Here is a 57671-nt window from a genome sequence, read left to right on the forward strand (position 1 = left end):
AGGCGCTTTACCTCATCTACAAGGAAGCCCTGCACAACGCCGTCAAGCACGCCAAAGGCGCCACCGAAGTCTGCATCCGGCTGAACCGCATCGGCATGGCCGTATGGCTGGAAGTGCGCGACAACGGGACGCGCCAACTCCAGGTGCAAACCGGGAAGGGCATGGGCAATGGCCTGCGCAATATGAAGGCCCGGGCCGACTCGGTGGGGGGCGTGGTGATGTACCATGCCGATGAAGTGGGATTTGGCGTGGTGGCTACGCTGCCCATCGGGTAGGTTGGCGGCGCGGTGGCCCTAACTTGCGCCCTCAGAATTCCACCGCCTACTCTTCCTGCCTTATGCGCTACGGCTCCATCGCCCCCGAACTGTTCATCGAAAACCGCCGCCGCTTCCGCGAGCTGCTGCCTCCCGCTTCCCTGGCCATCTTTCAGGCCAACGACATTATGCCCACCAATGCGGACGGCACCATGGCCTTCCGTCAGAACAACGACCTGTTCTACCTCTCAGGCGTAGACCAGGAAGAAAGCATCCTCGTCGTTTTTCCCGATGCGCGCCTGCCGCAATACCGCGAAATCCTCTTTCTGAAGGAGACGTCCGAGCACATCCTCATCTGGGAAGGCTACAAGCTGACCAAGGACGAGGCCCGCGCCAACTCCGGCATTCCCACCATTATGTGGCTCGACAGCTTTAAGAGCGTGCTGCCGGCCCTGATGAACGAGGCCGAGAACGTGTTTCTGAACTCCAACGAGCACATCCGGGCCGTAGTGGAGGTGGAAACCCGCGATGCGCGCTTCATCAAGGCCCTGCAGGCGCAGTACCCGCTGCATACCTACCGCCGCGCCGCGCCCCTGCTGCACCAGCTGCGCGCCATCAAAAGCGCCGAGGAGATTCGCCTCATGCGGGAAGCCTGCAACATCACCGAAAAGGCTTTCCGCCGCCTGCTGGGCTTCGTGAAGCCCGGCGTGTGGGAGTATGAGATTGAAGCCGAGATTGTGCATGAGTTCCTGCGCAGCCGCAGCCGCGGGCCGGCCTACGGCAGCATCATCGCCTCGGGCCCCAGCGCCTGCATCCTGCACTACGTGAGCAACGACCGCCAGTGCCAGGACGGCGAGGTGCTGCTGCTCGACTTCGGCGCCGAGTACGCCAACTACGCTTCCGACCTGTCGCGCTCCATTCCCGTCAGTGGCCGGTTTACGCCGCGCCAGCGCCAGGTGTACGATGCCGTACTGGCCGTAATGGACTATGCCAAAACCCAGCTCGTGCCCGGCAACGAGATTGAGGAGTACCACGCCGCCGTGGGCCGCCGCATGGAGCAGGAGCTCATCAAGCTCGACCTGCTGAATGCCTCCGACGTGAAAAACCAGGACCCGGGCGCGCCGCTCTACAAAAAATACTTTATGCACGGCACCAGCCACTACCTGGGCCTCGACGTGCACGATGTGGGCTACAAGTACCGCAAGTTCGAAGCCGGCATGGTATACACCTGCGAACCCGGCATCTACATCCCCGAGGAAGGCCTCGGCATCCGCCTCGAAAACGACATTCTGCTCACCCCCGGCGGCAACGAAGACCTGATGGCCAACATCCCCCTACAGGCCGACGACATCGAGCGCCTGATGAGGTAGGTTTGGTGAGAAAGTAATCAGGTGATGAGGTGAGGAAGTAATAGAGTGAGGAGGTGATGAGGAAAATAGAACGTCATGCTGAGCGTAGCGAAGCATCTTGCCAGGGGAAGTAATCCAATCGGCTGGATTTACTCTCGTGGTAGAGATGCTTCGCTACGCTCAGCATGACGTTCTTTTTACATCATCACTGCATCACCCCATCATTCTTCCTCACCAAAAATGCTACTTCGTAGCCTGCACAATGGCCGGCAGGTGCTTGGCCAGGGTTTCCACCTGGGAGCGGGTGAAGCTGCCGTTTACTGATACGAGTACGAAAGAGTCGGCCGCGTCCGGCAGCTGGCCCAGGGCGGCAAACTCCGAGACTTTGTCGCCGCTGCCGCGCACCGACACCTGGTAGCTGCTGCCGCCAAAGCCGGCGGTCGACAGCGGCTGGTATTTTTCGTTGCGCAGGATACCGGCGGCTTCGTCGCGCAGGCCCTGCTGAGCCAGGTCGCGGGCCGAGCCGCTGGTGGGCGTGAAGGTGATGATGCGGGCAGCCCGGATGCTGGTAATGGCGTTGGTAAGGTCGGAGCCGCCCAGCAGTTTGGCGGCTCTTACCAGCGCCAGGCGCTGCAGCAGGTCGGCCGACCACTCCGTGGCCTTGAAGCCTTCGCGGTTTTCGTATTTGGAGAAGAACTGGGCTACGGTGCGGGCCGGGGTACCCGGGCCACCGGCGCGGCAGCCTACCAGGAACAGGAAGAGAAACAGTACCGGAAAGCGAAGTTTGGTAAGCATGGTCATACAGCAAAAGTAGAGCGGAGTTGTACTCCATTCCTGCCAGAACGTTACCAACCCCTTAAACAGGGCTCAAAAATCCACGGCATTCAGAAAGAACACCGACCGTTCCGGCCCTTGGGCTGGGCGCACCTTCTGGTAGCCGCTGGCAATAAACCGGCAGCCATACCAAGCCTGCAGGTCGGCATTTTCGGTGGAAGTGATTTTCTCCGTTACACCCGGCGCAGCGGTTTTCACGGGTACCTGCAGGTCGTTGGGCGAAGGCTCGGCCTGCTTTACTACTTTGTAGCGCAGCTTGGCTTCGTCGAGGTAGGCTAGCACCACCCGTCCGTCGGGCATGGTTTGTACCCGCACGGTTTCCTGTAGTTCAAGGCGCCGGACGTTGTCCACCACAAAGGTGTTGTCCCAAAGCAGCGTGCCCTGGCGGTCGAAGCCGCACACCAGCACATGGGTGGTCTGGAAGCCATCGAATACCCGTGAGCTGGGGTAGGCATAAGGGGAGGGGTTAAAGCCGCCGGGTGCCGGGAAGCCACCGCCGTAGGTATTGTAGCGGTAATGGGGGTAGTATACTTCGGCCACCAGCACGTAGCCGCCATTGGGCTGGGGCAGCAGCTCGTGCAGCAGCAGGCGGTAGTGCCAGCGCATGGGGCGCATGGCTTTGGCCAGGCGGCGCTCGGTGCGCTTCCGCAGCCGGGCCTGCCGGGCAGGCTTCAGGTAGTCGAAGAAGTGCTTAAGCCGCAGAAAGTCGTAGAAGCGCAGCGGGGCCTTGGGGCCGTCACTCTGGCTGAGGTCGGTAGCAAACAGGCCTTGGGCGTAGGTGGCATCGCGCAGCGAGTAAGTGCCGGTGAGCAGGCGCGCCGTGGTATCCTGGGGAGGGCTAATCTGGGCGGTAATCAGGCTGCGCTCGCTCTCGGCCTGCACAAACTCAGACTTTACCAGCTGGCCGTGGTGGGTGAGCTGCTTGAGCAGCAGGCGTGTTTTGCGGCCGTTGGTCTGGCTCAGCACGTACTCGGCCCGGCGGCTGCCGGGGTCGGCCACGAAGGTAAGCTGGGCGGGCAGGGGCTCGTAAACTGCTGCCAAATACTGCATGTGCCCGGTGGCGACGTCCAGTAGCAGGGCCGTTACGTGGTTTTGGTCGGCCAGCAGCACCGTCGCGAAGAGCTTGCCTTCCATGGCTTTCAGCTCCAGTATTTCCCGGCTGAGCTTGGTGTCGAACTGCTGGCTGCGTATTTCCCCCAGCTTGCCATTGTAGGCAATTACCAGTAAGCGCCCGGGCACCGTGCGGGAGCTAAACAGGCTAAAGACCGTATTGCCCTCGGCACACATGCGGGAGTACCGGAATTCGTCGGGGATGGTCAGCGGCTGTTCGTGGCGCAGCCGCAGCTCCTTGTCGTAGCGCTGAAAGAAGAAGGTGACTTTGGCGGAGAAAGGCTTGCTGCGGGCCACCAGCAGCACCACGGTGCTGTCGGCGGGCAAGGCCTGCACATAAACCTCGCTATTGGCCGGCTCCAGGTGCAGCTCGGTGCGCGCCGTCTGCACGGGGGCATCGGGCGGCGGTGTAGCCCCCGGCAACTGCGCCCGCAGGAGCAGCGGCCCCATCAGGAGCCCAAGCAACAGCGAAAGGAAGCGAAGTTTCATGCCAGCGCGAGTTACAAAACGACCCGGAAACGTCGGGGACGGCTTTGAAAGTTACAACCTAAAAGGCAGTTAAAGGCTACTGCCGCGGCCTAAGTACAAGCATTTTACAACAACTCAGCTTTGACCAAGTTCCAGCACGGCGTCAAATTCTTCGGGCCGCACGGGCAGTACCGACAGGCGCGACTGCCGCAGCAGTGCCAGCTGGTGTAGGCGGGTATCGGCTTTAAGCGCAGCCAGGGGCACGGGGCGGGCCAGTGCCTGCACAGGCCGCAACTGCACCGCCACCCAGGGCGAGCCGGCTTCGGCCGTGGCGTCGGGGGCGGCAGGGCCGGCTACCTCGGCCACGCCCACCACGGCTTTCTCACTGACGCTGTGGTAGAACAGCACCAGGTCGCCGGGCTGCATCTGGTTGAGGTTGTTGCGCGCCTGGTAGTTGCGCACACCGGTCCAGGCCGTGCCTTTTTCTTGCGTAAACGTGTCCCAGGAGTACGCTTCGGGTTCGGATTTAACTAGCCAGTGATTCAAGGCGGGAAGAAAAAATAGATGTGCTGGAAAGAAGCCTGCCGTCGCTGCCTGTCAGATGCTGCCCGAAAGCCCTTTCCACACGCAAAGAAACACGGCGGTCTTTTTCGCGCCTCAGCCCGCGAGCCGGCAGTGCAGCGGTAACCCCTTATGGTTAGCTCAGGCCTTATCTCTTTGCTCCCTGCTTCACCGCCGAATAACCCGCAGTACCCCCTCTTCCAGCGATACTACTTCCAGCGTGTAGTCGGGCTGGGAGTTGTCGTCGAAATGAATGCGCAGCTTGGTGGGGCTTTTGGCCGTCCAGGTGCCGGGCCGGTCGGTCAGGCCGTCGGTCGGGGCAATGTCGTACTGAATAAACCGGCCAAACGGCTGAATGGCAAAGCCCGCCCGGCCGCGGGATGGCGGAAAGGCGTAGCTGTTGGGGCGATAAGCCAGGGTGTCGCCTTCGTTTTCTTCGTAGGCGTTGAGCCAGGTGCCCTCAAGCTGTTTCATAGAAGTAGGAAGGGCTTTGTCGCGGGGTGCGTGGCAGCCTGCCAGCGGCAGCAGCAGCGCCAAGGGCAGCACACGTGAAAAAAAAGTAGCCATAAAGCAAAGCATGTGTGTAAGCTTAACGTAAATCAGGCGGCAATGGCTATGGGCTGTTTTTTGGCTTTCCGCCCACCAAGCTGCCTGCCCAAGCAAGCGCCGGCCTTACTTTCGTTTCCTCAAACATTACTTCTGTGGACAACCGCGCCCTTATTCGTGCTTTCCGGCTGGCAGCCCAGCTGATGGAGCTGCACGACGAGAATCCTTTTAAAATCCGCGCCATCGAGGGTACCGCCGTGGCCCTCGAAGCCCTGACCTTTCCGGTGGCCGAAGTGGAGCGCTCCGGCCTGCCCGACCGCACCGGCCTGAGCAAAACCGCGGCTGCCAAAGTTGCCGAGCTGCTCGATACCGGCACGTTTTCGGACCTGCAGCGCCTGCTCGACGTGACCCCGCCCGGTGTGGTGGAGCTGCTGCGCGTGAAAGGCATCGGCCCTAAAAAGATTCGCAGCCTCTGGCGCGAGCTGGGCATCGAAGGCCCGGCCCAGCTGCGCGAAGCGGCCGAGGCCGACCAGGTGAGCAAGCTCAAGGGCTTTGGCAAAAAAACCCAGGAGGCCATTCTGGAAGCGCTGGACTTCGCCAGCCAGAGCAGCGGCAAGCTCTTGTATCCGCAGGCGGAAAGCCTGGCCGAGGACCTGGCCCGCCACCTGCGCGAAGCCCTGAGCACCGAGCAGGTAGCAGTGGCCGGCGAAATCCGCCGCCGTCTCGAAATTGTAGAAACCATCTGCGTGGTGGCAGCTACCGGGCAGCCGGCCCGGGCCCTGGACCTGCTCAATACCTTGGAGGGCCTTAGCCGCGATGCGCTGCGCTCGGGGCCCTTCGCCTGGCGGGGCACAGCCTCACCCTCGGGAGTAGGAGTGGAGGTGCTGCTGGTGGCGCCCGAGCGGTTTACGACCGAAGTATTTCTGCACTCGGCCGCCGAGGAGCACCTCAGCGAGCACCTGCCCGGGGTAGAAGGCCACGGGGGCGGCGCGCCCGCCACCCTGCGGCAGTGGGCCCGGCGCGAAGCGTTTCAGCAGGAAGAAGCCCTCTATGAAAAGGCCGGCCTGCAGTACATCGTGCCCGAGCTGCGCGAAGGACTAGGTGAAATTACTTTAGCATCCGAAAAAAAGCTGCCCCGCCTGCTCGAGGATGCCGACCTGCGCGGCTCCCTGCACAACCACAGCACCTACTCCGACGGCAACCATAGCCTGCGCGAGATGGCCACCTGGCTGCGCGACCACGGCTACGAGTACCTGGGCATCTGCGACCATTCCCAGGCGGCCCACTACGCCAATGGCCTGGGCCCCGAGCGCGTGCGGCAGCAGCACCAGGAAATCGACAAGCTGAATGCCGAGCTGGCGCCGTTCCGCATCTTCAAAGGCATTGAAAGCGACATCCTCGGCGACGGCTCCCTCGACTACGCGCCCGAGGTGCTGGCCTCGTTCGACTTCATTGTGGCCTCCATCCACAGCAACCTGAAGATGGACGAGCGCCGGGCCACCGACCGCCTGCTACGGGCCATCGCCAACCCCTACACCACCATGCTGGGCCACCCCACCGGCCGCCTGCTGCTGCGCCGCCAGGGCTATCCCATCGACTACAAGGCCGTTATCGATGCCTGCGCCCGGCAGCAGGTCATCATCGAAATCAACGCCAACCCCTGGCGGCTCGACCTGGACTGGCGCTGGGTGCGCTACGCCCTCGACCAGGGCGTGCAAATCAGCATCAACCCCGATGCCCACCACACCGACGGCTACGCCGACATGCGCTACGGCGTGCTCATGGGCCGCAAGGGACTTTTAACAAAGGAAATGACGTTCAATGCCAAGCCGGTGGATGAGGTAGCAGCTTACTTCGACAAGCGCAAAGCCGGTATCAAGGCTCCGTTGGAATACAAAAAGAACCTGTTTGAGTAATTTCATTGAAGCCGTTAGCTAGTAGCTGTTAGCCATAAGGTTTGGCGCTGATGGTCAAATGCTAACAGCTAGTAGCTATCAGCTAACAGCTCTAAATTGAAAATTCTCGTTCTCCGCTTTTCCTCCATCGGCGACATCGTGCTGACTACACCCGTCGTGCGGGCCCTGAAGCAGCAGGTGCCCGGGGCAGTAGTGCATTTTGCTACCAAGCCCGGCTATCGCGGCCTGCTGGAGCCCAACCCCTACGTCGACAAGGTGCACGTGCTGAGCGGCAGCCTGAAAGACCTGGTGCGGGAGCTAAAAGCAGAGCGGTTCGATTTTGTGGTCGACTTGCACCACAACCTGCGCACCTCCCTTATCAAGCTGCAGCTGGGGGTAAAGTCGAGCAGCTTCGATAAGCTGAACTGGCAGAAGTGGCTGCTGGTCAACTTTAAGGTGAGCCGGATGCCGGCGGTGCACATTGTGCAGCGCTACCTGGCTGCGGCCGCTCCGCTGGGCGTGAAAGACGATGGCCAGGGGCTCGATTATTTCATTCCGTCCCACGAAGAAGTAGACCTGGCTACCCTGCCCGCGGCTTTCCAGACAGGCTACGTAGCCGTGGCCATTGGCGCCCAGCACGCCACCAAGCGCCTGCCTCTGGAAAAGCTGGTAGAGCTCTGCCAGCAGCTGGCGCCCCGCCCCATCGTGCTGCTGGGCGGCCCCGAAGACGAGGAAATGGCCGAGGCCCTTATGCGGCAAGTGCAGGCCGCCGGTGCCCCTGAACGTATTCACCAAGGCTGCGGCCGCTACCGGCTGCACCAGTCGGCTTCCTTGCTGCGGCAGGCGCGGTTTGTGGTAAGCCACGACACGGGGCTTATGCACATTGCGGCGGCCTTTCAGAAGCCCATTTATAGTATTTGGGGCAATACCGTGCCCGAGTTCGGCATGTATCCCTTCCGGACCGCGTTTGAAGTGCTGGAAGTGCCGGGCCTGCCCTGCCGGCCCTGTTCCAAGATTGGGTATGCCAAATGCCCCCAGGGCCATTTCCGCTGCATGCGCGAGCAGCATCTGGATTTCAGCAAAGCCCCGCTATAGAGCCGTTTCGGGGCTGCAGTACGTAGCGCGGACTTTTAGTCCGCGAGTGCGCCCGAATTGGTGAACTCGCGGACTAAAAGTTCGCGCTACTGAGCGGCGTACACGGACGGCGAAACGCTCTAAGAAAGAGTTTCGTGATGTTTAGTGGAGCAGGTATTGCTTGGTAGCCAGCCGCTCACCGCCCATTCAGCCTGCAATGACTGAAGCTTTTCGGGGCAGGGCTGTTGAGTTAATTCGGCTATAATAGTATTTAATCTGAATTTAATGTGACCGTTTTAGCGATAAAATGGGTATGTTCGTCGACAAAATAGGGGTTGTCGTTCCCGGAAGTCTGCCGCATTCCATACTTTGCTGCTTGGAGCCACCAGCCGGCAGTGAACTGATATTGTTACTTCAAGGCTGCGCCAATCAATTGTTTGCCTCTTGCTTGGGTTGCGTTTTAGGTCATAAATAGTTAAGGCGCTACCTGGACGGAGCTTAACAGGGGCAGCCCATAATGGCTTAACATGAAAAATGATGAAGAAAATAGCCCTTACATTTGTAAGATGACTGCCTTTACGGCTTAGCACAAACTAAGTCTTTCGCACTTCTTTTCTGCATATGCGTTTCACCTTAAAGCAATGGCTACCTGCTTGGTTTATCGCAACAAGTACGCAATGTCGACCTTTCGCTGCTGCCAGTAGCAGGAACGGGCGGCGGGGTGATTACTTGGTGGATGGAACAAAGCAGTGCAGAAAAGTTTCTACCTCTTACCTGTTTCGTCGCAGTGAAACGAGCAGATTTGCCCCGATGGCAATTGTAACTACCCGCTCTACTCATACAAGAACAGCAGGTAAATGCGGAGAGAGAACGGCGACTGATTTTATCATTGCCCGTGTGGCGTAAGAGAATTGCAATGAAAAAGCTCTGGTCATCAAGATTATCCAACTTCCTTCGGTACCATTCGCTACCGTGGGTTGAAAGGGGTGGGGCTTACTTTTCGAATATTGCCTATTCCAATATCGGTCTTGCTGCAAATGGTCGGAATGCTCCCAAAGCCCTGATGCTGGTTCCGCTGGAATCGATTGGCTACTACGTGCAGAACCGGTATGAGGAAGGAGCCGATGCCAAAATGCACAACATCTACTTCCAGTTTCTGGCCATACTCAAAAGACTGGTCGACCATGGCTTTGTAGTTGATTGCATAAAAAAGGATACCTTAGAATACGGTGTTGATACCTCACAGTATGAGTTGATTCTCGACGAAGGCGATTCCCTGGCGTTCATGCCAAAGGTGGAGGGGCAGAGGAAGGTTTTCTATTGTACCGGGACGAAGTGGAACCGCTGGAACAGCGACGAGCTACGTCGTGTGGAATGGTTTCAGCAGAAATACGGCATTTTTGTGAAGCCGGTACGGCAGATTAAGCCCAACTTTTCGGACCAGGTAGCCGACTATATTCTATATAAAGGCGTGCCCGAACAAATGCAGGACTTTAACAAAAGTGCCTGCCGGGTGCAGCTGGCGATGCCGGTAGAGTTTGAGCCCGACAAAGTCGTGCGCGATTTCTCCAAGCGTGACTTTGTCTGGATTGGGGGCTGGGGCGCCATTCACAAAGGGTTGGACCTGGTGGTGGAAGCTTTTGAAAAGCTACCCGGCTTGAAGCTGCACGTGTTCGGCGCCATCGAGCGGGAGCCCCCGGTTATGAATTGGCTGCAAGAAAAAATAGCGGCTAATCCCAATATCAGATACCATGGTTTTGCCGACTATAGAAGCCCGGCGTTCCAACAAATCGTAGCAAGCTGCGCCGGGCACGTGTACCCTAGCGCCGGCGAAAACGGCTGCGCAACCCTGGGCCAGACGGCCCACTTCGGGCAAGTGCCCATTACGACTCCAACGGCAAACAACCAGGCAAACTACCTGGGACTTAACATCGAGGAGGCCGACCGGGAATCCATGATTAACAGCATCTGCGCCAACGTAGATGAGGTGGTAATGATGAGCGAAAAGGAGTTGAAAGAGCGTTCGTTCGAGCTTATGGGCTTTGCCCGCCAGCGGTTTACGCGCACAGCCTTTATCCAGTCGTTTGACCAGTTTCTGCTGAATAGCAAGTTTCCGGTTAAATGCTAGCGGCTACTGATAGACCGCCTTGTTGAAGTCTTATCCAAAGCAAATCCCCTGACACTGGCCAGTGTCAGGGGATTTGCTTTTAAATGGTGCTGGTTGAGAGTAATGAAGTTCAGATAGAGTCGATTAGACACAATATCTGGCAGCTTATCCGGCCCGCCTTAGCCAATCTTCTCAAACCCGCAGTAGCTGTGCAGCACCTGCGGCAAGCGAATGCCATCGGCCGACTGGTTGTTTTCCAGCAGGGCGGCCACGATGCGGGGCAGGGCCAGGGCCGAGCCGTTCAGCGTGTGCAGCAGCTGGGTTTTGCCGCCCTCGGCCCGGTAGCGGCACTTGAGGCGGTTGGCCTGGTAAGTTTCGAAGTTGGAAGCCGACGATACCTCCAGCCAGCGGCCCTGAGCGGCGCTCCATACTTCCAGGTCATAGGTGAGGGCGCTGGTGAAGCCCATATCGCCGCCGCAGAGACGCAGCACGCGGTAGGGAAGCTCCAGCTGCTGCAGCAGGCTTTCGATGTGGGCTACCATGCCTTCCAGGGCCTCGTAGCTTTTCTCGGGCTCGGTAATCTGCACAATCTCCACCTTGTCGAACTGGTGCAGGCGGTTCAGGCCGCGCACGTCGGCGCCCCAGGAGCCGGCCTCCCGGCGGAAGCAGGGCGTGTAGCCCGTGTTTTTGATGGGCAGCTTGTCGGCTGGGATAATCTCGTCGCGGTACAGATTGGTAATGGGTACCTCCGAGGTCGGAATCAGGTAGAGGTTGTCCTGGGCGTCGTGGTACATCTGGCCTTCCTTGTCGGGCAGCTGCCCGGTGCCGTAGCCGCTGGCTTCGTTTACCAGGATGGGGGGCTGCACCTCGGTGTAGCCGGCATCGCGGGCCTGGTCGAGAAAGAAGTTAACCAGAGCCCGCTGCAGGCGGGCGCCCTGTCCTTTGTACACGGGAAAGCCCGCGCCGCTGATTTTAATACCCAGCTCGAAGTCGATGATGTCGTACTTCTTGATAAGGTCCCAGTGGGGGAGGGCATCGGGGCCCAGCTCCGGCTTTTGCCCGCCCTCGCGTACAACTTCGTTGTCGGCCGCGCCGCGGCCTTCGGGCACGGAGGCATGGGGCAGGTTGGGCAGCTTGTAGAGCAGCTGCTGCAGGTCTTTTTCTACTTGAGCCAGCTCCTCGGCAGCAGTTTTGGTGTGCTGCTTGAGCTCGGCCGTACGGGCTTTGAGGGTTTCGGCGCCGGCTTTGTCGCCGGTTTTCATCAGGCCGCCAATCTGCCGGGCCAGGTCGTTGGCTTCGGCCTGGGCCGAGTCGTGGGACGTTTGGAGCTGGCGGCGGCGCTGGTCCAGGTCGAGAATGGCGGCTACGTCCGCTTCGGCCGTTTTGTAGTGTTTTTTGGCGAGCGCCGCCAGCACGTGGTCGGTTTGCTCTTTCAGAACGGAAACTTGCAGCATAAGAAAAATCCTGGTGAACTGCCGCAAAGGTAGTTTCTGGTTAAAGATTCGCGGGAGCTGCTTCTAACCGGGATAAAAACAAGAAACGAGGAACCGGCCACCAGAAACCCGAAACGATTTGGCCGTTTGGCCGTAATGCCCTAACATTGCGTAAGCAACCGGCCGCAAAGGCCGGGCCAGCGGGCCCTGTTGCCCGTGCCAGGCCCGCCCCAGCTGGATTTTCAGCGGCCCATTTCAGCACCTCACTTACTGCCTGTTTCGCGCCGATGGCCGCTTCGAGCGGCTTCGCTTCCGGCGAATGCTATGCTGCACAGTGTCGCTCCTGCGTGGATACTGACTTTTGGCACCCTGGCTACGGGCCGGCGGGCGGCCTGTACCCCGAAGATATTTCTCTCCCATTCCCTTTATGTACACCATTAACGAGTTGAAGGACCGTTTGCTGTCCGACCTCAAAGAAATTGCCGAGCGCATGAACGTAGGCAACTTCAAACGGCTGAGCAAGCAGGACTTGATTTATAAGATTCTGGACCAGCAGGCCCTCAACCCCAACATTGTGGTGCCCGACGCGCCAGCCGCAGCTCCGGCTGCTCCGGCACCGAAGCCTGCAGCCAAAGCCGGCAAAGGCGGCAGCCGCCGCGCAGCGGCTCCCGTGGCCGAGCAGCCCTTTACGGATGTAGCCCCGCCCGCTGCGGCCCGGCCCAGCCGCCCGGCCCGTGAGCCCCGCCGCCCGGCCCCGGCCGTTGCGGAAGCCATAGCCGCCCCCGAAGCCGCGGCGGTAGCCGCCCTGCCCGAAGAGCAGTCCGCCGCACCCGTAGACACCACCCCCGAAGCCCCGGCAGCGGAGCCAGCCGCTGCTGAGGCGCCCGCAGCCCCCGCGCAGCCCGAACGCCGGGAGCGCCGTGAGCGGGTCGACCGCGCCGGCCGCCCCATCAACCACGAGCAGCGGGCTGTTGAGCAGGCTGCTGCCGCGGCCCGGGCCGCCGAATCGGTGCCCAGCGAGCCTACCGCGGCCGAGGAAGGCCTGCCACGCTCCGACTTCGGCACGGGCGCCGGCCGTGAAGAATTCCTGGAGCCCCGCCGCCGCGACTTTGGCGGCGATGGCGCGGGCGACCGCCGCGAGGGCCGCGACCGCGAAAGCCGGGCCGACCGGTTTGAGCGCGANGAAAGCCGGGCCGACCGGTTTGAGCGCGACAACCGCGAGCCGCGTGAGAACCGGGAGCCCCGCCCCCTGCGCAACGACCAGCCCCGCGACCGCGACAACCGCAACGGCCGCGACGGGCAGCCCCGCAACGACCAGCCCCGGGAAAACCGCGACGGGCGCGACGGGCGTGAAAACCGCAACGATGCCCCGCGTGAGCCCCGCGAGCCACGGCCCGACGCGCCCCGTGATGGCCAGGAAGCCCGTGCCGACCAGCCCCGCAACGGGCAGGAGCGCGACGGCCGCGACCAGCGCCGCGACGAGCGGTTTGCCCAGCGTGAGCTGCAGCGCCAGCAGCGCCAGGAGCAGCGCGCCCAGAACCCCGACCAGCAGCGCGAGCAGCGCCCGGCCCGGCAGGAGCTGGACCTGGTGGTGCCCGGCAGCGGTACCATGGAGCTGATGCCGGATGGCGGCTATGGCTTCCTGCGCTCGCCCTTCTACAACTACCTGTCTTCGCCCGACGACATCTACGTGTCGCCCCAACAGGTGAAGCAGTATGCCCTGAAAGCCGGCGACACGGTAACCTGCAGCATCCGGCCGCCGCGTGAGGGCGAGAAGTACTTCGCCCTGGTAAGCGTAGAAGGCATTAATGGCCGCACCGTGGAAGAAGTGCGCGACCGGGTGCCCTTCAGCCACCTCACCCCGCTGTTTGCCGATGAGAAGCTGAAGCTGACCACCAAGCCCACCCAAATCAGCACCCGGGTGCTCGACCTTTTTGCCCCCATCGGCAAAGGGCAGCGCGGCCTGATTGTGGCCCAGCCCAAGACCGGTAAGACGGTGCTGCTGCAGGAAATTGCCAACTCCATCGCCGAAAACCACCCCGAGGTGTACCTCATGGTGCTGCTCATCGACGAGCGCCCGGAGGAAGTGACGGACATGGCCCGCACCGTGAAAGCCGAGGTGCTGAGCTCGACTTTCGACGAAACGGCCGACCGCCACGTGAAAATCGCGCAGATGGCCCTCGACAAAGCCCGCCGCCTCGTGGAGTGCGGGCACGACGTGGTGATTCTGCTCGATTCCATCACCCGCCTGGCCCGGGCCTACAACACGGTGCAGCCCAGCTCCTCGCGCATCCTCTCGGGTGGTATCGACGCCGGTGCCCTGCAAAAGCCCAAGCGCTTCTTCGGCGCGGCCCGCAACGTGGAAGGCGGCGGCTCGCTCACCATCATCGCCACGGCCCTGATTGAAACCGGCTCGAAGATGGACGAGGTAATCTTTGAAGAATTCAAAGGCACCGGCAACATGGAGCTGCAGCTCGACCGCAAGCTGGCCAACAAGCGCGTGTTCCCGGCCATCGACATTCCGGCCTCGGGCACCCGCCGCGAAGACCTGCTCATGAGCAAGGACGAGCTGAACCGGGTGTGGGTGCTGCGCAAGTTTATGTCGGACATGACGGCCACCGAAGCCATGGAGTTCCTCAAGGACCGCATCAAAGGCACCAAGGACAACGAGGAGTTCCTCATCTCCATGAACGGCTAAGCATAGCCAGATTATTGCCAAAAAGCCCTCGCAGTACCTACTGCGAGGGCTTTTTGTTTGAGCTGAGGCCACTACTGCGCGCCTGCCGCGAACCTTCTGCGTCTTCAGCGGTCAAAAAACATGGTCCAGCACCAGCTGCAGGATAAACGCCGCGCTCAAACACAGCGACGACATCTGGTTCATGCGCATGGTGTGCTCGAAGTTGGCGGCTTCCTCATCCTGCCATACCAGCCAGGCCCAGCGGCTGAACAGTAGCACCACCGGCCCGGTGGCAGCCAGAAAGATGAGCAGGGCCCGCACATCCTGCCGCAGCCAGTAAGCCAGCGCCAGCGCACCAGCACCAGCCAGCAGCCCCAGGGCGGCAAAGATGAACGTACCCCGAATGCCCAGGCGCAGGCTTAGGGTACGGTCGCCGCGCCGGGCATCTTCGGCGTGCTGATACACTTGGGTAAGGGGGTAAGAGCCGCACAGAAACAAGGTGCTGACCAGGGCCAGCAGCAGGTTGGTGGGCTCGGTGAGCTGGGTGTAGTCGGCGCCTACGCCCACCTGCGTCATCAAAAAGGTGAAGGCGCCCTGAAAAACCACGACCACCAGCGTGCTCAGCAGCGGGTATTTTTTCAGGCGGATGCCCTCGTAGCTGTAGGCTTTCGATACCAGCAGATAAATCAGCACCAGCACGGCAAACAACGGCGAGAGCAGCAGGGCGCCGGCCAGGGCCAGGGCATCGAACAGCCATACCAGGTGCAGCAGCTCGGGCGTCACTTTCGGCGGGGCTTTCAGCCCGCCGATGCTGCCTTCGTCGCGGTCGTAGTAAGAATTGTAGCCATTGGAGGCCGGATAAGCCAGCAGGTGCAGCACTACAAATACGCCCAGGGCCCGCCAGCCCGACCAGGGGCCCCGCAAGGCGCTCAGCCCAAACCAGAACACGGGCATGAGGTAAATGGAAAACGGAATGCGCAGCAGCGGCAGGGCGCGCTTATAGGCAGTTAGCAATGAGCAGTTAGCAGTTAACAATGAGCAATGAACAGTTAACAGTTAGAAATGAAAAGTTATAGCTGTTACAAAGTGGCTTGCATGAACGATGTAGAGACGCAACATTTTGCGTCTCCGTGATTGAGCCGGTAAATCGTTCTTTTTGAATTCTTCAACGAGGAGACGCAAAATATTGCGTCTCTACATCGACTAGTTGACTTTCGCACTCCATTTCGCGAGGAGTATAACAGTGAAGGGGCAGTACTAGAGGGAGAAAGTTAGTATGAAAGGTGTAAAAATAGCTTTCTAAATACGCAAGCACTGCTAACGGTTCATTGCTCACTGTTCATTACTAATTGCTCACTGTAAATTGCTCATTGACTCCTGGGCCAGCCGATGAGGTAGGTTACTTCCGGGCCCCACCAGTGCCGCTTTTTACCGGCCTGCCAGATAAAGCGCTGCTCGGGGTCGGCCTCTCGGGCCAGGGCCTGCAGCTCGGCCGGCGTGTAGAGGCGCAGCAGCGACACGGTGCCGTCCCAGATGGTGCAGAGCGGAATGAGGGGCAGCACGTAGGTGAACAGCAGGCGGCTGAGGCGGAAGGGCCGGAAAAAGGGCGTGAGCAGCAGCTGGGCCACGGGCAGCACCGTCCAGGCTAGCAGCACTTCCCACCAGTGCTTGCCCGCACCCTCAAACACGCCGATGCCGGTGCCGGCCCGCACGGCATCGCGCAGCATGGCCCGGGCCGCGTCGGGCGGGAAGTGGTGGAATGCCGAAAAGATGACGCGGAAGCCCCGCAGATTGCGGGGCACGGCCAGGGCATTGACGGGTGCTTCTTCGTGGCCGATGGCGCCGTGCGTGTGCTCGGCAATGTCCTGCCAGGCCTCGGGCTGGGGGTACAGGTCGGTAAGGGTAATGCGCAGCTGCTTCACGCCGGCCTCGTTCAGGGCCTGCCATACGGTTTCGGTGCCGCCGCCGCTGCCGGCACCTAGCTCCAGGAGCTGCCGCTGCCCGGTGCGGCGCAGTCCTTCGGCCAGCAGCGGGGCAATGGGCCGGTAGGTGCCCAGGTTGGAAATCATAAAGCGCAGGTAGTCCATCATCCCCGAGCGGATAATGGGCGGAAACCAGGGCAGGTCTTCGAATTCAAATAGACGGAGGCGGAGGCGCATGCCTTGCCCTTACGGAAAAGGCGGGCCGGGCGCTGTCGGCTGTTCCGGATTTTGCATCAAACGCCAGCGCATGGCCGCTGCCACGCTCAGCGCGGCTATGCCCCAGGGCAGGGTGCTGCCGGGGCCCAGCATGGTGTGCAATGGCAGCACGGGCACATTGGCCAGGGCGAAAATGGTGGCCGTGCCTCCCAGCAGCCCGGCCCAGCGCCCGGCGGCCGGCCACTGCGTGCCATGCCGGCTCAGGCGGTGTAGCAACAACCCGTTCAGCGGAACCATCAGCAGCGAAATGCCACCAGCCACGGCCGTTGATACGCCCAGGTAGCACCAGTCGCTGAAGTGCACCACGCCGTGGTAAGCAGCGTAGAGGGCGCTGCCCAGCAGCAGAGAAAGCAGCCACTGGCGCCCAAGAGTTGATGCCAGGCTAGCCATGAGTGACAGGCAGCTGTGCGGGTGTATCGGGCCGGAACAGGCCGCGGTGGTAGACCACGGCGGCGGATAGCAGGGCGGCCGGCAGATACACCCAGCCGCCCATGTACACCGCCAGCGCCGAGGCCGTGCCCAAGCCAATGAAAAGCACCAGGCAGGGTATCACAAACAGCCCGGCTACCGCTGCTCCTGCTGCCGGCAGCCGCTGCTGGCGGCCGGGCATGGCCAACAGCCTGCGGAAGGTAAAAACGGCTATCGGAATCACAAACAGCGAACCCAGGCCGGCAAAAATGGCAATGAGCGCCGCGATAAAGCCAGAGTCACCGCTCGACCCGTCGGATGTTGCTCGTGTCATCAGCGCGAAGCAGCTTAGGGAGCCGATGGTATTGGTGAACAGCCAAAGCAGCCCGGCCTGGGCCCAGGTACTGGGCGTCGCTACAGATTCCTGATTTTCCATCTGATGAAAAAAATAATGCTACTCCGGCAAATGTATCAAATCTTTTCTTCAACTTTGCATCACAAAGCACTTCGCTACCTATGAAGCCCGCCGCCAACCCCGACCCCTTAGCCCAGCTAACCGAAATCCGCGCCATCATGGAGCGCAGCTCGCGCTTTATCTCGCTGTCCGGCCTGAGTGGGGTAGGGGCAGGGGTGGTAGGGCTGCTGGGCTCCCTTGCGGGGCACTTTTACTTGCAGGACCATTACCCGGCCGGCTACATTCACCTCATCAACGGCTCGGAGGCCGAGCGGCAGGCCGCGCTGCCGTTCTTGCTGCTGCTGGCGGGCGTGGTGCTGGGGGGCGCCCTGCTGGCGGCGTTCTACTTTACCTGGCGGCGCACGCAGCGCAGCGGGCAGCGGCTGTGGAATGCCCCCGCCCGGCGCCTGAGCCTGGCCCTGGCCCTGCCCTTGGTTACGGGGGGCTTGTTCTGCCTGCGCCTGTACCTGGGCGGCGACGCGGGTATGGTGGTGCCGGGCATGCTGGTGTTCTATGGCCTGGCTCTACTCAACGCCAGCAAGTACACCCTGGAGGAAATTCGCTGGCTGGGGCTCACGCAAATGGCGCTGGGCCTGGTGGCCATGCTGCTTCCTGGCTGGGGATTGATTTTCTTTGCCCTCGGCTTCGGCCTGGGCCACATTGGCTACGGGCTGGCGATGTACAACCGCTACGAGCGGCCGGGAGCGGCCGCCGCTTCAACTTCTACTACTTCGTGAAGCACCTGATTCATACGCTTAACAAGGCTTTCGACCACCGGGTGCGCCTGGGGGTAATGGCCGTGCTGCTGGCTAATGAGTCTGTGAGCTTCAACGACCTGAAGGAGGCGCTGGACCTGACCGACGGCAACCTGGCGAGCCACGTGGCAGCCCTGGAAAAAGCCGGCTACGTGCTGGTATCCAAGCAGTTCATCGGCAAGAAGCCCAATACGACGTATAATGCCACCGCCGAGGGCAAAACGGCATTTCAGCAGCACCTGGAGGCCTTGGAAAAGCTGCTGCGGCCTTGAGGTAAATTTTAGACATGAGACGTTAGACCTTAGACATGAGAATCGTTCAGCCGAAAGAAGTTTCTAACGTCTCATGTCTAAGGTCTAACGTCTAAGTTTCAACGAACCAGCCCGGAACCAGCCGGGTATTTTTTGCCTCCGATACTTTGTAATTCAAAGCACTTTATAAAATGGAAGACACTGCCCAGCCTATTAACTCCTGGCCCTTGCCTGCGGGCCAGCCAGGTACCACTGCCACCGTGCCGGCCCCGGCGCCCCGACTTAGCCTTACCCTGGCCCAGAAGGTACTGCTGCCGCTGGGCACGCTGCTGTTCGACGGCCTGTTCTGGCTGCACCCAGCGGGGGTAAACATGCTGGTGTACACCCTTTTCGTAGTAGGAGCCCAGCTATACCTGCTGCCCCGGCACGCGGCCGTGCGGCGCTCGGGCTATTTCTGGCTGGCCGTAGCCGGCAGCCTCTTTAGCGCGGGCATGGTAGTGCTGTACGGCTCCGGAGCGGCCATGCTGGCCAACATGGCCTCGGTGGCCTTGATGCTGGGCTACGTAAATCAATCCCACCTGAAGCTGCTGCTCTATGCTTATCTGACGGCAGTTGGGAGCGCGGCCCAGGCCGGGCTGCTGGTGCTGGCGGGCCTGCGGGCCCCGCGCAACCTGGGGCCCGGTGCCCGCCGCGGCTGGTTCTACGCCCGGCTGCTGCTGGTGCCGCTGGGCATTGCCGGGGCTTTCCACGTGCTGTTTGCCGTGGCCAACCCAGTGTACGCCGAATTTAGTGGCAGGGCCCTGGACCAACTGGGCGAGTGGCTGAGCTGGCTGCTGCCGGAGGTGTCGCTGCCGCACCTGTTTTTCTTGCTCCTGGGCTTTCTCCTAACTGCCGGGGGCCTGGTGGTGGTGCCGGTGTATATGTTTGCCGACCACGAGTCGCGCTTTGGGGAGTTTGTGCGGCGGCAGCGCGACCGGGTGGCTTCGTTCGGCGTGCGCCGGCCCGACTTTTCCCTCAAGCGCTTCCGCAGCCTGGATTTGCGCAAGGAGTTTCTGGCCGCCACGGCGGTGTTCGGCCTGGTGAACCTGCTGCTGCTGGTGGTGAACATTATCGACATCAACTGGCTGTGGTTTGGCTTTGTGCCGGCCCCGGACTTCGACCTCGCCCAGTTTGTGCATGAGGGTACCTATGTCCTCATCTTCAGCATTCTGCTGGCCATGGGCATTGTGCTGTGGTTTTTCCGGCGCAACCTCAACTTTTACGAGCCGGGCCTGCCCTGGCTGCGCTGGGGCGCCACGGTGTGGGTGGGGCAGAACGCGGTGCTGGCTGCGTCGGTGGGGTTGCGCAACTACTACTACATCCTGCACAGCGGCTTGGCGTATAAGCGCGTCGGCGTGTGTTTTTTCCTGCTGCTGGTCTTCTTCGGGCTGGCTACGGTGCTGTTGAAAGTGTGGCAGCGGCGCTCGACCTACAGCCTGATTAGGCTCAACTCCCTGGCCGTGTACGCGGTGGTTTTGCTGCTCGCTGCCGGCAACTGGGAAATCTGGATAGCCCGCTACAACCTGCAGCCGCACTTCCGCCGCCTCGACATCGGCTTTCTGCTGAGCATGCCGCCCCGGGTGCTGCCCACGCTGCTCGAGCGCCGCGCCGTTATCGACCAGGTGCCCAGCCTGAGCTCCGATAACGAGTACGGCACCACCGTCAGCATCAGCGCCGCCGAGGCCCAGCGCCTGCTCGATGCCACGGCACGAGCCTACCAGGAACGCAGTGCCGGGTACAGCGCCTGGCAGGGATGGACTTATGCCGGTTGGCTAACCAAACAGGAGCTTAAGAGGAGGACTACAACCCGGTAAATAGACAAGAACCCAATGTGTAATCCAGTTAACACAACATGGAGACTCCTGAAAACCGGCCCTCGCTCGTTTGGGCGTTAGTAAAAAGTGTGGGCCTGGCTTGCCTCTGTACCGCCACCGCCTGGCTGCTTTGGGATTTGGCCCGGCAGGACGGGCTGGCCTTTATCTACGGGCTGGGAGATTCCCAGATAAGCGTGGAAGGCGCCCGAGCCCGGGAGTTTACCAAGCTCATTACCCTGGGCATTCTCATTGCTGGGCTGGTGTTTTTTATGGGTGCTTATGCCGGCTTTCGGCAAGCGTACCTACAGGGCCTGGCCCGCTCGACCAGCCAGCAAATGCGTCTCGCGCAAATCTGGTGGTGCATGCTCAGGGTACAAAGGGTGGCGTGGATTGCAGTTACCTGCCTTATCGTGCTGGCCTGCCTCCTCAGCGTGGGGACCAGCCGGGGGCAACGATGGGATTAAAAAGAAAATCACCTTACGATACAATTTATTACATGATTGAGCTTCCGCAATTCGTCCTTGCTTTTTTTGGTCTGCTGTTTTGTGCCGGCGACGTAGCCGCCCTGGGCTTCCTGCTTACCTGGCAGGAGCGGGCCCCTACACCTTCGCAGCGCCGCCACCGCCTGTTGCGCGGCGTGCTGCCCGGTGCCGCACTGCTGATAGCCCTGCTGCTGCTGGCCTTCGTGCAAATCATGCTGCTCTGGTCAAAGCGCTGAGTAGTCATGAAAGCCCTGCGCTTAGTGCTGGTCGTGGTGGCCGTGGGCGCCTGGGTAATCCTCGGGGTGGCGCTGGTAGCGGCAGTTGATGGGCCGCAGACCGGTACGCTGGCTGGCATAATCGCGCTAGGGGTTGCCCTGGGCATTCCTTGCTGGCTGGCCTTTGGGATAAACCGGGTGTATGCTTTTTGCCGCAATGGCGCCCCCCGGCGGCCCTGGGACTTCTGGGCCTACCTGACGTTCGCCCTTGGGCTATGGCTGAATGCCTGGCACATGCTCGGCTCCCTGTTTGCCGCGGGCGGCGGCCTTCAGTTTTAAGTCAACCTCTTTTTCTCTTTTTTTCTCATCACTTCCCATGTCAAGCCTTGTTCAGCCCCGTCTTAATGCCTACCAGCGCCTGGCCCGGCAGGTAGTAGTGCACGCCCGCACCTCCTTTCTGATTCCGATTTTCCGGCGCCTCTACGGCACCGAGCAGGCCCAAACCCAGCTCAGCTACCTGCAAAGCCTACCCGAAGGCACCCTGGGCCGGGGCGTGGCCGACTGCCTGCAGCAGCACCAGCTGCAGTTGATTCCGCAGTACGAAGACCACGACCTCAAGCACGTGGTGCTGGGCTACGACATGACCCCGGAAGACGAGCTCAAGCTCAAAGCCTTTATGCTGGGCAACGGCGACTGGTCCATCACCTGCCTGGGCTTTCTGGCCTTCGCCGTGCTCACGCCCGAGCTGTGGCCCGAGCTGCGCCGCCACTTTCACCGCGGACGGCAAACCCATCCCATTCGGCACTGGCGACTAGGGGAATACGCCACCGAGCGCGTAGACCGGCTGCGGCAGCGCATCGGCTTGCCCGCCGCGGCCTGATGGGCTGGGTTGCTCCTCTGCCCGCCGTGCCCCGGCGCCTGTGGCTGGCCGGTATCGGCTGGGTGCTCTGCGCAGTGAATTTGTGCTGGAGGCAGGAAATATGGGCCAACACCCCCCGGGCCAGTGCGGTGCTGCAATGCAGCCTCTGGCTGCTCACCCTGGCCTTGCTGCCGCAGCTGGCATTGCTGGGCTGGCAGTGGCTGCAGCGCTGGGCCCTTCCCCACTGGCTGCAGGTGCTGGCCGCAATGGCGTATATCGGCGCCGTCGGCGTACTGGTGCTGCTGTGGCTGGTGGTCTTTATTGGCGGAATGGTGCTATTTGCATAGCTTAATAACTTGGTTGCAAGCGGTGTGATTGTTGGCGTAAGTGGCTAGCTGGCTTCAATAATTGAAATCAACAGGCTAGATTTGTAATGCAGGTGGCCTTGGCAAAATTCAACATTTGGCAGTGGCTTCTTCCTTTGCTTCGCCATGGCCCGTCCGCTGCTTCTATTGGTGTTGTTTCTGGCCGCGCTAACCGAGCTGGGTCTGGCTGCCGGGGTGTTCTTTGCGCCAGCCTATACGCTGGGTAAGCTTGGTATTCTCTACTCTGCCGAGGCCCTGATGCTAAGTGATGCGCTGGCCTGGCTGCTGTTGCTGGCGGCCCTGGTGGCGGGCATGGCATTTCTACAGCTCTGGAACCGCTGGCCCCGCTACGCCCCGCTGTGCTACCTTTTGGGGCTATGGTGGGTGGCCGTCGGGCGGGGTATTTACTTCCGATTTGGCCGGCCCGAGCACCTGCTGCTGGACTCAGCAAAAGGCTTGTTGATTGTGCTGCTCACCTGGCGCTGCCAGGCTACCCGTATCCGAACACGGCGCTACTGAGTATATTGGCAACAGCTTCGTCACTTTACGAGCCCGTGCCATGCCTCATTCCCATTCGCATGCCCTGCCGCAGCCTCCCAAGCTTTCGCGCTTTGGCCGGGCCCTGGCGGCCCTGCAGGTGGCGAAAGAAACCCTGACCATTGTGGTATTGGGCCTCCCGCTGATAAAGGCCGTACCCCTGGCCCTGCTCACGGCCCTGCCCGGCGTGGTGCTCTACGCCCTGCACTGGCACCTGGTGCTGGGCCGGCCCGAGCGCCGCTTTGCCGTGGTTGTGTGGGGGTTTACCCTCATCGATGAGCTCTGGGGACTGCTGCTGTTCCGCGAGTTTGAGTCGCCCACCATGGGGCAGGTGCGCATGCTGCACGGGAGCTATTTCCTGGGCCTGGGCATTATCCTGACGGCCCTGGCCGAGCTGGCCTGGCGCTGGCAGCGCCGCCGCGTCAAGGCCCGGCGCAACGTGCACCACCAGGCCCTGCAGGCTGCCCGCTCGCGGCAGTAGACATTTTTTCAGTTAAAAGTTGAGAGTTAAAAGTTAAAAAGCAGGCCATCTGTTTTTAACTTTTAACTAAATCACGGCGGTATAGGTCCCCAACGGACTCTTGACGGAACGGGGAAGAACTGCCTTTCGTGCAACTTGGGGCGGGCGGCTGGTATATTTGCTCTACCGCGCGACGGGGCTGCGGCCTCGCTTTCTACTTCCTGCCTTGCATGGCCGAATTTCAACCGCCGACTTCCAAAGCTAAATCGACTTCGCCTGCCGCGCCGCGCCGCCGCTGGCCCCGCCGCCTGGTGCGCTGGGCCTGGGTGCTGTTCGTGCTGCTCCTCATCCTGTTCCTGGTGTACCCCATTCTGGTCAGCACCAACTTTATGTTCCTCTTCGGCAAGTCGCCCAGCCTGGCCGACCTCGAAGACCCCAAGGTAGAGCAGGCCTCGCAGCTCTACACCTCCGATGGCGTGATGATTGGGCGCTACTTCCGCGAAAACCGCGTGCCCGTGCCCCTGAGCAAGATGTCGCCGCTGCTGGTGAAGGCCCTGGTGGCCACCGAAGACGTGCGCTTCTACGAGCACTCCGGCATCGACCCCACGGCCCTGCTGGGTGCCGTAGCCTCCAACCTGCGCGGCGAAAAGCGCGGCGGCTCCACCATCACCCAGCAGCTGGCCAAAAACCTCTACAACACCCGCCGGGGCGAAACCCGCGGCGGCCTGGGCTACATTCCCGGCGTGAGCCTCATCGTGGCCAAAACCAAGGAGTGGCTCACGGCCGTGGAGCTGGAAAGCCGCTACACCAAGGAGGAAATCCTGCGGATGTACCTCAACACCGTGGAGTACGGCTCCAAGGCCTATGGCATCAAGGTGGCGGCCAAAACCTACTTCAGCACCTCGCCCGACAGCCTCAGCACCGAGCAGGTGGCTACGCTGGTCGGTGTGCTCAACAACCCCACGGCCTACAACCCGCGCTTCCACCCCGAGGCCTCGCGCAAGCGCCGCAACGTGGTGCTGCAGCGCATGGCCCAGGCCAACCTTATTTCCGAAGCCGAAGCGCAGCGCCTGCAGCAGCAGCCCATTGCGCTGAAGTACCAGATTGAAAAGCACGTCGACGGCCCCGAAACCTACTTCCGCGGCGCGGTGAGCAGCTTCGTCAACAAGTGGTGCGAGGCGCATGGCTTCGACATGTACCGCGACGGCCTGCGCATCTACACCACCATCGACTCGCGCATGCAGGCCCACGCCGAAGATGCGGTGCACTTCCGCATGAAAATGCTGCAGCGCAGCTTCGACAACTTCTGGCGCAACCGCCGCTCCAACCCCTGGGTGGACGAGAAAGGCAAGGAGATACCCGGCTTTATCGAAACCCAGATGAAGCGCACGGAAAGCTACAAGTCGCTGGCCAACCGCTTCAAGGGCCAGCCCGCCCGCCTCGACTCGGCCCTGAACGCCAAGCGCCCCATGAAGGTGTTTACCTGGAAAGGCGACGGCGACACCACCCTGGTGATGTCGCCCCTCGACTCGCTGGCCTACTACAAGCACTTCCTGCGCGCCGGCATGATGACCATGGACCCCTTCACCGGCCACATCAAGGCCTGGGTGGGAGGGCTCGACTACGACTTCTTCAAGTACGACCACGTGAAGCAGGGCCGCCGGCAGGCGGGCTCCACCTTTAAGCCCTTCGTGTACCTGACGGCCATCGATAACGGCTACACGCCCTGCGACCGGATTCGCGACCAGCGCATCACCATCAACTACGTCGAAAACGGCCAACCCATGCAGTGGCAGCCCGACAACGTGACCCGCGAGTACACCGGCATCAACATGACGCTGCGCCACGCCATGGCCCGCTCCGTCAACTCCGTCACGGCCCAGCTAACCGAGCTGGTGGGCTGGGACAACGTGGCCAAGTACGCCCACAAGGTGGGCATCACCTCCCCGCTGCTGCCCGTGCCCAGCATCGGCCTGGGCTCGGGCGGCGACGTGAGCGTGTACGAGATGGTGAATGCCTACTCCACCTTCGTCAACAACGGCTTCCGCTCCGAGCCGCGCATCGTTACGCGCATCGAAGACCGCAACGGCAACGTCATCGTGCAGTTCGACCCCGTGCAGAAGCGCGCCATCTCGCCCGAAACGGCCTGGCTAATGCTCTACATGCTGCGCGGCGGCATGGACGAGCCCGGCGGCACTTCCCAGGGCCTGTGGGACTTCGAGGGCCTCTGGAAGAAAGACAACCAGATTGGTGGCAAAACCGGCACCACCTCCAACTACTCCGACGGTTGGTACATGGGCGTCACCAAGGACCTGGTCACCGGCGTGTGGGTGGGCGGCGAAGACCGCAGCATTCACTTCCAGGGCTCGCAGCAGGGCGAAGGCGGCCGCACCGCCCTGCCCATCTTCGGCCGCTTCATGGAGAAAATCTACCAGGACAAAGCCCTGGGCTACGATTACGGCCCCTTCCCCAAGCCCAGCGATAAAATCAAGAAAAAGTACGTCTGCAACACCGCCGACTACCGCCCCCGCCGCGTAGCCATCGATACCGTGGCCGCCGACGACATGCTGGAGCGACTGAACAATGCGGGAGGAGCGGATAGCGCAGGGCGCTAGGTGCTATTCTATGAGCGAATCTGGAGCCGGCGGTCGCAGAGCAGGGTGAGCGCCATACTGGCGCGAGTTTAGGCGCAGCCGTAACTCGTGACTAGCGATGGTGTGGAGGCTGTGCCTCCACTGCTGCGAAGCAGCAAATTGGGATAGTGCTAATAGACCGTTCAGCTGCCGTCGTTCTATTGCGAGGCGCAGCCTCGCCCGAATGGCCGGCACGAGTTACGGCTACGCCTAAACTCGCGCCAGTGGGGAGCGGATAGTGCTGGTAGGCAGTAAAACACCGTATGCCGGGTCACGGGCTCAGCATCAGACAATGAATATGCTGGCGAGCAGTACGGCCACCCAAGTCCAAGCATAACTTGGCTTTTGCTGCAGGGATTTGGCCCGTTTGAATAAATAAACCGGCACCAAAAACAACCAAATACCTCCAAAGGGCCTGGTGCTGTAGCCGGCTGCTTTTAACCGCCGCTCATCCCAAATGGAGAGCGCGGTGTTGAGTGCCAAATACACCCACGCTAAACTGGGCTGGGCAGGTATAGGACCACCCGGAAAAGCAGGTTCACGGGGTACCATAAGACTGCCAAGAATAGATTCAAGCACCATGCCCAGCACGGGGGCAAAGGCCAGAATCCAGACAATGGTGTTGTCAACTCGGTTGCCGGACAAGGGTGGCGGGATAGTAAGCACATCCTGTAACTCGCTTTGCTGGAGCTCTATCCACTGGTCGAAGCCAGGCCGCCATACTAGCGTATTGCCTTTTATATGTTGCGTATTAAGTAGTTCTTGTAGTCCCGTTTGGTCAACAGGTCCGTTGGTTTTCCCATTGACCTCGTAGTGCCATTGCCCAGGTATTGCAGAAATCATTTAGTAAGGAAAAGTATAGTGTAAACTCCTGCAATGAAATGCTCTTTTTCAGAATTCAGCTGCCCTTATTTGATGTAGTATTAAATCTGGCTTAAACTATTAACCAGATTGCAAAGTGCAGTATGCCGGTATTGCTCTGTTATAATAGGGTCAATGCATTTGAAGGGCATCCAGTATCACGAACCTGGTAATTCATGTCCACCAGTTCTGCAGGAGCACTCTTACTCCGTCACGTAAAACGACTCCAGCGCCTCCTGCAGCGTGGGGTACTCAAACCGGAAGCCATGGGCCAGCACTTTCTGCGCGCTCACGCGCTGCGAGGCCAGCACAATGTCGCTCATCTCGCCCAGGGCCAGCTTGAGGCCGAAGGCGGGCACCTTGGGCAGCAGCAGCGGCCGGTGCAGCACCTGGGCCAGCACCTCGGTGAATTCCTGGTTGGTGACGGGGTTGGGGGCTACGGCGTTGTAGGTGCCGCGCCAGCTCTCATCTTCCAGCATGGCCATGAACAGGCGGCACAGGTCGTCGAGGTGAACCCAGGACATGTACTGCTTGCCGCTGCCCAGGGCGGCACCGGCACCCAGCTTTACCGGGCGGGCCATCTGGGGCAGGGCGCCGCCTTCGCTGCTCAGCACGATGCCGATGCGGGGAATGACGGTGCGGATGCCCAGGGCCGCGATGGGCTCGGCGGCCAGCTCCCACTGGTGGGCCACATCGGCCAGGAAGTCGTGGGTGGGCAGGCCCGGCGGGGTTTCCTCGGTTACCAGCGTATCGCCGGCGTCGCCGTACACACCAATGGCCGAGGCCGAGATAAAGGCGCGCACGTGGTGGCCGTGGGTGCTCAGCTCGCGGTGCAGCAGAGCCAGGCCACCGAGGCGGCTGGTCATAATCTCGCGCTTGCGCTCGTCGGTCCACTTGCCGTCGCTCACGCTGCTGCCCGCCAGGTTGATGATGTAGTCGGCATAAGGCACCGCGGCCTCGTCGATGGTGCCGGCGGCCGGGTCCCAGCGGAAGGAGCGGTAATGGCTGCTCTTGCCCGGCTCCCGGCTGAGCAAGGCTACTTCGAAGCCACTATCAATCAGCATTTCGGCAAGGCGGGTACCAATAAGGCCGGTACCACCGGTGATGAGGACTTTGCGGGACATTCTCTTGTGAGCGTGGGAAATAGCAAACAAAGGTAATACCTGACCCACTGAGCGGAGTGAGGCAGCTCCGGCTTATGCTATCCCGAAGAGAAGAGAGCGGGCCTCATCAGGGCAAAGCAATCGACAGCAAGTATAAACAGTCGCTGGACTATGTCTTCTCTCCCTACCCAATAAGTTTGCTTATCGGGCATGCTAGCGCGGTTTTGGAGTCGATGTACCGTAGCGTGGACTTTCAGTCCGCGCGTAAGCATGTTTTACAATTCGCGGACTAAAAGTCCGCGCTACACTGTTGGTCCGACGCTGACTCTGAAACGGCTCGACTAACCAGGCGGCTCGCAGGAGCTGCCTACTTTCCTATCTGACGCAGAAACTCCTGGCGCAGGGTCTGGTCGCTGACGAAGCGGCCGCTGTACTCGCTGGTGATGGTGCTGCTGCTGGTGTCGTTCACGCCGCGGCTCATCACGCAGAGGTGGTCGGCTTCGATGAGCACGGCCACGTCGTCGGTGCCCAGGCTTTGCTTGAGCTCCTCGGAAATCTGGCGGGTGAGGCGCTCCTGCACTTGGGGGCGGCGGGCGTAGTACTGCACCACGCGGTTGAGCTTGCTCAGGCCCACGACGTGGTTGGCCGGCAGGTAGGCCACGTGGGCCTTGCCAATAATAGGTACGAAGTGGTGCTCGCAGCAGGAAAACAGCGTGATGTCGCGCTCTACCAGCAGCTGCTGGTACTGGTAGCGGTTATCAAACAGCTTCACATCGGGCCGGTGCTCGGGGTTGAGGCCCTTGAACCACTCCTGCACAAACATTTTAGCCACCCGCTTGGGCGTGCCGGCCAGGCTGTCGTCGCTCAGGTCCAGGCCCAGCTCCTGCATAATGGCTTCGAAGTGGGGCGTAATGGCCGCGATTTTATCGGCGTCGGACTTGGCGAAGGCGTCGGGGCGGAGGGGGGTGCGCAGGCTGGCGGGCAGGTGCTCGTCGGCGGCGGCCCCGGAAGAAGAACTATCCATGGTATTCAACAAAATTACGGTCCGTCTCGTGGAGCGTAACCGAAAGGGCAAGGGCCGCGTCCAGGTGGGGACGCAGGCGCTGCCAGATAACCACGGCAATGTGTTCGGCCGTGGGGTTGAGGGCGCGGAAATCCTCCGTGTCCAGGTTGAGGTTGCGGTGGTCGAAACGGTCCAGCACTTCGCGCTTGATAAGGTCGCTCAGGCGCTTCATGTCATACACGTAGCCCGTGTCGGGGTCAACTTCCCCGGTCAGGCGCACGGTCAGGTTGTAGTTGTGGCCGTGGTAGTGGGGGTTGTTGCACTTGCCAAACACCTGCTCGTTCCGGGAATCGGTCCAGGAAGGGTTGTGCAGACGGTGAGCGGCATTAAAATGCTCGGAGCGGCAAACGGTAACTCGCATAGGGCTCTAGAACCCCGGCCAGCGGTAGTTTGTTGCGCCCGAAATGGCATAGTTGTGAAGAAATACGGTAAAAACAGCGTTCTAGTAGAATGTTAGCGAGTTATGGTATGATTTAATCAACAAAAATGCGCTTTCAGTAAAAAAAATGGGCGTTTGCTTGCCAAGCGCGCAAGATTGGGGCTAAATTTGAAAAGCCGGAAAGAGGTAGATGTTTTTAACCCCACCTCATACGTCCTTTTCATATGCTCTCACAACTTGTCATTTCAATGAAACGAAGCTTACTCCTGCTATTACTGGTGTGTCTGGCGGCACTCAACAGCTATGCCCAAAAATCCGTCGTGGATGAAGCGGACATGTCTATCAACAACATTCCCCGCAAAGGGCAGCGTGTCAGCATTCAGCTCGACAGCCGCAAGATTGAAGCCTCCTGGCTGAAGCAGCTGAACGAAAAGTTTGGCAACAAGGTGAAAAACAACAAGGGCGTTATCACCATGGATGGGGTTACCATCGAGGAAATTGCACCCAACCCCATTCGCGTTATCAGCAAGGTAGACGCTACGCCCACCGGCACCACCGTATGGTGGAGCATTGACCTGGGCAACGCCTACCTGGGCAAAGACGCTACCCCGGTGCAGTGGAAGTCGGCCGAAAAATACCTCAAGGACTTCGCCCGTTCCATGTACCGCGAAGACCTGGTGGCTCAGATTACTGAATCGGAGCGCGCCCTGGTAACCTCGCAGAACAACCACATGGCCGTCATTGAAAAGGCCAACAAAATCAAGCAGGACATCGAGAAGAACAAGGCCCGCAAGGTTGAAATTCAGCAGATGCTGGCGGCCAACGCGGCCGAGCTCCTGCAGTACAACAACCAGATTGACCTCAACCTGAAGGAGCAGGAAGCCGCCCGCGCCGACATTGTCAACATGCGCGTAGCCCTGGAATCTGTAAAAGAGCGCCTCAACAAAATTGAGTAGAACAGCGTAATCCGGCACCACAAACCAAATAAGAAGCCCTGCCATCCTAATGGCAGGGCTTTTTTGCGCCCGGGCCTAACCTCGGTTGAGCTTCCTGCGTTGGCGGAGCTACATTCCTGCTCATCCACATTTTTACTTTCCTATGGAAAAGAAAGAAGTAAACCACCAGACTCACCTCGACGGAACCGTCAAAATGTTGACCGGCGACCTGTTCGAGGAAGCCGCCCGTGCCGGGCTCGACAACAAGTTTCAGCGCTGGATTGAAGACCTCAAGGAAGCCAATAACCCGGCTTTTCACGAGCTTATCGTGGACCTGCAGGCCCTGAAGGCCCACTTTGGCGGAGGCACCCTTGACGTGCAGCTTATCGCTGAGCTGTTGCAGCGCCTGGGGGCAAACACCTCCCTGGCCGCCAATTTTGCGACGGGCAACACGCAGCCCCGTGTAATCAAGCTGGGCGAAGTGCTGAGCGGAGTAGCCGAGCAGCTGCGGAGCGGTGCACCTGCCCCCGACGGCCGCCTTCCGCAGGATATGTCGTCGCACAAGCCCATGGGCCCGGCATAAGCAACACTTATAGCAACGCGAAAAAGCCGGCTCCCTTGCAGGGGCCGGCTTTTGAAGCTGATGCTGGTTGGCTTAGGCTACGGCCTTGGCTACCTGGTTGAGGCGACGCTCCTTGATACGGGAAGCTTTGCCCGAGAGGCCGCGCAGGTAGAACAGACGGGCGCGACGTACTTTGCCGCGACGCACTACCTCGATTTTGTCGATGTTGGGCGACAGCAGCGGGAAGATACGCTCGGTGCCGATTTGGTTGGAAATCTTGCGCACGGTGAAGGTTTCACCGTTCGACGAAGGATTGCGGCGCTGCAGCACCACGCCCTGGAACTGCTGAATGCGCTCCTTGTTGCCTTCGCGGATTTTAACGTGCACGTTCACGGTGTCGCCGGCGGCGAAGTCCGGGAAGCTGGCGCGGCGCTCTTGCGATTCGGCGTTGATAAAGTCGAGTAGTACGCTCATGACTAGGAAAATTACGAAAGACGGCGCCGCCGCCTGGAATTGATTTTTACGAAACGGACCGCAAAGATAGGCGTTTAGGTTGAGGATAGCAAGAGCTTAGCTCAATTGTCGCCTGAACTTTGTTGTGTTCAGGATACTAGCGGCTGCCTAGTCGCTGCTTTTACCTTACAGACCGACGCTGCAACCCGGTTGGAATGATTAAAAGTTCGGGCCCTATTCACCGGCCAGCAGGTCGGGGCGGCGCTGCCGGGTGCGGGTCAGGGCCTGCTCGTGCCGCCACTCTTCAATCTTGGGCGTATTGCCCGAGAGCAGGATTTCCGGCACGGCCTGCCCGCGCCACTCCGCCGGGCGGGTGTACACGGGCGGTGCCAGCAGGTCGTCCTGAAACGAGTCAGACAATGCCGACTCCTCGTTGCCCAGCACGCCCGGCAACAGCCGCACCAGGGCATCAACGAGAACGGCTGCGCCCAGCTCGCCCCCGCTCAGCACGTAGTCGCCCACGCTGATTTCGTGGGTGATGTAGGTCTGCCGAATTCGCTCGTCGATGCCTTTGTAGTGGCCACAAAGCATGATGACGTTCTGCAGCAGCGACAGTCGGTTGGCCAGGGGCTGGCGCAGGGTTTCGCCGTCGGGGGTGAGGTAGATAACGGCATCGTAGGGCCGCTGGGCCTGTAGCTCGTCTATCCAGGCCGCGATGGGCTCCACGCGCAGCACCATGCCAGCCCCGCCCCCAAACACGGCGTCGTCTATCTGCCCGTGCTTGTTGATAGCCTTGTCGCGCAGCTGGTGCAGGTGAATCTCGGCCAGGCCCTTGTCCTGGGCCCGCTTCACAATGGAGTGGGAGAAGGGGCTGGCCAGCAGCTCCGGCAGGCAGGTAAGGATGTCGATTCTCATTCTATTAGCTGTTAGCCAACAGCTAATAGCTATTGGCATTATTGTACTGGAACAAGCTAATAGCCATTAGCCAACAGCTAACAGCTAAAGAAATTACGGCTCGTCGAACTCGTCGGGCTCGTCCCGCTCGCGGGAGGAGGGCTTAAGGTAAATGTCGAGCAGGCCCTCCGGCAGGGTAACAAAAATCTGCTTCGCCGCCATATCGGCGCGGCTGATGAGCTCGTCGACTACTGGAATAAGTACTTCCTGGCCCTGGTAGCGCATGGCCAGCACGTCCTGCTGGGGCAGCTCGTAGAAGTTTTCCACGGTGCCCAGCTCGCCCAGCTCGGCATCCACCACGGTGAAGCCGATAACGTCGTGGAAGTAGAACTGGTCGTCGGCCAGCTGCGGCAGCTCGCTCAGGGGTAGGTAGAGCTGGGCGCCGCGCAGGGGCTCGGCATCCTCAATGCGGTCGATGCCCTTGAGCTTCAGCAGCACGCGGGGACCGGACTGGTGCTGTACTTTTTCCACACCGTAGGGCTGCAGCGCTTTGGGCGCGCCGGGCAGGGCCAGGTACACCGTTTTGAGCTTTTTATACGCCGTGGGGTCGTCGGCATCAAAATGAGCGGCCACGAAGCCGCGCAGGCCGTGGGTTTTGAGGATGTAGCCGAGCTGATAGGTTTCGTCGAGGGTCATGGACAGGCTAAAAAAAGTTTGGGAGCTGCCGGCCGGCCGGCCTGCAACTCCCAAACAAGTTCAGATTCAAGAAGGCAGCGACTACTCGGCGGCAGCTTCTTCGGTGGCGGGAGCCTCCTCGGTAGCAGCCTCAGCGGCCGGAGCCGGGTTGGCGGCGGCCAGGGCAGCGGCCTGCTTCTGACGCAGGGCCTCGGCGCGGGCTTCCTTCACCTTGGTTTCGGCAGCCAGGGCGGCAGCGCGGGCATCGGCTTTGGCGTCAACCAGGCCAGTGCGCTTGCTTTCGATTTTGGCATCCTTCTCGGATTTCCAGTCGTTGAAGCGCTGGTCGGCTACTTCCTGGGTGATGGCACCCTTATCAACGCCGAGCTGCAGGTGACGACGCATCAGCACGCCGCGGTAGCTGAGCATGGCACGTACCGTGTCGGTGGGCTGGGCGCCGGTCATCATCCAGTAGAACGCGCGGTCGGCGTCGTAGTTGATGGTGGCGGGGTTGGTGTTGGGGTTGTAGGTGCCGAGTTTCTCGATGAAACGACCGTCGCGGGGCGAGCGGGAGTCGGCTACTACGATGTCGTACATTGCGGCCTTCTTGCGGCCACGGCGGGCGAGGCGGATTTTAACTGCCATAAACCGGGGTTGGTTGTGCGACGCAACTCGTGCGTCTGGTTATTTCCAAAAATTTGGGAGTGCAAAGGTACGGGAAATGCCTGGGGTTAGAAAGGGGGTGAGTCAAGATTTTCATTTTCAGGGCACCCATTCACCTTCAGCGCCTGCTCCATGGGCAGAATTTGCTGGCCGGCGCGCCGGTAAAAACTTTCAACCCACCCGCTGTAAGGAAGCTCCGGCACCGGCGTCTGCCCCGTAAACACCCTTTAGCATTGCAATTATGACCTTGTATCCCCGCCTGCCAGCGTTGATTTCAGCAGCCAGGCCGCTGCTATACCTGCAGCTATGCCTGCTGGTCTTTGGGGCCAAGGCCCAGCCGGTACCCCGTGCTGTAGTAGTAGAACACTTTACCAATACCCTGTGTGGAGTATGCGCCAGCCGCAACCCCGGCTTTTACGCCAACCTGCGGCAGCAGCCCGGGGCCCTGCACATTGCCTACCACCCCAGCTCCCCTTACCGGGCCTGCGTGTTCAGCCAGCAGAACACGGCGGAAAACGACGCCCGCACCAATTACTACGGCGTGTATGGGGGCACCCCGCGGCTGGTGGTGAATGGAGCTGAGATTCCGGCAACCCAGGACTATGCCAGTGCCGCGCTGTTCGGGCCTTTTCAGGGCCAGACCACGCCGCTGGCGGTAAGTGTAGCGCTGCGGCCTGCCGGCCCCGACTCGATAACGGCCACTATCCGGATTGCTACCCGGGCGGCACACAGCTACAGCGGCCTGAATCTGTATGTGGCCCTGGTTGAGGATACCGTGGGCTACGCCGCCCCCAACGGGGAACAGCGCCATTTTGATGTGTTCCGCAGGTCATTTACCGGCAATAGTCCTCTGGCGTTTACGCCGGGGGCAGGAGCCGGCAGTGAGGTGCTGATTGAGCGGACGGTTTATAAAAACCCGGCCTGGGCCAGCCGCCGGCTCTACGCCATCGCGCTGGTGCAGGATGCCAGCCGGGCCCTGGTGCAGGCGGGTGCTTCGGCCCGCTTCCGTGCAGTAGTCACTGCCGCTGCCGGCAGAGCTGACCTGCCGGACTTCCAGGTGTACCCTAACCCGGCCAGCGACGAAGTCTGGCTTGGCGCCGACTTTCAAAATTGCCGCCTGGAACTCTATAACCTGCTGGGAAAGCAGCTGCCAGCGCCACAAGGGAAGGTGGGCACGCTGCAACTCGGGCACCTTGCTCCCGGGCATTACCTGCTGCGGGCCACTGCACCGGATGGGCGGCGCTACCACACCCGGCTGGTAAAGCAATAGACTATAAAAAAGGCCCTGACAATTCGCCAAGGCCTTTTTCTATGCCAGAAGCAGTGCTTAGGCGGCTACGGCCTTTTGCTTGGGCTGCACGTTCTTGCGCTTGATCTTGATGATGCGGGCCTTGTCCAGGGTCCAGATGGCTACGTAGGTGGGGTCGAACTCCCACCACTTCACGCCGAAGTTGACGCGCATGGGCAGCTTGTGGTGGTTGTTCTGAAACAGCTCGCCGAAGGCCAGGAAGTCCAGGGCCAGGGTGTTCTTGCTGTGGTCGTGGTTGTCGAAGTTCTGGTAGCCATACTTGTGGCCGCCCCAGTTTACGATGGCGCCGTGGATGGGGCCCATCAGGAAGTGAATGGGCAGCAGCAGGTACTGCCACCAGGCCGTGGCGAAGTTGATATAGAACAGTACGTAGGCTGTGCCCCAGCCCAGGCGCGACATCCAGTTGTCGCCCATCTTCTCAATCAGGTTCCACTCGGGGTAGTCCCCTTCAAAGCGTTCCGCCAGCGCATAGTTGCGGTTGAGCACCGAGTTGTAGATGTCTTTGGTCTTCCACATCATCGAAAAGGCATTCGACGAGTACAGCGGCGAGTGCGGGTCCAGCTCGGTGTCGGAATAGGCGTGGTGCATGCGGTGCAGCAGCGCATAGGCCCGGGGCGAGAGGAAGGAGCTGCCCTGGCAGATGTAGGTGAACAGGAAGAAGAACTTCTCCCAGAACTTGTTCATCGTAAACATCTTGTGGGCTGCATAGCGGTGCAGGTAGAAGGTTTGCGTGAACAGCGACAGGTAGTAGTGCGCGACGAAAAAGACTAGAATAGCCATAAGTAAAAAGAGGTGAGCTGCCCGCACAAGCTAAATGCCCGGGGGATGGTTCACAGATTGCAATGCAAAATTACGGTCGGGGCTAGGGTGGGGGCGAGCTTTAAGCCGAGAAGGCCAAAATGTTGCACATGAAATCAGTGAACAGTTATCAATGAGCAGTTAGCAGGACAGGGCGCGCCCTTCCCGACCACTACAATAGCGTTTAACAGCTCACTATCTACTGCTTACTGTTCACTGAATTCAAGCTACTTCAGCTCGAAAGCGCGGGCGGCGTCCCAGTGCGGAGCCTCGGGCAGGGGAGCGGTAAAGGTCATCAGCTCTTTCGTGACCGGGTGCTGCAGCTGCAGGCGGCGGGCGTGCAGGGCAATGCTCACGTCGGGCAGGGGCGCCAGGAAGCCGTACTTCACGTCGCCCACGATGGGCGTGCCCAGGCCGGTAGCCAGCTGGGTTCTAATCTGGTGGGGGCGGCCCGTGATGGGGTTTACCTGCAGCAGGAAGCGGTTGCCGGCCGGGCCCAGCAGCTCGTAGTTCAGCTCGGAGCGCAGCCCCTGGGCGTGGGGAGTTGGGTAGGCTTTGGTCACGTTGCGCACGGTGTCTTTCACCAGCCAGTGCAGCAGCTTGCCGCTTTCAGGCACGGGGGGCTTGCCGGTCAGGGCCCAGTAGGTTTTGTGAATCTTGTCGTCGCGGAACATCTCGTTCAGACGGCTCAGGGCCTTGCTGGTTTTGGCCAGGATGACGATACCCGATACCGGCCGGTCGATGCGGTGGGCTACGCCGACGAAGGCTTCGCCGGGCTTTTTGTACTTAAACCGCAGGTACTCGGCGGCCTTTTTGGAGAGAGGCTCGTCGCCGGTGGCGTCGCCCTGCACCAGGATGCCGGCGGGCTTGTTGATGACGAGCAAGTGGTTGTCTTCGAACAGTATTTCTTTCTGTTCCGACCAGATGTTGGGGCGGTTCACGCAGCGGGTTCAGCGGGGATATAACGATACGCAGGCGCCGGCTGCGGCCCCGGGGGCCACGCACGTCAACAGACCACTCTTACCCGGCGCTTCTGCGTTACTGATAGCGAAGGTACTAACGCTGCGCTTAATGAGGGAGGAAAGAGGGATTGGGGCCTGTGCCCCCTTTTATTGAGGAGCAGGATATGCGGTGTCGGGCTTTTAGTATTTTTCCAGGTACCCTTTCGGGTACAGCTTCTGTAAATGTTTGGGAATGGGAGCCTGCCAGTAGTCCTGCCCTTGTGCTTTCAGGTAGGCAGCCAGCAGCATCTTCTTCCTATAGTTTTCCGAGTCCAGGTCGAAAGTCCAGTCACGTAAAAAATCCACTGCCATTAAGTTTCTGCCCTTAAACGTTCGCATCAGCGGCTTGGAAATATCCGCGTGCTTTTCCAGTATCAGGAAGCCGGCTATATCTACCCGCTGGCTCATGAGTGCCAGCATAACAGCAGTGTCTCCCCCCGGGCTGGTATAGTTGAGGTCGGCCCCGGCCGCCAGCAATAGTTGAACACTTTCCAGCCGGGAAGCGGCAGCAGCCATCAGCGGCGAATGATATTGGGTTTTTCCGGGGGTATCCTTAGCCGTTAGGTTGGGATTTGCGCCGTGGGCCAGCAGCAGGTGCACGTAGGCTGATGTCTCGAAGTTTGTAGCTGCTCGAATCAGTGCTGATTCGCCTGAGTAGGTTTCTAGGATATTGGGATTGGCACCGAGCTCAAGCAGCTCTTCCACCGAGCCTCCCTTGCTGTTTCTCACCGCACAGTACAGGAGCGTCATGCCATAAGTGGGCTCCTGGTAGTTGAGCAAGCCAGGCCTGGCCTTCACCAGCTTCTGGATAGCCTCCCGGCTTTCCTGCTGCACGGCCTGTGCCAGGCGCAGGGCCGGGCCATCAAACAGGTGCACATCATGGCCCAGCCGCTGGCGTTGAGCCAGGCAGGTGTTTGCCAGCAGGATAAGCAGCAGCATGAAGTAGTAGCGGCGAGGTTTCATGCGGGAGCTTTTTAGCTTTTCACAGTATCTGGTTAGGCGCACGAAGAGGACGGATTGCCGCGTTCCGCTGCGCTCCACTCGCAATGACAGAGGAAGGGCGCCACAGCACATCAACCCATCAACCCATCAAAAAATCAGCACATCAGCACATTAGTACCCTTCTTCCTTAGTCGGAAAGGACCGGCTTTTCACGTCTTCCACGTAGCGGCTCACGGCGTCGGTCATCACGTCGTGCAGCTCGGCGTAGCGGCGCAGGAAGCGGGGCTCGAAGCCTTTGCTGAGGCCCAGCATGTCGTGCACTACCAGCACCTGCCCGTCCACGTCGGGGCCGGCGCCGATGCCGATGACGGGGATGGTGAGCTCCTCGGCTACCTGCTTGGCCAGCACGGCGGGAATTTTTTCCAGCACCAGGCCGAAACAGCCGATTTCCTGCAGCAGGCGGGCGTCTTCAATGAGCTTCTGGGCTTCGGCTTCTTCCTTGGCCCGCACGGTGTAAGTGCCAAACTTGTAGATGGACTGGGGCGTGAGGCCCAGGTGGCCCATCACCGGGATGCCGGCCGTGAGGATGCGGATGATGGAGTCCTTGATTTCGGCGCCGCCTTCGAGCTTGACGCCGTGCCCGCCGCTTTCCTTCATGATGCGGATGGCCGACTGCAGCGCCACAGAGGAGTTGCCCTGGTAGGAGCCGAAGGGCATATCCACCACCACGAAGGCCCGCTTCACGGCCCGCACCACGCTCTGGGCGTGGTATATCATCTGGTCGAGGGTGATGGGCAGCGTGGTTTCGTGGCCGGCCATGACGTTGGAGGCCGAGTCGCCGACGAGCAGCACGTCCACCCCGGCGCCGTCGAGAATCTTGGCCATGGAAAAGTCGTAGGCCGTGAGCATGGAGATTTTCTCCTGGCGCTGCTTCATGGCCATGAGCTGGTGGGTGGTAACGAGCTTAACTTCCTTGTGCTGGGACATGCGCGTAATAAGTGAGGGGAAGCTATACGCTTCCATTTACGAGGCAAAGCTGGCAAATTCCTGGCATTTGCAGCGCCTGTGCGCCCCGGCAATCCGCTTTGGGATGAAAAAGCCGGTGCTGAAGAGGTTCATCGGCCCCGCTTTTTCCGCTGGCATCTTGGCTCTAAGGCCCGACCAGCCCTAATTCGAGCCTCTTTTCTATATGCCAGCGCCAGTAATGGCTGGCGAGAAAAAATATGGCAGCTCCCGACCAAGCCGGTCAGGCCAATTGCTTTGTGCCACCCGAAGGCTGGCAGCTAGCCAAGTGGAAGTAGCTCAGGCAAAGGGAGCCCCTTACGGAGGAGCCGGCCCGTAAAAGCAGCAGGCCTGTGCTGCTTGGTAACCCTACGGCCTTTTGCCCGCCTGCTTTATAGGGTATGGGCCTGCGCTTCGCACATTGCTTGCGTAAGGGCCCGGCCAAGGTCCTGGCAGAGGTCGCGGCCGAGCAGCGGCGTAGCCAGGATGGCCAGGGGACTGGCTTGCGCCTGTTGCAGCAGGGAGGCGTGCTCGGCCTGGGCAGTGATAAAAATCACCGGCACGGGGCGGGAAGCGCGTAGCGTGCTGGCTACGGCCAGGCCATCGAGGGGGCCCCGCAGGCGCACGTTCAGCACCACTACATCGGGCTGCAGCAGGCGGGCTGCAGTCAGGGCGAAGTCGCTGCGGGCCTCCACCGACAGCACCTCGTGGCCCGCTTCCTGCAGGCAGGCAAGCAAGTCGGCTGCGACGGCGGCATCGTCTTCAACGAGCAGAATACGTAGGCAGTCGGAGGTCATAGCTGAAGGCAAAAAGCTACCCTAATTAACATCAGCCAGCGGGGCAAAAGGAGAAAATGAGGCTGAGCGGTGCTATTGCGGCGATGAATGCCCATTTTCCGTCGCCGGGCAAGCAAAGGCCAGCGCAGGCGGCGGGCGCAGCCAAGCCGGAGCAGGTTCATTGAAGAAGCGCCAACCGCCTTGTCCTGGCCTCTTTCGCAAACCAAATTATACCGGCTGGGGAGGCTGTTGGAACAGGCTCCCGGGCCTGCTGCTGCGTAATCCTGGCGGTCGCTGCAACCCCTTTTTGGCAAGTGCGGTAATAGGCAGGCACCTTCCCGACGAACGCCGGCCGTCGCCGCCGGCACACATTATGCAAAACATGCGGTGGATAGTCCTTTTTACTTTCTGCGTTCTGGGCCAGCTGGCGCAGGCGCAAGGCGGGGCCACGCTTAGCGGTAAAGTGACCCGCCCCAAAGCCGATTCCATCCGGGTAAGCTGGCATCCGCAGCCGCTCGACCCGCGGGAGCAGACCATTGGAGCCCGCCTGAGCAGCAAAGGCGAGTTCCGGCTCGACATCCCCCTTACCGCGCCCACGCTGTTGGAGCTTAGCTACGGCGAAGAAGAGGTGCCGCTTTTTCTGGAGCCGGGCAATGCCTTGCAGCTCCGGTTTAAGAGCGGCGAGCTGCTGACCTCCCTGAAGTATTCTTCGGCTGATGGCAGCACTCACCGGCCGGCGGCAGCGGCCAACGGCTACCTGGCGGAAGTTGAAAACGAGTTTGCCAGCAACGAAGGCTACCAGGTACTGCCTGAAAACATCGAGCTGTACGAGAAGCCGTTTCTCTCTTTTCTGGATTACCGCCGCGATAAGCAGGAAAAGCTGTTCAAAAAAGCCGGCGGCCCGGCGGCTTTCTCGCCGGCGTTTGCCGCTTTTGCCCAGGCGGAGATTCGCTACCTCTACGCCAACGACCGGCTGACTTACCCCGACCTGCGCGAGCAGGTGGTGGGCACCGAAGGCCGCCTTAAGCTCAGCCCCGAGTTTTACAGCTTTCTGGGCGACCCCGCCGTGGTACCCGGCGACGAAGCCGCGCCCACCAGCCCCCAGGTGCAGGAGTTTATGCTCAACTACGTGCATTATCAGGTGCGCACCGAGGGCAAGTCCCTGACGTCCCCGGCGTACTACCCGGCCTGCTATCAGCTGGCCGACCGCACCTTTAAAGGTGCGCTGCGGCCCCTTATTCTGGGGCGCGTGCTGCTCGAAACCTTCCGCTTTGGCCACATCGAGCACGCCCGGGCCATGCTTAAGGATTACGCCACCACGGCCGGGGCGCCCGCACCCTGGCTGGAGCTGCTGCGCCGCGACCTCGACGAGCACAAGGAGCTGGCCATTGGGGCCCCGGCGCCTCCCTTGCCGTTGCACACTCCCGAGGGCGATACGGTGCGGCTGGCGGTATACACCGGCCGGCTGGTGTACGTGATGTTCTGGGATAGCCGCCTGCCGATGAGCCAGCGCGAGCTGCCTTACCTGAAGGAGGTGGTGAAAGAGTTTGCCGGCAAGCCCATCGTTTTTGTTAGCGCCGGGTTCGACGACGCCGCATCGAAAAAGCTGCCGGCGGCTGCCGTGGCGGCGCCCTCGGTGGCACCTGCCGTGGTGCCGCCCAAGGCCCGCCCCGCCGTGCGGGAGTCCTACGATATCGAAACGCTGCCCTCCTTCGTGCTGATTGCCGAAGACGGCACCGTGCTCGACCCCAACCCCAAGCGCCTCAGCAGCCATGCCCTGCTCGACGACCTGCGGGCCGCCTTTGGCAAAGCGGCAGCGTACCGGGCAGTGTCGGTGAAAAACGTGAAGCGCTAGGCTGGCCCTTCGCCGGGGCGCAGGGACGCAGCCGCAAATTCCGGCGCTTCGGAATTTTTTCTTTTGCTTGAATGTCTGCTCCGCCAAACCACCTGGAGTTTATGACAGCAGCACTTTCTACTACTTTCCAGATTGTTCCCGAGCCCGCCAATGGCTTGCTCACGGCCCAGTGGGCGCAGGCTGTGGCCAACCCCGATGCTGACCTGCGAAGCGACTACGCGCAGCTGCTAGCCGAGGCCCACCGGCAGAGCAACTGCCGCTTCTGGCTGCTCGACCTGCGGGGCCGCAACTGGCACGCGCCCTCCTTTGGGCCTTGGTTTGCGCACGACTACGCCAGGCAGGTAGCCCGCGCGCTTGGTGGCCCGGTGTTCATCGCCTACGTGCTGGCCCCCCAGCACCGGCCCATTGCCGAAAGCGAGGCTACGGCCACTACGCAGCGGGCTGCCGCCGCGCACGACCTCTATCCTTACTTTTTCGACAACGAAACCGATGCGCGTTCCTGGCTCTGCGACCAGCAAGAGCTGGACCCTGCTGCCGGCAGCTGCAGAGCGCAGCAGTAAGGCCCTTAAAAGCGGCCGGTATCTTGTTGCCAGGACCAAACAAAAAGCCCCTGCATTGCTGCAGGGGCTTTTTGTTTGGCGCTTCGAGAAGGGCCGGCTTCGTTAGTCGCGCAGCACTTTCAGGCTTAGGCGCTGGCTGCCTTGCAGCACTTCCAGCACGTAGAGGCCGGCGGGCAGGCCTGCGGCTTCCGTCAGGCTGAGGTTGTTGGCCGGCGCCGTCAGGGTGCGTACGCTATGTACGCGGCCCAGGGCATCGCGCAGGGTCAGGGTCAGGGGCTCGGTGCTGAAGCCGTGCAGGGCAAGGCTGGGAGCCGCATCGCTGGCAGTCGAGGGGTTGGGCCAGAGAAGAGCGGTGAGGCCGTTTTCCTGGCCTTTGCCCACTGCCAGGGTGCGCACCGGCGAGTAGCTGAAGGTGCCGTCGGTATCTACCTGCTTGAGGCGGTAGTACACCACGGAGGCGCCGTAGCGGCTCACTTGCGCGTCGGTATAGCTGTACTGCTGCCGTTGCGCGGTGGTGCCGATGCCGGCTACGCGGCCCAGGGTGTGGAAGCTATGGCCATTGGTGCTGGCTTCCACCACAAAATGGTCGTTGTTCTTTTCCGATGCCGTAGCCCAGACCAGGCGGGCCGCGGTACCGGCCGCAGCTACTTCAAAGCTGGTCAGGCTTACCGGCAGCGGGCTGTTGGCGTCGGCCAGGGTCCACACTGAGAGGTGGTCTACATTGGGGATGGTGAAGGTGCCCGCCGACATGTTCAGGGTGCCATTCATGCGCTGGAAAGGTCCATTTACAGCTACGGCGCGGAAGGCAACGAGGCGGCTTTCCACCAGGTCGCCCAGGTCGGCAGTGGCATTGTAGTTCAGGGCCACCGTCAGGTTCAAGCCAGTGTTTACGGTCGGCGTGAGGTCGTAGTAGCGGCTGATGCTCTGGTAGCCCGCCACGGCAGGGTTCATGAGGCGCGAGCCGGTGATGCGCAGGGCGGTGGTTACTCCAGGGCTTACGCTGCCGGCAGGAACGGTGATGCTGGCGCCAATGCCACGGAAGCTGCTGCTGCTGCCGGCCGTGAGGCCTACGGAGGTAAACACCCGGCCGAGGATATAGCTGGCTGAAGTTTCGCTCAGCGCCGCGCTGCCCGTCAGGGTCAGGGTGTTGCTGCCCGTGGTAAGCACGCCGCCGGTCATTGTAACCGCGCCGCTGGCGGTAGCGTTGGCAGCCAGGGTTTTCACACCGGCACCACTGAAACTCATAGCGCCATAGCTCAGGCCGCGCAGGCTTTGGGCGCCAGCACCGGCCACCACGAAGGTGCCGCCGGTCTGGGTGAAGCTGCCAGCGCCGGTATGGTCGCCGTATACGGCCAGGCTGCCGCCGCTCATGGTCACGGGGCCGTGCTGCACCAGGTGGCGCACTTCAGCTGTGGCCGATACAATGGGGTAGGCCGTGGCCAGGCCCGCCGGAATGGTAGCCGTCATGGTACGGGTGGGCACGCAGGCGTTCCAGTTGCCTACGTTGTTCCAGTTGCCGCCCCCGGCCGAGCCGGTCCAGGTGGTAGAGGTGGGCACCGACACGCTAACGATGGTGCCGCCGCTGGAGCACTTGCCCGGGGCCGTTACCGTTACCTGGTACACCGAGGTCTGGGTGGGGGTCACTACCAGGGTATTGCCCGACCCGGCATTGGTGGGCAGGCCGTCGCCGCTGAGCACGCTCCAGGCGTAGGTGTTGGCAATGTTGCCTTCCACCTTGATGTTGTCGAGGGCCCAGTTAAAGCCCGAGTTGGAGCTGTAGAACCAGCGCAGCTGCAGGTTGCTCTGGCCGGCGTAGCTATCCAGGTTGAAGCTGGCATTGGCGGGGCTGGCCGTGGTTGTGGTCGACGAGCCCTGGTTGGCCGTGTAGCTCTGCATTACAGTCCAGCTGCTGCCGCCGTTGGTGCTGATTTCTACCCGGCAGAGGTCGCCGCTCTGGAAGCGGAGGATGTGCTGGAAGGTAAGCGTAGCCGTAGCCAGGGTCGAGAGGCTGAATACGGGGCTGTAGAGAGCCGAGCGGGTCAGGATGTTGTTGTTGGTGGTGCTGGCGTCCACCATCACGTAGCGGGTGCCGTCGATGCCGGGGGTGGTGCTGTAGATAGCCCAGGCCGGAGCGGAATTCGGGCCGTTGGCCGTGCCGGTGTTGTCGCGGGTCCAGCCGCCTTCGGTGGTGCCCGTGTTCCAGTTCTGGTTGATGGCAGTAGCCGTCTGGGCGCCGCTGGGCGTGGCGGTCAGCGTCACCGACGTGCCGCTGCAGGTTGTATTTGCGCTGGATACCAGGGTGGGCGTGCCGCTGATTTCGCGCACCTCCACGTCGACAGTGGTCGACACGGGGCAGCCGCCGGCCGGCATGACGGTCATGGTGTAGGTGCCGCCGGATGCCAGGGTTGCATTGCTAACCGATGGGTTCTGCTGCGTGGACGTGAAGTTGTTGGGGCCCGTCCAGCTATAAGTATAGCCGCTGGGTGCTGTGCCGTTCAGTAGAATGGTGCCACCGGCGCATACCAGCGGCGTTACGGTGCTGGCTTCCACGGTAACTGCGGGCGGCAGGGCCGTGGAGGTTGCCAGCGAAGTACGGCGCGGGGTGCCGGCCGCCATTACGGCCTGCATGCGGGCTTTCTGTCCGGCCGAGAACATGAACATGCAGGCATCGTCGGTGTAGTCCATGTAGTTCATGAACTGGTCGCCGTTGGGGCCGTTGGAGCAAGTAACTTTCGGGAAGGAAGGGCAGCCGTAGTTGGAGGTGCTTTGGGTAGGCGTGTCCGTTACGTAGTCGGTACCGCAGGAAGCATCGCCCCAGATGTGGCGCAGGCCCAGCCAGTGCCCTATCTCGTGGGTGGCGGTACGGCCCAGGTTGTAAGGCGCCGCGGCCAGGCCGCCGTTACCTACGGAAGAGTACAGGCACACCACGCCGTCGGTGCTGGCCGAGCCGCCCGAGGTGTTTAGCCCGCCCAGGCCAGCGGTGTTGTCGGGAAACTGAGCAAAGCCCAGCAGGCCGCCGCCCAGGTCTACTACCCAGAAGTTCATGTACTTGCTGGGGTCCCAGAACGAGCCGGGCTTGATGGTGCTGTTGCAGTAGGTCTGGGTGTAGGGAGGGGCCGTCCAGCCCTTGCTGCTGCGGTTGATGCGGTTGATGCCGTTGAAGCAGTTGCCATTGGGGTCGCGCTGGGCCAGGGCAAACTGAATCTGCATGTCGGCATGAACGGGCTGAAAGGCGGCCGGCACCGAAGTGCGGTCCGCATTCAGCTTGGCAAAGTCTTCATTGAGGCGGGTGAGCTGTTCCAGGATGCGGGTATCGGAGATGTTGCTGCCCGTGCCTACAGCTTCGCCATTATGCACCACGTGAAATACGATGGGAATGGTATAATCTTGATTTGTAGTGCGCAGCGCTCCAGCCAGCGGTGCTGCCGGCGCGTTACGGTTGTAGCCCGGAATGGAATGCTCCAGCTGCTGCTGCATGGCCTCGTTGTTCTCGGTCGTCCCGCAGCCCCGGTCGTGCCGGTTGCGTTGGGCTAAAGCCGGCTTAGCAAAGGACAGCCCCAGCACACAGCACATCAGGAAAAAGTTATGTACTCGTAGCTTCATGAGATAGTAGGTAAAATGTAAATAAGCAATTAATAGCCCGCAGACCAGCGGGTAAAGCCGGTTTGGGCATATCAAATATACAAGCTTTTGTGCTATAACAAAAATATTGCCACTCGATTTTGTCCGCTTGAACTAGATAAGTTTGGCTAGTAAATAACAGGCTGTTTTCTATTCAAAAGCAAGTGGTTTGTTAGGTAGCTAATTGATAAATAATGAGTTGTTATTTGTGGGCTTGTGATTCGTCAGTTTCTTCTGTGCTCGGCTTGCATACCTTGCTTTTTCCACCTGAGCTTTGAAAAGTTAAAGATTCTCGTGGCGCATCACCATTGGTGTGCCGTGTGCGCAAGCCAACTTATTAAGCTTATGGCTTTCATTGGATAAGTGCAAATTTTTAGGAATGGTTTGAGCCGCAGAACTTGTTTTGTTCGCCGGGCTTAATTCTACTTGCCCGAGATGGTGCAAGCTCAACCGTAGGCGCCGGCTCTGCAGGTGCTGAGAAAAAAGCCTGGGGCTAGCGCGCAAAAAACCCCTGACATATAAGCCAGGGGCTTTTTAGCAGACAACACAATTGAGAAAATAACAAGGCCCTCACCTTCATTTTCTGTGTATGCTGGGTAGACCGCGTGACTGGCCAAAAGGTTGCTGGGAGTTAATAGGCACTAACCAAGCCAGGGGCATGCTCCAAAGTGGTGTGTCAGCGTATGCCCATCAGGAGCAAGCTCAAGAAAAAAGCCGGCCGAAGCCCACGGCGAATAGCTCTGTGAGGGGCTACTCTACCATTATGCGCTTGCTCAACTGCCAGCCTGCTGTGCTTACACGAAGAACATACAGGCCGGGAGGCAGGTCCGGGAGAAGGAAAGTGGCCTGATTTGCCGCCACGCGCAACGATACCTCGGCCTTCACCGCACGGCCGGTAGCATCAAGCAGGGTGGCTCGGGCAGCACCGGTACCAGCCGGTAAACGCAGCTGCACCGCCTCCCGGGCAGGGTTAGGCCAAAGCTCCAGCCATGGTGCCGCCGCCCGAATGGCGAGAGGCGCAGCTTGCAGGGACGCTTCTATCATGAAGCGCATCCTCGACTGCGGCACATGGCGTGGGTACTTAAGCCCACGAATAGCCGAGTCGCCCACAGCAATGTAGCAGGTCGAATCCCGCGGGAATTCTTCTAGCTGGTACGTCAGCGGGTCATGGCTCGGAGGGAAAAGTCCGCCGGCTGGGTGGGGCAGCTGGGCCAGGCCCACGAAAAATGACCGGCCCGTCACCGGCACCGGGGTGGGCAGCGAACACAGCAGCCAGTTGTCCTGGTCGGCGGCCGTAATGACGTGGTTGGCGGAGCGACCCAGTAGGTGCCCTGCTTCATCCAGCACCACGCCGTACACCGTTTCGCCCACCGAGCGCCGGTCGTGGCTCAGAAACAGACGCAAAGAACTTACCTGGGCCGGCGCATGCAGCGGAAACCGGGTGAGCATAGTGCCTCCAACCATGCCCCCACCTATCCCCTGGGTGAACAGTAAATACACATTAACCGCGAATGGGAAGCCACGCACATAGCTGATTTCATGGGTAGTGGCCACGGTCGAGTCGGCCCACACGTCGTTGGTGGGGTTTTGGTCAGGCGGCAGCTGCACGGTGTAGTAGGTAAAGCCCCCCACGGCTTGTGGCACCAGGCCTGGCAAACGCACGTATGCTTCGGCACCGGGGGCCAGGCTGGGCAGTACGGTGGTTGTGCCGCTGCCCGGCGCAGCATTGATGCCCGGCACCAGCGACACCGGCAGGTTCAGCAGCGGCTGGCTGCCCTGGTTGCGTACCAGCACCTTCACCGGGTAGGGCAGCACCCCGCTGCTTTGCACGGGCAGCTCGCCAATGCCTTCGGCCCACACAATGGCCGCATCGCGGGCCGGCGAGGGGTAACCCAGCCGCAGGCGGGGGCGAACCAGGGACGAGTCGCGCAGCTGGGCCGGAAAGCCAGACGTGCCAGTGCTGCCGTGCCACCAAGGATTATAGGCGGCCCCGGCGCTGGACAGGAACTGCATTCCATACATGCTGGGGGTGGGGTTTTCCCACTCATAGGCCACGTAGAGGCTGCCCCCAGTGTAAGTAAAGGGAACCTGAAAGCTGATGTCGGAAGGGCCCGAGGGGTTGATAGTCAGCGGACCGTTGTAGACCTGTTGAAACGGGGTGGGCTGCTGGCTGAGCAGCAGGCTCCAGGTATCGTTGAGATGGTAGCGGGCGTCGGTGCTGTTACGCAGCCATACCCGCAGGTTGCCCGTTACGGCAGCCTGCACCGGCCACGGCGGGTTGTTGGCGTCTATTCCGAGCGAGACAAGGCTGGTATTCGGCAATACGCCGCGTATCTCATTTCGCATCAATAATATAGCGCCTCGCTCATAGGGTGCGGCTGTATTGAGGGCCCGCGAGCCGCCAACAGGGGGCAGGGTGCTATAGGGCACTACCAGGGCGGTGGTTCCAGCCGGCTGCTGGGCCTGCGCCAGCCCGGGCCAGCCAGCCAGCAACCAGCCGCTCAGCAGCCAAGTATTTCGGAACAAAATGCGGATTAAGCGGTGCAGCTGCATGAATGGGGTAGAAAAAGCGCAAAAGAAAAATTACCGGTAAAGGGAAACCGTCCCGCGCAGCTGCCGGGGCTGGCTGCGGCAGTCAGCATAATCGAGCTGATAGAAGTACTCACCGGGGGCCGCACCCGCGCCATTCCAGCGCAGGCTGGGGTCGGTAGTGCTGAATACTTCCTGGCCCCAGCGCGAAAACACCCGCAGGCGGGCGCCCGGCAGGGGCGCCTGCACGGGCACAAACGCATCGTTCAGGCCATCGCCGTTGGGAGTGAATACATTCGCGGCGGAAAAGTCGATACTGGCCGGGGGCACCTGTACCGGCTGGCTTAGCACGCGGCCATCGGCCAGGGTGAGGCGCACGGTATAGGTGCCGCCACGGGCGTAGCGGTGAGCTACCTGCCGCCCCGTGGCAGTGTTGGCCGCTCCGCTGGCCGGGTCGCCGAAATCCCAGCGCAGGCCCGTGGGCAGGCCCGCGCTGCCGGCCCAAAACCGCACCGAGTCTTCGGCACAGCCGACTTCGTGATTGAGCGTGGGCGGGGCGTACAGCATGTTTGCAATAATGTTGGGCATGTGCATGCTCGGCACCTGGCCGGGCAGGTAGGGGTAGCCCTCGGCCTCGAAGGCGCAGCCGGCCCCGGCCACGTTGGGCCGACGCACCAGGGCTGCGGCGGCGGTACGAAACTGCGTGGTGCCGGGCACCAGCGGAAATCGTTCATAGCACTGCCCCGCCCACAGCGTGCCATCGGGGGCCAGCTGCAGGCCAAAGAACCGGAGGTAGTCGTAGGGCAGGGGCGGCACCGGCACGGCCGATACCAGAAACCGGGAAGCCGCGATAGCCGCGGCCCCGGGCCGCATGAGGTCGTACTGCCACAGGTCGCTGAGGCGGCGCGGGCTACTGGCCGTCAGCGGCGTCGACTCTGCAGTGTAAAGCAATTCCGAATTAGGAGAAAACGCGCAGAATTGGGTTAGTTCACTACAAAACAAACGGCCATCGCCACCCACGTTGAGCTGTGCCACGGGTGTGCGGTATATTATCTGCTCATTCGAAACCACGCCGGTGGCATTGTCGAAGTCGTACACGCACACCAGTCGCTCGCCGCTGCCCGGGCCGGTACGCAACAGGCCGCCGCGCGCCAGTCGGCGGCCGTTGGGCGCGGCCCGTAGCTCGCCCTGGTCGGGGAACTGGGCCTGCCCAGCCAGCGACACCACTGCCGTGGCGCTTACCCCAGCCGGCGACAGCAGAAAGGCTTGGAACCCCCGGCTAAGCAGGTCCGGGGTAAGCACCCAGAAGTCGCGGTTGTTTTGGTGGCGTACTATCGTGACGCGGCCGTAGAGGGTGCGGGTTACCTGCCGGCCTTTCTCGGCCACCCCGCCCCGGCCGTTATTCAGGCGCATGTCTACCCGGGCCCAGCACAGGGCGTAGGCAGTTTGCCCATCCACCGTCGCCTTTTCCCAGTAAAATACATAGTAGTCGTGGTCGTTGGCCGGTGCGGGGGCAATAGCCGCGGATTGAGGGGTAACGCTGGTAAACCATTCTTCAGCGTTAATAGAGGTTGCCGTCGCCGCTGCGTTTAAGTTACCATTTGGCATCTGCGCGTAGTTATTTGCGTCATTGGTAGAAGAAATGCCAACACCATCCGACATAAACAAAAATCTTCCCTGAGCATCACAAATGGCAGTATTGCTGGCGGTGCCCCAAAATACATTACCCCAAAATCCTGTGGTGCCGGCCCAGATTGACGGGGCCCCAGGGCCGCCTGCAGACGGGAATTCGATGCGGATGCCTGCACCATTGGGCGTCGAGGAGCCTAGATATTGACCAAAGCACCAGGTATTAAACTCGCGCTGAGCTTGGGTAGATAGAGTTATGAAAGCCAGAGTTACCAGCAATAGCAGTTTTTTTTTCATAGGTATAGGGTAGAAGAGAGAGTGAGCGTATAAGCAAAAATACCCAGGGCAAGCTATGCTCACCCTGGGTACGATAAGCCCAGCCAGCTTACTCTTTCACGAGCCGCTGGGTGCTGAGGCGTTTGCCATCAAACAGCTGCACCTGGTACAATCCATTTGGTATGGCTTTTACGTTAAAGCTAGTTACGCCAACTGCTTCCTTGCTTTGGCGCTCCTCTACTATCCGCCCTTGCAGGTCAAGTACCTTCACCCACTCATAGCGAAGGTTCTCACGAGGCTCTATTGTCACCTCCTCTTTCGCTGGGTTAGGAAACAGATTCACTGGAGTTGCCCCGGCAGAGCGCGCCCCAATAAAGCAGGGTACTATTTTTCCTGCTTTGTAATACAAACTGGCATGCGCCGCCCTATTGAAACTGCTGCTGGCGGTTGCGGTTCAGCTTGAGGTCCTGCAGCAGGCTGCTTTTGGCGGCAATGGTGAAGTTGTAGCCTTTGAGCTGGCCGAAGGGTATCCACATGCCGGTAATCTGCCAGCAGTGCAGGTCGCGGTAGAAGGTGATGTTGGGGTAGGTGATGTTTTTGCTCACCATGTCGTAGCCGGCCGTGTAGCTCAGGCGCAGGTTTTCGGTGAGGCGCACCGAGCCCGTGAAGCCAATGGTGGACGCCGACAGCAGCGGCGGGCGGGCCTGCCCCGGGCGCAGTGGCCGGCTGGTGGTGTAGGAGGCGTTGTAGGTCATGGCCAGCTCCCAGGGAATGTCGAAGTCCACGTAGTCGGCGTAAAAGGCCGGCGGGCCGGGCGTGCCCAGCAGCGGGTCGTTGGCAGGCGCTACGTTGCGGCGCACCGTGCTTTTCTTCGTGCCCGAAGCCGGGTTGAAGGCGTAGTTCAGGCCCAGGGTGGCCGAGCTCAGGCGCAGCAGGCGGCGGTTGCTTTGCTCGAACAGGTAGCGGTTGATGGCGCGGCCCATGCTGTCGCGCTGGTAAGGCTCCAGAGTAGCGTTGGCTACAATGCTCAGCTTCTGCGCCACCTGAGTGCGGAACGTCATGGCCAGCGGCGACAGCCGCAACGAGTCGGCCGCGAAGTTGTAGCCCATGTTAAAGTCCAGGCCATCAAGCAGGCTCACTTTCTTGAAGGGAGAGGTACCGGTGCTGTCGTTGTTGTTGCGCACCTTCATCTCCACCGAGTTCTGCAGGGCAAACGACAGCTGGCTCACGCGCTGCCCGCCGGGCACGCCGTACACAAAGCCGGCGTAGCGGTTGAAGGTGCGGTCGGTAACTTGGCGGCCGCTGGCATCGGTAAGGCCGGGGAATGTGACGTTCTGGTAGGCCGAAGTATTCTGGCTGAGGTCGGGCGAGAAGTTGTAGTTCAGGCTGGGCGTGGCCTTGTGGCGCAGGGCCTGAATCTTGCGGTTGCCTCTGCGTACCACCGTGCCATAAAACGCCGTGTTCAGGCTCAGGCCGGCCGAGTACGAGTACTCGCGGTGGAAGCCCCGCACGGTGTCGATGCGCACGGCGCGGGCAGCTTCAATGTACTTATAGTCAAGCCGCTGGCCATACCAGGTTTCGCCGTAGTTGACGCTGGGCTGCACCTTAAAGTACTTGGCCACGTTGTAGGAGCCCAGCACGATGCCAAACTGGTGCTGCATGCCGTTCTGGGCGTTGCGCAGCAGGCTGCCGAGGTTGCGGAAGCTGAGCGGAATCTGCGTGTCGGTGCTGGTGCCGCCCAGCAGGGGCAGGCCGCCATCTACCTGCCGGGCCCGCATCACGTTGCTCACCCGGTTCTGCGCAATGAGGTTGTAGCTGATGGTGAACTGCTCGTAGAAGCGGCCCCGGGGCTCCAGGCCCAGCCACTCGTACGGGTACTGCCGGGCCACGCCCACGCTGATGTCGGGCAGGGTGAAGTCCATCACCCCGGTTTGGGTGTTCTGGCTCTGGCTCAGGCGCACGTTGTAGTTGATGGGCAGGTTGCGCAGCTGCTTGGAGTAGCTGATGCTGGAGTTGAACGAGGGCGAGAGGTACTGCCGGGCATTCAGGGTGCTGTTCTGGCGGTTGAAGCTGCTGCTGCCGGCCTGCACGCTGGCCGTGAAGCGCCCGCCGCCGGGCTTGGGCACGGGCGTGTGCGACCACGACAGCCAGAACGTCCGGTCCGAAGGCGGGCGGATGTATTCCGGGCTGGTCGACAGGGCGTCGCTGCTCAGAATGCGGTTGGCGGGCCGGTCGGTGAAGCGAAAGTTGAAGTTGCCGTTGTAGGCGTAGCGCTTGAGGTAAGTCACGTCGGCTGTGGCCCCCCAGCCGCCGAAGCTCTGGGCATTGCCGGCGTACACGTCGCCGGTCAGGCGCACGCCGATGTAGTCGTTGGGCGCGAAGTAGTAGCCGCCGTTGGTGAGGAAGTAGCCACGGTCGGCGGCCTGCCCGAAGGTGGGAATCAGAATGCCCGAGCCCCGGCTTTTGTTGGGGGTAGGGAAGTAGCCGAACAGAAAGCCCAGGGGCGTGGGTACGTCGCCAATCACGAGGTTGAAGGGCCCGGTAACCACTTTTTCGCCCGGCACCACTTTCATCTTGCTGGCCTGAATGTAGAAGTGGGGATGCTCCAGGTTGCAGGTTGTGTAGCGTCCGTGCAAGCCATACAGCTCGTTGCCGGGCATCTTCTTGATGGTCTCGGCGCTCACGTAGCCCTCGCCCTGCTGGGTGACGGCCTCGGCAATCTTGCCCTTCTTGGTTTTGAAGTTGTAGGCAATGCGCCCAGCCGTGTACACCCCGTCTTTGTCCTTGAACACGGGCCGGTCCTGTAGCCTGTTGCTTACGGAATCGAGGCGTCCTTCGGCTACCACGGTGTTGGTGCCGTAGTTCACGGTGATGAGCGCGGCCTTCAGGTTCATGGTCCCGTAGTCGACGGTGGCTTTGCTGTAGAGCCGCGCAATCTTGTTGCCTACATCGAACTGTATCGAGTCCTTGGCGGCGTACTTCACGGTGGTTTCTATCTGCCCCTTGCGGCCGGCGGCCAGGTTCAGCGAGTCGCCGGCGCCGCTCACACCCTGCACCAGGCCCGTACCGGGGCGGCCGGGAGCCAGCGTGTCGGGCACGGGCTTGTGGGACGTGCCGGGCACGCGGTTTTGCCCGGGGTTGATGGCGCCGGGCGGGGGCGGCCCCTGGGGGTCGCGCGGGTCGGGCGAGATGTAGCGCACCGGCGGCGTGGGCCGGCTGCCGGGCCGCTGCCGGGGCTTGGCCGGGGCCGGCGTGCTCCGGGGCGGGTTGGCCGGGGTGCGCGGCAGGGTAGGGGCGGGGGCCGTCTGGGCCAGCGCCGGCCCGCCCCAGAGGCAGGCAAATACAGCCCACAGCACGGCCCAGGGCCCTTTCGTGCGCGGCCACGACTGCTCGCGGGCGCTGCTGCGCAGTCCAAAGCTAGCTCGCAAAGTAATGTAGCGGTTAATTCGTTTAATTTTGGGGCAGATTCAGTAAACGGTATACAGTAGGTAGTAGCTGGACTGAAAAAATAACTGGCTTATCGACTGGTCACGTAAAGGGGCCAGCACGGAGCTACCGGCTGCCAACTACTGCGTACTTCATACTAATTACTCATTTACAAAGGTAGCGGTTCGCTACTGCCCCTTCAACGAACAACGTGCGGATTATTGCCTCCCTGGGCTGCGCGGCCCTGCTTCTGCTAGCCAGTGCAGCGCCTCCCCAAGCCGACTCCGCTGCTACCGACTCGGCGGCCCATTCCCGCGGCCGCTACCGCCTGCGCACCGTGGTGCTCGACGCCGGCCACGGCGGCAAAGACCGGGGCTGCTCGGGCCAGAAAGCCCGCGAAGCCGACGTGGCCCTGAGCATTGTGCTGGCCCTGGGCAAGCAGATTGAGCAAAGCATGCCCGGCGTGAAAGTGGTGTACACCCGCAAAACCGACGTGTTTGTGGAGCTCGACGAGCGCGCCGCCATCGCCAACCGCCACCACGCCGACCTCTTCATCTCGGTGCACTGCAACGCCGGGCCCAGCCAAAGCCACGGCACCGAGGTGTGGACCATGGGCCCGCACAAAACCGACGCCAACCTGAGCGTGGCCAAGCGCGAAAACTCGGTTATCCTGCAGGAAGAAAACTACCAGAGCCGCTACGGCGGCTTCAACCCGCACTCGCCCCAAAGCCACATCCTGTTCTCGCTGTTTCAGTCGGCCTACATCACCAACAGCCTGCGCCTGGCCCAGCGCATCGACCGGCAGTTCCGGGGCAGCCTGGGGCGCAGCTCCCGGGGCGTGAAGCAGGCCGGCTTCCTAGTGCTCTGGAAGTCTACCATGCCCTCGGTCCTGATTGAAGCCGGCTTTCTTACCAACCGGACGGAGGAGCAGTACCTCAACGAGAAGGCCAACCAAACGTATATGGCGGCAGGCATCTACCGCGCCCTGCTCGAGTACAAGCGCGAGCTGGAGCGGTAGCTACCACCCGGGCATACGGCCCGGCTGGCCCCGATGGTATCATTTGGCTTTGTCTTGTTACTTCGGCATTGGTAGCGTTGTCGTTCAGGTTATGAGTTCCGGAACGTGCACTCATAATTCAAAACTCATACTTCATAATTCACTTCCCCTTCCGTGTCTAAAGAAATAAAAGTGGCGTTGCTGGCCATCGTGGCCATTGCCGCCCTCTTCGTGGGTTACAATTTCCTGCGAGGCAGCAACGTCTTCTCCACCGATAATACCTACTATGCCCGCTATGCCAACGTGGATGGCCTCACCGTCGGCAGCCCCGTCATCTTCAACGGCATCAAGGTGGGGCAGGTAAAGGACATGCAGCTGCTGCCCGAAGACAACAACCGCATCAAGGTGGCCCTGGAAGTGCGCAAGGACATCACCATCGGCGACTCTACCGTGGCCAGCCTCTCGGGCTCGCTGCTGGGCTCCAAGACCATTACCCTGTTTCTGGGCAAGAACAACGTGGTGTACAAGGGCGGCGAAGAGCTTAAATCCTACACCGTGGCCAGCATCGCCGACGCGTTTCAGGCCAAGGCCCTGCCCGTGCTCGGCACGGTTGACTCTACCCTTACCCGCGTGAACACCTTCCTGAGCAAGGAAGCCAAAATGAGCTTGCAGGGCACGCTGGTAAACGCCCAGGGCGCCACCGAAGCCCTGCAGAACCTGCTGGTGCAGAACCAGCGCAACATCAACGAAATCACCACCAACATGGCCCGCCTCACCCGCGACCTGTCGCGCACCAGCCGCAAGCTCGACAACATGGTGGTCAACCTCGACCAGATGTCGGACTCGCTCAAGACGGCGCCCATTGCCCCGGCCCTGCGCCGCCTCAACTCCACCCTGGGCGAAGCCCAGACCACCATTGCCGGCCTCAACAAGTCGCTGAACGACCGGAACGGCTCCCTGGGCAAGCTGCTCAACGACACCCTGCTCTACAACAACCTCAACTCCACCGCCGCCAGTGCCGATGCCCTGCTGGCCGACATGAAAGCCAACCCCAAGCGCTACGTGCACTTCTCGGTGTTTGGCGGGGGCGAGGGTAAAACCAAGAAGGAAGTAGAAACGACGACGACTCGCCCCAATGGCACCAAGGTGGAGACAGAAGTGAAAACGACGAAAAAGTAGGCTTTCCGGCAGAGCCGCGCCCCTACATTTGTACCGCCTTCGCATTCGTGCGGGGGCGGTTTTTTGTGCCCTGCCAGCAAGGCACTGATGTGCGCTGAGCTTCCTCCTCCTCTGAAGGAAAAAGACTTCGTCACTCCATCACCTCATCTCCTCATCACCCCATTCCCACCCATCTCCAGTATGAACGTCGAGTTCAACCGCAACGAAGACCAGCTCAAGCAACTCAGCTTCAACCTGCGCCAGAAGCTCCAGAAAGTGGCCCTCGGCGGGGGCGAGAAGCGCATTGCCGCCCACAAGGCCAAGGGCAAGCTCACGGCCCGCGAGCGGATTGACTACCTGCTGGACAAGGGCGCGGCCCAGGTGGAAATCGGCGCCTTCGCGGGCGAGGGCATGTACAAGGAAGAAGGCGGCTGCCCATCGGGCGGCGTGGTGGTGGTGATGGGCTACGTGCAGGGCCGGCAGTGCCTGGTAGTGGCCAACGATGCCACCGTGAAGGCCGGCGCCTGGTTTCCCATCACGGCCAAGAAAAACCTGCGGGCCCAGGAAATCAGCATCGAAAACAAGCTGCCCATCATCTACCTCGTCGACTCGGCCGGGGTGTACCTGCCCATGCAGGACGAGATTTTTCCGGATAAGGAGCATTTCGGCCGCATCTTCCGCAACAACGCGGTGATGAGCTCCATGGGCATCGTGCAGATTTCGGCCATCATGGGCCCCTGCGTGGCCGGGGGCGCCTACCTGCCCATCATGAGCGACGAGGCCATGATTGTGAACGGCACTGGCTCGGTGTTCCTGGCCGGCTCCTACCTGGTGAAGTCGGCCATCGGCGAAACCATCGACAACGAAAGCCTGGGCGGCGCCTCCATGCATTCTGAAGTGTCGGGCGTGACGGACTACAAGTTCGACACCGACGAGGAGTGCCTCGACCATATCCGCAACATCTTCGACAAGATGGGCGCCCAGCCCAGCGCCGGCTTCAGCCGCAGCGCGCCCGCCGCGCCCAAGCTCGATGAAAAGGAAATCTACGGCCTGCTGCCTTCCGACCGGGTGAAGCCCTACGACATGATGGACATCATCCACCGCCTGGTCGACAACTCCGAGTTTGAGCCCTACAAGGACCTGTACGGGCAGACGCTCATCTGCGGGCTGGCCCGCATCGACGGCTGGGCCGTGGGCATCGTGGCCAACCAGCGCAAGATTGTGAAAAGCAAGAAAACCGGCATGCAGATGGGCGGCGTCATCTACTCCGACTCGGCCGACAAGGCCGCCCGATTTATCATGAACTGCAACCAGAAGCGCATCCCGCTGGTGTTTCTGCACGACGTATCCGGCTTCATGGTGGGCTCGCAGTCCGAGCAGGGCGGCATCATCAAGGACGGCGCCAAAATGGTGAATGCCATGAGCAACTCCGTGGTGCCCAAGTTCACGGTGGTGGTAGGCAACTCCTACGGCGCCGGCAACTATGCCATGTGCGGCAAGGCCTACGACCCCCGCCTCATCGTGGCCTGGCCCACTGCCCAACTCGCCGTAATGAGCGGCGCTGCCGCCGCCAACACGCTCCTGCAAATCCAGGTGGCCAGCCTCAAGGCCAAGGGCGAGGAAATTACCCCCGAAGCCGAAAAGGAGCTGCTCGACCGCATCAAGGCCCGCTACGAGGAGCAGCTTTCGCCCTACTATGCCGCCGCCCGCCTCTGGGTCGACGCCGTGATTGACCCGCTGGAAACGCGCAAGGTCATCTCCGAGGGAATCGCCGCCGCGAATCATGCGCCGATTGAGAAGGCGTATAATGTGGGGGTAATACAGGTGTGACCAATGAACTACAATTTCTTAGCGACTGGCGTAGATAAAACCCAGGTTTTCGAATTGATTTTCGAGCACACAGACTTGCAGGTTTTCGACTTGTCTTCTGCGTTTGGGCAGGAGGTACGTCAATACAAAAGCACCGATGAAATAGCTGCAAAATTTGATTTAGAAAACGGAGGACAATTTGCCATATCGCTCCGATTATGGAGTCCCCGTTTTGGTGGAGAAGTGTTTTTTAGAAAAATTAATCTGAATCCAAAGCACTGCGAAGGCCATACATTTCGCTACGCAACGAGTGGATGGGGGCTAATTCAATTACACTTAGGTGGGTATCAGCACGGCAGTCTTCATCATTCCAACATCGGGCACTTTAATGAAAGAGGGGCCATAGGAAGAGCGGACGATGATAAAGAGCTAGCAGAAGTAAAACGCTGGAACTGGAAAGAAATAGTGTCAACTTCTGGGCGATTAAGGCGGCAGATTAGTAAAATGGCCGTTAGAAAGTTTGAGGGCATAGATATGTTGCCTGGAGCTGAGGCTTTAAAGAAAACAGGGGTAGAGCTACGATATTAACTCGATGAAAACCCTCTACCTCCTGGCCG

General features: G+C 60.8%; 54 protein-coding genes (1 of these 54 running past the window's edge). 27 read left to right on the top strand and 27 right to left on the bottom strand.

Features of this window, described 5'->3' with window-relative positions; genetic code table 11:
* A partial coding sequence (locus ABD919_RS11085; RefSeq protein ID WP_345236074.1) for a sensor histidine kinase occupies positions 1-275 on the top strand: 275 nt, incomplete at its 5' end.
* Positions 276-337: 62 nt separating this feature from the next.
* Entirely contained in the window at positions 338-1624 is a 1287-nt protein-coding gene (locus ABD919_RS11090; protein ID WP_345236075.1) for an aminopeptidase P N-terminal domain-containing protein, read from the top strand.
* Positions 1625-1846: 222 nt separating this feature from the next.
* Here the strand turns inward: ABD919_RS11090 and ABD919_RS11095 are convergent, their stop codons facing one another.
* The 4 genes from ABD919_RS11095 to ABD919_RS11110 all read right to left on the bottom strand — a co-directional run bounded on the left by ABD919_RS11095 (position 1847) and on the right by ABD919_RS11110 (position 5050).
* Positions 1847-2398: a DUF4252 domain-containing protein gene (locus ABD919_RS11095; protein ID WP_345236076.1), complete on the bottom strand. Its 552-nt coding sequence runs from the start codon at positions 2396-2398 to the stop codon at positions 1847-1849.
* Positions 2399-2470: 72 nt separating this feature from the next.
* On the bottom strand, positions 2471-4036 hold the full coding sequence (locus ABD919_RS11100) for a hypothetical protein (protein WP_345236077.1): 1566 nt from the start codon (positions 4034-4036) through the stop codon (positions 2471-2473).
* A gap of 114 nt (positions 4037-4150) precedes the next feature.
* Positions 4151-4561, bottom strand: coding sequence for an EVE domain-containing protein (locus tag ABD919_RS11105; protein ID WP_345236078.1), 411 nt, complete (start codon positions 4559-4561; stop codon positions 4151-4153).
* Between the two features lie 183 nt (positions 4562-4744).
* Positions 4745-5050 (bottom strand): hypothetical protein, encoded by a 306-nt coding sequence (locus ABD919_RS11110; RefSeq protein WP_345236079.1) that lies wholly within the window; start codon positions 5048-5050, stop codon positions 4745-4747.
* Positions 5051-5277: 227 nt separating this feature from the next.
* On the opposite strand from ABD919_RS11110, the gene ABD919_RS11115 reads away from it, so the two are divergent.
* The 3 genes from ABD919_RS11115 (at position 5278) to ABD919_RS11125 (ending at position 10219) form a co-directional block, all read left to right on the top strand.
* Positions 5278-7038: a DNA polymerase/3'-5' exonuclease PolX gene (locus ABD919_RS11115; RefSeq protein WP_345236080.1), complete on the top strand. Its 1761-nt coding sequence runs from the start codon at positions 5278-5280 to the stop codon at positions 7036-7038.
* Between the two features lie 96 nt (positions 7039-7134).
* Positions 7135-8112 carry a glycosyltransferase family 9 protein gene (locus ABD919_RS11120; RefSeq protein WP_345236081.1) on the top strand — a complete coding sequence of 326 codons (978 nt, stop codon included), beginning with the start codon at positions 7135-7137 and terminating at the stop codon, positions 8110-8112.
* An 895-nt stretch (positions 8113-9007) separates the two neighbouring features.
* On the top strand, positions 9008-10219 hold the full coding sequence (locus ABD919_RS11125) for a glycosyltransferase family protein (protein ID WP_345236082.1): 1212 nt from the start codon (positions 9008-9010) through the stop codon (positions 10217-10219).
* Positions 10220-10377: 158 nt separating this feature from the next.
* Here ABD919_RS11125 and serS read toward each other — a convergent pair whose 3' ends face one another.
* Positions 10378-11652, bottom strand: coding sequence for a serine--tRNA ligase (gene serS, locus ABD919_RS11130; protein WP_345236083.1), 1275 nt, complete (start codon positions 11650-11652; stop codon positions 10378-10380).
* A gap of 469 nt (positions 11653-12121) precedes the next feature.
* Between serS and rho the strand changes: the two genes are divergently transcribed.
* Positions 12122-14329, top strand: a complete 2208-nt coding sequence (gene rho / locus ABD919_RS11135; protein ID WP_425556409.1) for a transcription termination factor Rho — start codon at positions 12122-12124, stop codon at positions 14327-14329.
* A 111-nt stretch (positions 14330-14440) separates the two neighbouring features.
* Here the strand turns inward: rho and ABD919_RS11140 are convergent, their stop codons facing one another.
* The 4 genes from ABD919_RS11140 to ABD919_RS11155 all read right to left on the bottom strand — a co-directional run bounded on the left by ABD919_RS11140 (position 14441) and on the right by ABD919_RS11155 (position 17350).
* Positions 14441-15322: a UbiA family prenyltransferase gene (locus tag ABD919_RS11140; protein ID WP_345236085.1), complete on the bottom strand. Its 882-nt coding sequence runs from the start codon at positions 15320-15322 to the stop codon at positions 14441-14443.
* 353 nt (positions 15323-15675) lie between these two features.
* Positions 15676-16467 carry a class I SAM-dependent methyltransferase gene (locus ABD919_RS11145; protein ID WP_345236086.1) on the bottom strand — a complete coding sequence of 264 codons (792 nt, stop codon included), beginning with the start codon at positions 16465-16467 and terminating at the stop codon, positions 15676-15678.
* A gap of 9 nt (positions 16468-16476) precedes the next feature.
* A complete protein-coding gene (locus ABD919_RS11150; protein WP_345236087.1) occupies positions 16477-16896 on the bottom strand; it encodes a hypothetical protein in 420 nt (139 codons plus the stop codon).
* Positions 16889-17350, bottom strand: a complete 462-nt coding sequence (locus ABD919_RS11155; protein WP_345236088.1) for a hypothetical protein — start codon at positions 17348-17350, stop codon at positions 16889-16891. Before ABD919_RS11155 ends, ABD919_RS11150 begins: the two co-directional genes overlap by 8 nt.
* Positions 17351-17430: 80 nt before the next feature.
* Between ABD919_RS11155 and ABD919_RS11160 the strand changes: the two genes are divergently transcribed.
* From ABD919_RS11160 to ABD919_RS11210, 11 genes are all read left to right on the top strand, one after another.
* Positions 17431-18105, top strand: coding sequence for a hypothetical protein (locus tag ABD919_RS11160; RefSeq protein ID WP_345236089.1), 675 nt, complete (start codon positions 17431-17433; stop codon positions 18103-18105).
* The gene (locus tag ABD919_RS11165; protein WP_345236090.1) at positions 18102-18395 is read left to right on the top strand and encodes a winged helix-turn-helix domain-containing protein; all 294 of its coding nucleotides are present in this window, start codon (positions 18102-18104) and stop codon (positions 18393-18395) included. The genes ABD919_RS11160 and ABD919_RS11165 overlap by 4 nt, the downstream gene beginning before the upstream one ends.
* 170 nt (positions 18396-18565) lie before the next feature.
* Positions 18566-20227 carry a DUF4153 domain-containing protein gene (locus ABD919_RS11170; RefSeq protein ID WP_345236091.1) on the top strand — a complete coding sequence of 554 codons (1662 nt, stop codon included), beginning with the start codon at positions 18566-18568 and terminating at the stop codon, positions 20225-20227.
* Between the two features lie 38 nt (positions 20228-20265).
* Complete coding sequence (locus ABD919_RS11175) at positions 20266-20691, top strand: hypothetical protein (protein WP_345236092.1); 426 nt, start codon at positions 20266-20268, stop codon at positions 20689-20691.
* Between the two features lie 32 nt (positions 20692-20723).
* A complete protein-coding gene (locus ABD919_RS11180; RefSeq protein ID WP_345236093.1) occupies positions 20724-20945 on the top strand; it encodes a hypothetical protein in 222 nt (73 codons plus the stop codon).
* Between the two features lie 6 nt (positions 20946-20951).
* Positions 20952-21263 carry a hypothetical protein gene (locus ABD919_RS11185; RefSeq protein ID WP_345236094.1) on the top strand — a complete coding sequence of 104 codons (312 nt, stop codon included), beginning with the start codon at positions 20952-20954 and terminating at the stop codon, positions 21261-21263.
* Positions 21264-21300: 37 nt separating this feature from the next.
* Positions 21301-21804, top strand: a complete 504-nt coding sequence (locus tag ABD919_RS11190) for a hypothetical protein (RefSeq protein WP_345236095.1) — start codon at positions 21301-21303, stop codon at positions 21802-21804.
* On the top strand, positions 21804-22130 hold the full coding sequence (locus tag ABD919_RS11195; RefSeq protein WP_345236096.1) for a hypothetical protein: 327 nt from the start codon (positions 21804-21806) through the stop codon (positions 22128-22130). Before ABD919_RS11190 ends, ABD919_RS11195 begins: the two co-directional genes overlap by 1 nt.
* Positions 22131-22274: 144 nt before the next feature.
* Positions 22275-22667, top strand: coding sequence for a hypothetical protein (locus tag ABD919_RS11200; protein ID WP_345236097.1), 393 nt, complete (start codon positions 22275-22277; stop codon positions 22665-22667).
* 40 nt (positions 22668-22707) lie between these two features.
* Positions 22708-23166, top strand: a complete 459-nt coding sequence (locus tag ABD919_RS11205; RefSeq protein ID WP_345236098.1) for a hypothetical protein — start codon at positions 22708-22710, stop codon at positions 23164-23166.
* Positions 23167-23375: 209 nt separating this feature from the next.
* Positions 23376-25760 (top strand): transglycosylase domain-containing protein, encoded by a 2385-nt coding sequence (locus ABD919_RS11210; RefSeq protein ID WP_345236099.1) that lies wholly within the window; start codon positions 23376-23378, stop codon positions 25758-25760.
* Positions 25761-26063: 303 nt separating this feature from the next.
* Here the strand turns inward: ABD919_RS11210 and ABD919_RS11215 are convergent, their stop codons facing one another.
* From ABD919_RS11215 to ABD919_RS11230, 4 genes are all read right to left on the bottom strand, one after another.
* The gene (locus tag ABD919_RS11215; RefSeq protein ID WP_345236100.1) at positions 26064-26621 is read right to left on the bottom strand and encodes a DUF4339 domain-containing protein; all 558 of its coding nucleotides are present in this window, start codon (positions 26619-26621) and stop codon (positions 26064-26066) included.
* Between the two features lie 221 nt (positions 26622-26842).
* Entirely contained in the window at positions 26843-27763 is a 921-nt protein-coding gene (locus tag ABD919_RS11220) for a TIGR01777 family oxidoreductase (RefSeq protein ID WP_345236101.1), read from the bottom strand.
* 346 nt (positions 27764-28109) lie between these two features.
* A complete protein-coding gene (gene folE / locus ABD919_RS11225) occupies positions 28110-28766 on the bottom strand; it encodes a GTP cyclohydrolase I FolE (protein WP_345236102.1) in 657 nt (218 codons plus the stop codon).
* A complete protein-coding gene (locus tag ABD919_RS11230; RefSeq protein ID WP_345236103.1) occupies positions 28759-29166 on the bottom strand; it encodes a 6-pyruvoyl trahydropterin synthase family protein in 408 nt (135 codons plus the stop codon). Before ABD919_RS11230 ends, folE begins: the two co-directional genes overlap by 8 nt.
* Positions 29167-29432: 266 nt before the next feature.
* On the opposite strand from ABD919_RS11230, the gene ABD919_RS11235 reads away from it, so the two are divergent.
* Positions 29433-30140: a hypothetical protein gene (locus ABD919_RS11235; RefSeq protein WP_345236104.1), complete on the top strand. Its 708-nt coding sequence runs from the start codon at positions 29433-29435 to the stop codon at positions 30138-30140.
* 142 nt (positions 30141-30282) lie between these two features.
* Entirely contained in the window at positions 30283-30702 is a 420-nt protein-coding gene (locus ABD919_RS11240) for a hypothetical protein (protein ID WP_345236105.1), read from the top strand.
* 72 nt (positions 30703-30774) lie between these two features.
* Here ABD919_RS11240 and rplS read toward each other — a convergent pair whose 3' ends face one another.
* The 4 genes from rplS to ABD919_RS11260 form a co-directional block, all read right to left on the bottom strand.
* A complete protein-coding gene (gene rplS, locus ABD919_RS11245) occupies positions 30775-31155 on the bottom strand; it encodes a 50S ribosomal protein L19 (protein WP_345236106.1) in 381 nt (126 codons plus the stop codon).
* A gap of 213 nt (positions 31156-31368) precedes the next feature.
* Positions 31369-32049 (bottom strand): tRNA (guanosine(37)-N1)-methyltransferase TrmD, encoded by a 681-nt coding sequence (gene trmD / locus ABD919_RS11250; protein ID WP_345236107.1) that lies wholly within the window; start codon positions 32047-32049, stop codon positions 31369-31371.
* Positions 32050-32142: 93 nt separating this feature from the next.
* On the bottom strand, positions 32143-32724 hold the full coding sequence (rimM, locus tag ABD919_RS11255) for a ribosome maturation factor RimM (RefSeq protein ID WP_345236108.1): 582 nt from the start codon (positions 32722-32724) through the stop codon (positions 32143-32145).
* Between the two features lie 81 nt (positions 32725-32805).
* On the bottom strand, positions 32806-33348 hold the full coding sequence (locus ABD919_RS11260) for a 30S ribosomal protein S16 (RefSeq protein WP_345236109.1): 543 nt from the start codon (positions 33346-33348) through the stop codon (positions 32806-32808).
* Positions 33349-33607: 259 nt separating this feature from the next.
* Between ABD919_RS11260 and ABD919_RS11265 the strand changes: the two genes are divergently transcribed.
* A complete protein-coding gene (locus ABD919_RS11265; RefSeq protein ID WP_345236110.1) occupies positions 33608-34636 on the top strand; it encodes a T9SS type A sorting domain-containing protein in 1029 nt (342 codons plus the stop codon).
* Positions 34637-34693: 57 nt separating this feature from the next.
* Here the strand turns inward: ABD919_RS11265 and ABD919_RS11270 are convergent, their stop codons facing one another.
* The 5 genes from ABD919_RS11270 to ABD919_RS11290 form a co-directional block, all read right to left on the bottom strand.
* Positions 34694-35455, bottom strand: a complete 762-nt coding sequence (locus tag ABD919_RS11270; protein ID WP_345236111.1) for an acyl-CoA desaturase — start codon at positions 35453-35455, stop codon at positions 34694-34696.
* Between the two features lie 245 nt (positions 35456-35700).
* A complete protein-coding gene (locus tag ABD919_RS11275) occupies positions 35701-36414 on the bottom strand; it encodes an RluA family pseudouridine synthase (protein WP_345236112.1) in 714 nt (237 codons plus the stop codon).
* Between the two features lie 201 nt (positions 36415-36615).
* A complete protein-coding gene (locus ABD919_RS11280; protein WP_345236113.1) occupies positions 36616-37515 on the bottom strand; it encodes an ankyrin repeat domain-containing protein in 900 nt (299 codons plus the stop codon).
* Between the two features lie 72 nt (positions 37516-37587).
* Positions 37588-38403 carry a 3-methyl-2-oxobutanoate hydroxymethyltransferase gene (gene panB, locus ABD919_RS11285; protein WP_345236114.1) on the bottom strand — a complete coding sequence of 272 codons (816 nt, stop codon included), beginning with the start codon at positions 38401-38403 and terminating at the stop codon, positions 37588-37590.
* A 407-nt stretch (positions 38404-38810) separates the two neighbouring features.
* Entirely contained in the window at positions 38811-39215 is a 405-nt protein-coding gene (locus tag ABD919_RS11290) for a response regulator (protein ID WP_345236115.1), read from the bottom strand.
* Between the two features lie 442 nt (positions 39216-39657).
* On the opposite strand from ABD919_RS11290, the gene ABD919_RS11295 reads away from it, so the two are divergent.
* Positions 39658-41049 (top strand): TlpA family protein disulfide reductase, encoded by a 1392-nt coding sequence (locus ABD919_RS11295; RefSeq protein ID WP_345236116.1) that lies wholly within the window; start codon positions 39658-39660, stop codon positions 41047-41049.
* Positions 41050-41120: 71 nt separating this feature from the next.
* Positions 41121-41609 (top strand): hypothetical protein, encoded by a 489-nt coding sequence (locus tag ABD919_RS11300; protein WP_345236117.1) that lies wholly within the window; start codon positions 41121-41123, stop codon positions 41607-41609.
* A 102-nt stretch (positions 41610-41711) separates the two neighbouring features.
* On the opposite strand, the gene ABD919_RS11305 is transcribed toward ABD919_RS11300, so the two are convergent.
* From ABD919_RS11305 to ABD919_RS11320, 5 genes are all read right to left on the bottom strand, one after another.
* Entirely contained in the window at positions 41712-45212 is a 3501-nt protein-coding gene (locus ABD919_RS11305) for a M43 family zinc metalloprotease (protein ID WP_345236118.1), read from the bottom strand.
* Positions 45213-45980: 768 nt separating this feature from the next.
* Positions 45981-47756: a T9SS type A sorting domain-containing protein gene (locus ABD919_RS11310; protein WP_345236119.1), complete on the bottom strand. Its 1776-nt coding sequence runs from the start codon at positions 47754-47756 to the stop codon at positions 45981-45983.
* Between the two features lie 57 nt (positions 47757-47813).
* Complete coding sequence (locus tag ABD919_RS11315; RefSeq protein WP_345236120.1) at positions 47814-49367, bottom strand: T9SS type B sorting domain-containing protein; 1554 nt, start codon at positions 49365-49367, stop codon at positions 47814-47816.
* A 406-nt stretch (positions 49368-49773) separates the two neighbouring features.
* Positions 49774-50007, bottom strand: coding sequence for a T9SS type A sorting domain-containing protein (locus ABD919_RS23980; protein WP_425556408.1), 234 nt, complete (start codon positions 50005-50007; stop codon positions 49774-49776).
* 82 nt (positions 50008-50089) lie between these two features.
* Positions 50090-53092, bottom strand: coding sequence for a putative LPS assembly protein LptD (locus tag ABD919_RS11320; protein ID WP_345236121.1), 3003 nt, complete (start codon positions 53090-53092; stop codon positions 50090-50092).
* A 209-nt stretch (positions 53093-53301) separates the two neighbouring features.
* Between ABD919_RS11320 and ABD919_RS11325 the strand changes: the two genes are divergently transcribed.
* The 5 genes from ABD919_RS11325 to ABD919_RS11345 all read left to right on the top strand — a co-directional run.
* Positions 53302-54108 (top strand): N-acetylmuramoyl-L-alanine amidase family protein, encoded by an 807-nt coding sequence (locus ABD919_RS11325; RefSeq protein WP_345236122.1) that lies wholly within the window; start codon positions 53302-53304, stop codon positions 54106-54108.
* A 153-nt stretch (positions 54109-54261) separates the two neighbouring features.
* Positions 54262-55266 carry an MlaD family protein gene (locus ABD919_RS11330; protein WP_345236123.1) on the top strand — a complete coding sequence of 335 codons (1005 nt, stop codon included), beginning with the start codon at positions 54262-54264 and terminating at the stop codon, positions 55264-55266.
* A gap of 180 nt (positions 55267-55446) precedes the next feature.
* Positions 55447-57075, top strand: coding sequence for an acyl-CoA carboxylase subunit beta (locus ABD919_RS11335; RefSeq protein WP_345236124.1), 1629 nt, complete (start codon positions 55447-55449; stop codon positions 57073-57075).
* Between the two features lie 3 nt (positions 57076-57078).
* Positions 57079-57642 (top strand): hypothetical protein, encoded by a 564-nt coding sequence (locus tag ABD919_RS11340; RefSeq protein WP_345236125.1) that lies wholly within the window; start codon positions 57079-57081, stop codon positions 57640-57642.
* A 4-nt stretch (positions 57643-57646) separates the two neighbouring features.
* On the top strand, positions 57647-57671 hold the beginning of the coding sequence (locus ABD919_RS11345; RefSeq protein ID WP_345236126.1) for an ATPase. The gene runs 548 nt beyond the window's last position; only the first 25 of its 573 coding nucleotides appear in the window; it begins with the start codon at positions 57647-57649; the stop codon falls past the right edge of the window.

The sequence above is a fragment of the Hymenobacter saemangeumensis genome, from assembly GCF_039541835.1.
GTDB lineage: Bacteria > Bacteroidota > Bacteroidia > Cytophagales > Hymenobacteraceae > Hymenobacter > Hymenobacter saemangeumensis.

Excerpts from the sequence above, each read along its gene's own strand:
- ABD919_RS11090 (WP_345236075.1), top strand. The coding sequence starts at position 338 with ATGCGCTACGGCTCCATCGCCCCCGAACTGTTCATCGAAAACCGCCGC.
- ABD919_RS11095 (WP_345236076.1), bottom strand. The coding sequence starts at position 2,398 with ATGCTTACCAAACTTCGCTTTCCGGTACTGTTTCTCTTCCTGTTCCTG.
- ABD919_RS11100 (WP_345236077.1), bottom strand. The coding sequence starts at position 4,036 with ATGAAACTTCGCTTCCTTTCGCTGTTGCTTGGGCTCCTGATGGGGCCG.
- ABD919_RS11110 (WP_345236079.1), bottom strand. The coding sequence starts at position 5,050 with ATGAAACAGCTTGAGGGCACCTGGCTCAACGCCTACGAAGAAAACGAA.
- ABD919_RS11125 (WP_345236082.1), top strand. The coding sequence starts at position 9,008 with ATGAAAAAGCTCTGGTCATCAAGATTATCCAACTTCCTTCGGTACCAT.
- serS (WP_345236083.1), bottom strand. The coding sequence starts at position 11,652 with ATGCTGCAAGTTTCCGTTCTGAAAGAGCAAACCGACCACGTGCTGGCG.
- ABD919_RS11145 (WP_345236086.1), bottom strand. The coding sequence starts at position 16,467 with ATGCGCCTCCGCCTCCGTCTATTTGAATTCGAAGACCTGCCCTGGTTT.
- ABD919_RS11150 (WP_345236087.1), bottom strand. The coding sequence starts at position 16,896 with ATGGCTAGCCTGGCATCAACTCTTGGGCGCCAGTGGCTGCTTTCTCTG.
- ABD919_RS11155 (WP_345236088.1), bottom strand. The coding sequence starts at position 17,350 with ATGGAAAATCAGGAATCTGTAGCGACGCCCAGTACCTGGGCCCAGGCC.
- ABD919_RS11160 (WP_345236089.1), top strand. The coding sequence starts at position 17,431 with ATGAAGCCCGCCGCCAACCCCGACCCCTTAGCCCAGCTAACCGAAATC.
- ABD919_RS11170 (WP_345236091.1), top strand. The coding sequence starts at position 18,566 with ATGGAAGACACTGCCCAGCCTATTAACTCCTGGCCCTTGCCTGCGGGC.
- ABD919_RS11175 (WP_345236092.1), top strand. The coding sequence starts at position 20,266 with ATGGAGACTCCTGAAAACCGGCCCTCGCTCGTTTGGGCGTTAGTAAAA.
- ABD919_RS11180 (WP_345236093.1), top strand. The coding sequence starts at position 20,724 with ATGATTGAGCTTCCGCAATTCGTCCTTGCTTTTTTTGGTCTGCTGTTT.
- ABD919_RS11185 (WP_345236094.1), top strand. The coding sequence starts at position 20,952 with ATGAAAGCCCTGCGCTTAGTGCTGGTCGTGGTGGCCGTGGGCGCCTGG.
- ABD919_RS11190 (WP_345236095.1), top strand. The coding sequence starts at position 21,301 with ATGTCAAGCCTTGTTCAGCCCCGTCTTAATGCCTACCAGCGCCTGGCC.
- ABD919_RS11195 (WP_345236096.1), top strand. The coding sequence starts at position 21,804 with ATGGGCTGGGTTGCTCCTCTGCCCGCCGTGCCCCGGCGCCTGTGGCTG.
- ABD919_RS11200 (WP_345236097.1), top strand. The coding sequence starts at position 22,275 with ATGGCCCGTCCGCTGCTTCTATTGGTGTTGTTTCTGGCCGCGCTAACC.
- ABD919_RS11205 (WP_345236098.1), top strand. The coding sequence starts at position 22,708 with ATGCCTCATTCCCATTCGCATGCCCTGCCGCAGCCTCCCAAGCTTTCG.
- ABD919_RS11210 (WP_345236099.1), top strand. The coding sequence starts at position 23,376 with ATGGCCGAATTTCAACCGCCGACTTCCAAAGCTAAATCGACTTCGCCT.
- ABD919_RS11215 (WP_345236100.1), bottom strand. The coding sequence starts at position 26,621 with ATGATTTCTGCAATACCTGGGCAATGGCACTACGAGGTCAATGGGAAA.
- ABD919_RS11220 (WP_345236101.1), bottom strand. The coding sequence starts at position 27,763 with ATGTCCCGCAAAGTCCTCATCACCGGTGGTACCGGCCTTATTGGTACC.
- folE (WP_345236102.1), bottom strand. The coding sequence starts at position 28,766 with ATGGATAGTTCTTCTTCCGGGGCCGCCGCCGACGAGCACCTGCCCGCC.
- ABD919_RS11230 (WP_345236103.1), bottom strand. The coding sequence starts at position 29,166 with ATGCGAGTTACCGTTTGCCGCTCCGAGCATTTTAATGCCGCTCACCGT.
- ABD919_RS11235 (WP_345236104.1), top strand. The coding sequence starts at position 29,433 with ATGAAACGAAGCTTACTCCTGCTATTACTGGTGTGTCTGGCGGCACTC.
- ABD919_RS11240 (WP_345236105.1), top strand. The coding sequence starts at position 30,283 with ATGGAAAAGAAAGAAGTAAACCACCAGACTCACCTCGACGGAACCGTC.
- rplS (WP_345236106.1), bottom strand. The coding sequence starts at position 31,155 with ATGAGCGTACTACTCGACTTTATCAACGCCGAATCGCAAGAGCGCCGC.
- trmD (WP_345236107.1), bottom strand. The coding sequence starts at position 32,049 with ATGAGAATCGACATCCTTACCTGCCTGCCGGAGCTGCTGGCCAGCCCC.
- rimM (WP_345236108.1), bottom strand. The coding sequence starts at position 32,724 with ATGACCCTCGACGAAACCTATCAGCTCGGCTACATCCTCAAAACCCAC.
- ABD919_RS11260 (WP_345236109.1), bottom strand. The coding sequence starts at position 33,348 with ATGGCAGTTAAAATCCGCCTCGCCCGCCGTGGCCGCAAGAAGGCCGCA.
- ABD919_RS11265 (WP_345236110.1), top strand. The coding sequence starts at position 33,608 with ATGACCTTGTATCCCCGCCTGCCAGCGTTGATTTCAGCAGCCAGGCCG.
- ABD919_RS11270 (WP_345236111.1), bottom strand. The coding sequence starts at position 35,455 with ATGGCTATTCTAGTCTTTTTCGTCGCGCACTACTACCTGTCGCTGTTC.
- panB (WP_345236114.1), bottom strand. The coding sequence starts at position 38,403 with ATGTCCCAGCACAAGGAAGTTAAGCTCGTTACCACCCACCAGCTCATG.
- ABD919_RS11290 (WP_345236115.1), bottom strand. The coding sequence starts at position 39,215 with ATGACCTCCGACTGCCTACGTATTCTGCTCGTTGAAGACGATGCCGCC.
- ABD919_RS11300 (WP_345236117.1), top strand. The coding sequence starts at position 41,121 with ATGTCTGCTCCGCCAAACCACCTGGAGTTTATGACAGCAGCACTTTCT.
- ABD919_RS11305 (WP_345236118.1), bottom strand. The coding sequence starts at position 45,212 with ATGAAGCTACGAGTACATAACTTTTTCCTGATGTGCTGTGTGCTGGGG.
- ABD919_RS11315 (WP_345236120.1), bottom strand. The coding sequence starts at position 49,367 with ATGCCAAATGGTAACTTAAACGCAGCGGCGACGGCAACCTCTATTAAC.
- ABD919_RS11335 (WP_345236124.1), top strand. The coding sequence starts at position 55,447 with ATGAACGTCGAGTTCAACCGCAACGAAGACCAGCTCAAGCAACTCAGC.
- ABD919_RS11340 (WP_345236125.1), top strand. The coding sequence starts at position 57,079 with ATGAACTACAATTTCTTAGCGACTGGCGTAGATAAAACCCAGGTTTTC.